This is a genomic window from Acinetobacter sp. WCHAc010052, assembly GCF_002165295.2.
In the GTDB taxonomy this organism is placed as follows: Bacteria; Pseudomonadota; Gammaproteobacteria; order Pseudomonadales; family Moraxellaceae; genus Acinetobacter; species Acinetobacter chinensis.
Map to the genome: position 1 here is coordinate 634,384 of NZ_CP032143.1, position 57,671 is coordinate 692,054.

General features: G+C 43.6%; 56 protein-coding genes, 2 tRNA genes and 3 rRNA genes (2 of these 61 only partly in view). 29 read left to right on the top strand and 32 right to left on the bottom strand.

Annotated elements, in window-relative coordinates:
* Positions 1-1,120, bottom strand: the 5' portion of a protein-coding gene (locus CDG61_RS03485; protein WP_087551324.1) for an MFS transporter. It extends 140 nt beyond the left edge of the window; the window shows 1,120 of its 1,260 coding nt (coding positions 1-1,120); its start codon is at positions 1,118-1,120; its stop codon lies beyond the left edge, outside the window.
* 339 nt (positions 1,121-1,459) lie between these two features.
* Here CDG61_RS03485 and rpmI point away from each other — a divergent pair, with 339 nt between their 5' ends.
* The 5 genes from rpmI (at position 1,460) to CDG61_RS03510 (ending at position 3,403) form a co-directional block, all read left to right on the top strand.
* Positions 1,460-1,654: a 50S ribosomal protein L35 gene (gene rpmI, locus CDG61_RS03490; protein WP_001096359.1), complete on the top strand. Its 195-nt coding sequence runs from the start codon at positions 1,460-1,462 to the stop codon at positions 1,652-1,654.
* Between the two features lie 11 nt (positions 1,655-1,665).
* Positions 1,666-2,025, top strand: coding sequence for a 50S ribosomal protein L20 (gene rplT / locus CDG61_RS03495; protein WP_004867327.1), 360 nt, complete (start codon positions 1,666-1,668; stop codon positions 2,023-2,025).
* A 102-nt stretch (positions 2,026-2,127) separates the two neighbouring features.
* Positions 2,128-2,505 (top strand): hypothetical protein, encoded by a 378-nt coding sequence (locus tag CDG61_RS03500; protein ID WP_087551323.1) that lies wholly within the window; start codon positions 2,128-2,130, stop codon positions 2,503-2,505.
* Positions 2,506-2,596: 91 nt separating this feature from the next.
* Complete coding sequence (locus tag CDG61_RS03505) at positions 2,597-2,794, top strand: hypothetical protein (protein WP_087513035.1); 198 nt, start codon at positions 2,597-2,599, stop codon at positions 2,792-2,794.
* 63 nt (positions 2,795-2,857) lie between these two features.
* Positions 2,858-3,403 (top strand): adenylate kinase, encoded by a 546-nt coding sequence (locus CDG61_RS03510; RefSeq protein WP_087551377.1) that lies wholly within the window; start codon positions 2,858-2,860, stop codon positions 3,401-3,403.
* 124 nt (positions 3,404-3,527) lie between these two features.
* On the opposite strand, the gene CDG61_RS03515 is transcribed toward CDG61_RS03510, so the two are convergent.
* Positions 3,528-4,559 (bottom strand): hypothetical protein, encoded by a 1,032-nt coding sequence (locus CDG61_RS03515; RefSeq protein WP_087551322.1) that lies wholly within the window; start codon positions 4,557-4,559, stop codon positions 3,528-3,530.
* Positions 4,560-4,718: 159 nt separating this feature from the next.
* On the opposite strand from CDG61_RS03515, the gene pheS reads away from it, so the two are divergent.
* The 3 genes from pheS to CDG61_RS03530 all read left to right on the top strand — a co-directional run bounded on the left by pheS (position 4,719) and on the right by CDG61_RS03530 (position 8,512).
* Positions 4,719-5,699 (top strand): phenylalanine--tRNA ligase subunit alpha, encoded by a 981-nt coding sequence (pheS, locus tag CDG61_RS03520; RefSeq protein WP_087551321.1) that lies wholly within the window; start codon positions 4,719-4,721, stop codon positions 5,697-5,699.
* A gap of 138 nt (positions 5,700-5,837) precedes the next feature.
* Complete coding sequence (pheT, locus tag CDG61_RS03525) at positions 5,838-8,219, top strand: phenylalanine--tRNA ligase subunit beta (protein WP_087551320.1); 2,382 nt, start codon at positions 5,838-5,840, stop codon at positions 8,217-8,219.
* Positions 8,216-8,512: an integration host factor subunit alpha gene (locus CDG61_RS03530; RefSeq protein WP_086197465.1), complete on the top strand. Its 297-nt coding sequence runs from the start codon at positions 8,216-8,218 to the stop codon at positions 8,510-8,512. Before pheT ends, CDG61_RS03530 begins: the two co-directional genes overlap by 4 nt.
* Positions 8,513-8,717: 205 nt before the next feature.
* On the opposite strand, the gene CDG61_RS03535 is transcribed toward CDG61_RS03530, so the two are convergent.
* The 3 genes from CDG61_RS03535 to trxA all read right to left on the bottom strand — a co-directional run bounded on the left by CDG61_RS03535 (position 8,718) and on the right by trxA (position 11,283).
* Complete coding sequence (locus CDG61_RS03535; protein WP_087551319.1) at positions 8,718-8,954, bottom strand: hypothetical protein; 237 nt, start codon at positions 8,952-8,954, stop codon at positions 8,718-8,720.
* Positions 8,955-9,362: 408 nt separating this feature from the next.
* On the bottom strand, positions 9,363-10,631 hold the full coding sequence (rho, locus tag CDG61_RS03540; RefSeq protein WP_087513030.1) for a transcription termination factor Rho: 1,269 nt from the start codon (positions 10,629-10,631) through the stop codon (positions 9,363-9,365).
* A gap of 325 nt (positions 10,632-10,956) precedes the next feature.
* Positions 10,957-11,283 carry a thioredoxin gene (gene trxA / locus CDG61_RS03545; RefSeq protein ID WP_087551318.1) on the bottom strand — a complete coding sequence of 109 codons (327 nt, stop codon included), beginning with the start codon at positions 11,281-11,283 and terminating at the stop codon, positions 10,957-10,959.
* A gap of 273 nt (positions 11,284-11,556) precedes the next feature.
* Here trxA and ppx point away from each other — a divergent pair, with 273 nt between their 5' ends.
* From ppx to CDG61_RS17610, 6 genes are all read left to right on the top strand, one after another.
* Positions 11,557-13,077, top strand: coding sequence for an exopolyphosphatase (gene ppx / locus CDG61_RS03550; RefSeq protein ID WP_087513028.1), 1,521 nt, complete (start codon positions 11,557-11,559; stop codon positions 13,075-13,077).
* Positions 13,078-13,110: 33 nt separating this feature from the next.
* Complete coding sequence (locus CDG61_RS03555; protein ID WP_087551317.1) at positions 13,111-13,935, top strand: acetyl-CoA carboxylase carboxyltransferase subunit alpha; 825 nt, start codon at positions 13,111-13,113, stop codon at positions 13,933-13,935.
* Positions 13,872-15,254 (top strand): tRNA lysidine(34) synthetase TilS, encoded by a 1,383-nt coding sequence (gene tilS, locus CDG61_RS03560; protein WP_087551316.1) that lies wholly within the window; start codon positions 13,872-13,874, stop codon positions 15,252-15,254. The genes CDG61_RS03555 and tilS overlap by 64 nt, the downstream gene beginning before the upstream one ends.
* Positions 15,251-16,081, top strand: coding sequence for a pyrroline-5-carboxylate reductase (gene proC / locus CDG61_RS03565; protein ID WP_087513025.1), 831 nt, complete (start codon positions 15,251-15,253; stop codon positions 16,079-16,081). Before tilS ends, proC begins: the two co-directional genes overlap by 4 nt.
* Positions 16,082-16,108: 27 nt before the next feature.
* The gene (locus CDG61_RS03570) at positions 16,109-16,678 is read left to right on the top strand and encodes a YggT family protein (RefSeq protein WP_087513024.1); all 570 of its coding nucleotides are present in this window, start codon (positions 16,109-16,111) and stop codon (positions 16,676-16,678) included.
* A 100-nt stretch (positions 16,679-16,778) separates the two neighbouring features.
* Positions 16,779-16,979 (top strand): hypothetical protein, encoded by a 201-nt coding sequence (locus CDG61_RS17610; protein WP_228199607.1) that lies wholly within the window; start codon positions 16,779-16,781, stop codon positions 16,977-16,979.
* A 287-nt stretch (positions 16,980-17,266) separates the two neighbouring features.
* Here CDG61_RS17610 and polA read toward each other — a convergent pair whose 3' ends face one another.
* Positions 17,267-20,032, bottom strand: a complete 2,766-nt coding sequence (gene polA / locus CDG61_RS03580) for a DNA polymerase I (protein ID WP_087551315.1) — start codon at positions 20,030-20,032, stop codon at positions 17,267-17,269.
* A gap of 162 nt (positions 20,033-20,194) precedes the next feature.
* On the opposite strand from polA, the gene CDG61_RS03585 reads away from it, so the two are divergent.
* Entirely contained in the window at positions 20,195-22,912 is a 2,718-nt protein-coding gene (locus CDG61_RS03585) for a DUF2339 domain-containing protein (RefSeq protein WP_087551314.1), read from the top strand.
* Between the two features lie 79 nt (positions 22,913-22,991).
* Here the strand turns inward: CDG61_RS03585 and CDG61_RS03590 are convergent, their stop codons facing one another.
* Both CDG61_RS03590 and CDG61_RS03595 read right to left on the bottom strand, forming a co-directional pair.
* Entirely contained in the window at positions 22,992-23,921 is a 930-nt protein-coding gene (locus tag CDG61_RS03590; RefSeq protein ID WP_087551313.1) for a mechanosensitive ion channel family protein, read from the bottom strand.
* Between the two features lie 9 nt (positions 23,922-23,930).
* On the bottom strand, positions 23,931-24,752 hold the full coding sequence (locus CDG61_RS03595; protein ID WP_087551312.1) for a hypothetical protein: 822 nt from the start codon (positions 24,750-24,752) through the stop codon (positions 23,931-23,933).
* Positions 24,753-24,851: 99 nt separating this feature from the next.
* On the opposite strand from CDG61_RS03595, the gene gspE reads away from it, so the two are divergent.
* Together gspE and CDG61_RS03605 are read left to right on the top strand one after the other, a co-directional pair.
* A complete protein-coding gene (gspE, locus tag CDG61_RS03600; protein WP_087551311.1) occupies positions 24,852-26,339 on the top strand; it encodes a type II secretion system ATPase GspE in 1,488 nt (495 codons plus the stop codon).
* A 212-nt stretch (positions 26,340-26,551) separates the two neighbouring features.
* Positions 26,552-27,064 carry an SMI1/KNR4 family protein gene (locus tag CDG61_RS03605; RefSeq protein WP_087513018.1) on the top strand — a complete coding sequence of 171 codons (513 nt, stop codon included), beginning with the start codon at positions 26,552-26,554 and terminating at the stop codon, positions 27,062-27,064.
* 163 nt (positions 27,065-27,227) lie between these two features.
* On the opposite strand, the gene CDG61_RS03610 is transcribed toward CDG61_RS03605, so the two are convergent.
* From CDG61_RS03610 to CDG61_RS03635, 6 genes are all read right to left on the bottom strand, one after another.
* A complete protein-coding gene (locus CDG61_RS03610; RefSeq protein ID WP_087513017.1) occupies positions 27,228-27,653 on the bottom strand; it encodes an organic hydroperoxide resistance protein in 426 nt (141 codons plus the stop codon).
* Between the two features lie 241 nt (positions 27,654-27,894).
* Positions 27,895-28,281: a DUF4951 domain-containing protein gene (locus CDG61_RS03615; RefSeq protein ID WP_087551310.1), complete on the bottom strand. Its 387-nt coding sequence runs from the start codon at positions 28,279-28,281 to the stop codon at positions 27,895-27,897.
* Positions 28,282-28,377: 96 nt separating this feature from the next.
* Entirely contained in the window at positions 28,378-29,202 is an 825-nt protein-coding gene (locus CDG61_RS03620) for a carbon-nitrogen hydrolase family protein (RefSeq protein ID WP_087551309.1), read from the bottom strand.
* Positions 29,203-29,226: 24 nt separating this feature from the next.
* The gene (gene gigB, locus CDG61_RS03625) at positions 29,227-29,748 is read right to left on the bottom strand and encodes an anti-anti-sigma factor GigB (RefSeq protein ID WP_087513014.1); all 522 of its coding nucleotides are present in this window, start codon (positions 29,746-29,748) and stop codon (positions 29,227-29,229) included.
* A gap of 113 nt (positions 29,749-29,861) precedes the next feature.
* Positions 29,862-30,830, bottom strand: coding sequence for an RsbU family protein phosphatase GigA (gene gigA / locus CDG61_RS03630; protein ID WP_087513013.1), 969 nt, complete (start codon positions 30,828-30,830; stop codon positions 29,862-29,864).
* Positions 30,831-30,931: 101 nt separating this feature from the next.
* Positions 30,932-31,831: a VacJ family lipoprotein gene (locus CDG61_RS03635; protein ID WP_087551308.1), complete on the bottom strand. Its 900-nt coding sequence runs from the start codon at positions 31,829-31,831 to the stop codon at positions 30,932-30,934.
* Between the two features lie 555 nt (positions 31,832-32,386).
* On the opposite strand from CDG61_RS03635, the gene CDG61_RS03645 reads away from it, so the two are divergent.
* The 5 genes from CDG61_RS03645 to rrf all read left to right on the top strand — a co-directional run bounded on the left by CDG61_RS03645 (position 32,387) and on the right by rrf (position 37,715).
* Positions 32,387-33,923, top strand: a 16S ribosomal RNA gene (locus tag CDG61_RS03645).
* A 59-nt stretch (positions 33,924-33,982) separates the two neighbouring features.
* A tRNA-Ile gene (locus CDG61_RS03650) sits at positions 33,983-34,059 on the top strand.
* 44 nt (positions 34,060-34,103) lie between these two features.
* A tRNA-Ala gene (locus CDG61_RS03655) sits at positions 34,104-34,179 on the top strand.
* A gap of 351 nt (positions 34,180-34,530) precedes the next feature.
* Positions 34,531-37,424 (top strand): 23S ribosomal RNA (locus tag CDG61_RS03660).
* Between the two features lie 176 nt (positions 37,425-37,600).
* Positions 37,601-37,715, top strand: a 5S ribosomal RNA gene (gene rrf / locus CDG61_RS03665).
* Together the 16S, 23S and 5S rRNA genes with 2 tRNA genes alongside form the textbook arrangement of a ribosomal RNA operon.
* 72 nt (positions 37,716-37,787) lie before the next feature.
* Here the strand turns inward: rrf and CDG61_RS03670 are convergent.
* The 9 genes from CDG61_RS03670 to rplM form a co-directional block, all read right to left on the bottom strand.
* The gene (locus CDG61_RS03670; RefSeq protein ID WP_087551613.1) at positions 37,788-38,219 is read right to left on the bottom strand and encodes a roadblock/LC7 domain-containing protein; all 432 of its coding nucleotides are present in this window, start codon (positions 38,217-38,219) and stop codon (positions 37,788-37,790) included.
* 11 nt (positions 38,220-38,230) lie between these two features.
* Complete coding sequence (locus CDG61_RS03675) at positions 38,231-38,773, bottom strand: GTP-binding protein (RefSeq protein ID WP_087551612.1); 543 nt, start codon at positions 38,771-38,773, stop codon at positions 38,231-38,233.
* Between the two features lie 9 nt (positions 38,774-38,782).
* Positions 38,783-39,745: a hypothetical protein gene (locus tag CDG61_RS03680; RefSeq protein ID WP_087551611.1), complete on the bottom strand. Its 963-nt coding sequence runs from the start codon at positions 39,743-39,745 to the stop codon at positions 38,783-38,785.
* A gap of 93 nt (positions 39,746-39,838) precedes the next feature.
* Positions 39,839-40,198, bottom strand: a complete 360-nt coding sequence (locus CDG61_RS03685) for a hypothetical protein (protein WP_087513821.1) — start codon at positions 40,196-40,198, stop codon at positions 39,839-39,841.
* A gap of 397 nt (positions 40,199-40,595) precedes the next feature.
* On the bottom strand, positions 40,596-41,255 hold the full coding sequence (locus tag CDG61_RS03690; protein ID WP_087551610.1) for a hypothetical protein: 660 nt from the start codon (positions 41,253-41,255) through the stop codon (positions 40,596-40,598).
* Between the two features lie 19 nt (positions 41,256-41,274).
* Positions 41,275-41,703, bottom strand: a complete 429-nt coding sequence (locus CDG61_RS03695; protein ID WP_087551609.1) for a ClpXP protease specificity-enhancing factor — start codon at positions 41,701-41,703, stop codon at positions 41,275-41,277.
* 10 nt (positions 41,704-41,713) lie between these two features.
* Positions 41,714-42,367, bottom strand: a complete 654-nt coding sequence (locus tag CDG61_RS03700) for a glutathione S-transferase N-terminal domain-containing protein (RefSeq protein ID WP_087513818.1) — start codon at positions 42,365-42,367, stop codon at positions 41,714-41,716.
* A 251-nt stretch (positions 42,368-42,618) separates the two neighbouring features.
* Entirely contained in the window at positions 42,619-43,005 is a 387-nt protein-coding gene (rpsI, locus tag CDG61_RS03705) for a 30S ribosomal protein S9 (RefSeq protein WP_004695095.1), read from the bottom strand.
* A 12-nt stretch (positions 43,006-43,017) separates the two neighbouring features.
* Entirely contained in the window at positions 43,018-43,446 is a 429-nt protein-coding gene (gene rplM, locus CDG61_RS03710) for a 50S ribosomal protein L13 (protein ID WP_004695096.1), read from the bottom strand.
* 495 nt (positions 43,447-43,941) lie between these two features.
* Between rplM and pdxA the strand changes: the two genes are divergently transcribed.
* Genes pdxA through CDG61_RS03725 form a run of 3 tightly spaced genes read left to right on the top strand, consistent with a single transcriptional unit; the run spans position 43,942 to position 46,604 of the window.
* Positions 43,942-44,910 carry a 4-hydroxythreonine-4-phosphate dehydrogenase PdxA gene (gene pdxA, locus CDG61_RS03715; RefSeq protein WP_087551608.1) on the top strand — a complete coding sequence of 323 codons (969 nt, stop codon included), beginning with the start codon at positions 43,942-43,944 and terminating at the stop codon, positions 44,908-44,910.
* Between the two features lie 20 nt (positions 44,911-44,930).
* Entirely contained in the window at positions 44,931-45,743 is an 813-nt protein-coding gene (gene rsmA / locus CDG61_RS03720) for a 16S rRNA (adenine(1518)-N(6)/adenine(1519)-N(6))-dimethyltransferase RsmA (protein WP_087513816.1), read from the top strand.
* Positions 45,744-45,755: 12 nt separating this feature from the next.
* Complete coding sequence (locus CDG61_RS03725) at positions 45,756-46,604, top strand: symmetrical bis(5'-nucleosyl)-tetraphosphatase (RefSeq protein WP_087551622.1); 849 nt, start codon at positions 45,756-45,758, stop codon at positions 46,602-46,604.
* A gap of 55 nt (positions 46,605-46,659) precedes the next feature.
* On the opposite strand, the gene CDG61_RS03730 is transcribed toward CDG61_RS03725, so the two are convergent.
* From CDG61_RS03730 to hflX, 6 genes are all read right to left on the bottom strand, one after another.
* On the bottom strand, positions 46,660-47,112 hold the full coding sequence (locus CDG61_RS03730; RefSeq protein WP_087551607.1) for a DUF2147 domain-containing protein: 453 nt from the start codon (positions 47,110-47,112) through the stop codon (positions 46,660-46,662).
* Between the two features lie 66 nt (positions 47,113-47,178).
* Complete coding sequence (locus tag CDG61_RS03735) at positions 47,179-47,625, bottom strand: DUF2147 domain-containing protein (RefSeq protein WP_087513814.1); 447 nt, start codon at positions 47,623-47,625, stop codon at positions 47,179-47,181.
* 159 nt (positions 47,626-47,784) lie between these two features.
* Positions 47,785-48,231: a DUF2147 domain-containing protein gene (locus tag CDG61_RS03740; RefSeq protein WP_087513813.1), complete on the bottom strand. Its 447-nt coding sequence runs from the start codon at positions 48,229-48,231 to the stop codon at positions 47,785-47,787.
* Positions 48,232-48,320: 89 nt separating this feature from the next.
* Positions 48,321-48,995 (bottom strand): LrgB family protein, encoded by a 675-nt coding sequence (locus CDG61_RS03745; protein WP_087551606.1) that lies wholly within the window; start codon positions 48,993-48,995, stop codon positions 48,321-48,323.
* Positions 48,996-49,004: 9 nt separating this feature from the next.
* Positions 49,005-49,376: a hypothetical protein gene (locus CDG61_RS03750; RefSeq protein WP_087513811.1), complete on the bottom strand. Its 372-nt coding sequence runs from the start codon at positions 49,374-49,376 to the stop codon at positions 49,005-49,007.
* 44 nt (positions 49,377-49,420) lie between these two features.
* Positions 49,421-50,689, bottom strand: a complete 1,269-nt coding sequence (gene hflX / locus CDG61_RS03755; RefSeq protein ID WP_265936253.1) for a ribosome rescue GTPase HflX — start codon at positions 50,687-50,689, stop codon at positions 49,421-49,423.
* A gap of 335 nt (positions 50,690-51,024) precedes the next feature.
* Here hflX and CDG61_RS03760 point away from each other — a divergent pair, with 335 nt between their 5' ends.
* Positions 51,025-51,852 (top strand): lysophospholipid acyltransferase family protein, encoded by an 828-nt coding sequence (locus CDG61_RS03760; RefSeq protein ID WP_087551620.1) that lies wholly within the window; start codon positions 51,025-51,027, stop codon positions 51,850-51,852.
* A 68-nt stretch (positions 51,853-51,920) separates the two neighbouring features.
* On the opposite strand, the gene CDG61_RS03765 is transcribed toward CDG61_RS03760, so the two are convergent.
* The gene (locus CDG61_RS03765; protein ID WP_228199608.1) at positions 51,921-53,483 is read right to left on the bottom strand and encodes a phospholipase D family protein; all 1,563 of its coding nucleotides are present in this window, start codon (positions 53,481-53,483) and stop codon (positions 51,921-51,923) included.
* A gap of 163 nt (positions 53,484-53,646) precedes the next feature.
* Between CDG61_RS03765 and CDG61_RS03770 the strand changes: the two genes are divergently transcribed.
* Complete coding sequence (locus CDG61_RS03770; RefSeq protein WP_087551604.1) at positions 53,647-54,657, top strand: metallophosphoesterase; 1,011 nt, start codon at positions 53,647-53,649, stop codon at positions 54,655-54,657.
* Between the two features lie 246 nt (positions 54,658-54,903).
* On the top strand, positions 54,904-55,248 hold the full coding sequence (locus CDG61_RS03780) for a hypothetical protein (RefSeq protein ID WP_087551602.1): 345 nt from the start codon (positions 54,904-54,906) through the stop codon (positions 55,246-55,248).
* Between the two features lie 67 nt (positions 55,249-55,315).
* Here the strand turns inward: CDG61_RS03780 and CDG61_RS03785 are convergent, their stop codons facing one another.
* Positions 55,316-56,629, bottom strand: coding sequence for an MFS transporter (locus CDG61_RS03785; protein ID WP_087551601.1), 1,314 nt, complete (start codon positions 56,627-56,629; stop codon positions 55,316-55,318).
* 144 nt (positions 56,630-56,773) lie between these two features.
* Entirely contained in the window at positions 56,774-57,418 is a 645-nt protein-coding gene (gene trhA, locus CDG61_RS03790) for a PAQR family membrane homeostasis protein TrhA (protein WP_087513805.1), read from the bottom strand.
* Between the two features lie 102 nt (positions 57,419-57,520).
* On the opposite strand from trhA, the gene CDG61_RS03795 reads away from it, so the two are divergent.
* Positions 57,521-57,671: the start of a class I SAM-dependent methyltransferase gene (locus tag CDG61_RS03795; RefSeq protein ID WP_087551600.1), read on the top strand. 1,088 nt of this gene lie beyond the right edge of the window; the window shows 151 of its 1,239 coding nt (coding positions 1-151); the start codon lies at positions 57,521-57,523; its stop codon lies beyond the right edge, outside the window.

Here is a 57,671-nt window from a genome sequence, read left to right on the forward strand (position 1 = left end):
GCCCGGATTCAAATGCTCCAAGTTCATTACTGCTGGAAACGAACATGCCGTTGACTGCAGCAACACGACCACGCATATTTTCCGGTGGATAAATCTGCAGAATCGTCTGACGCACCACAACTGAAATACTGTCACATGCACCTGTCATGGCTAAGGCGATAAGGGACAGCCACATATGGTCTGAGAAAGCGAAAATCAGAGTGAAAACTCCGAAGCCTGCCACTGCCAGCAGCATGTTACGCCATGCATGATGTGTTGGAGGGAAGCGGGTCAGTGCAATCATGGTAATGAGTGCGCCAATGGAAGGGGCTGCACGTAAATATCCCAGTCCTTCAGGACCAACTTTTAAAATATCTTCTGCAAAAATAGGCAGTAAGGCAATCACACCGCCAAACAGCACTGAAACCAGATCCAGGGAAATAGCCCAAAGGACGATTTTGGTTTTCATGATAAACCGAAAACCCTCTCCGAGGCTGTTCCATAAATTATCAGTTTCCATAACAGGAAAAGTACGGTTTTTTAACAGATTGATCAGAATAAAACACACAAAAAGTAAGGCAGACACTGAAAACAGACTGGTTTCACGTCCCAGTCCTGCCAGCATGAAACCACCCAGCATTGGACCTAAAATTACGCCACTTTGCCAGCCAATGGTGGTCCATGTTGCACCATTGGCATACAGTTCACGTGGAATTAAAAACGGTTTAAGTGAGGTTGCAGAAGGGTTGTAGAATCCACGGATTGTCCCTAAACCAAAAATCACTGCATATATGCCCCATGAAAGTGTACTTTGCCCAATCTGCCCCTGACTGTGCGCATGGAACAGCCACCACAGTACCAAAGGTAAAGGCACAGAAAAAAACAGACAGATTTTCATAATAGTCTGTTTGTTGAATCTGTCTGCAAAATACCCACCCCATAAGGACAGTGCAATAAATGGAATGGCTTCTGCCAGCCCGATCAGTCCAAGTGTCAGTGGGTCTTTGGTGATCTGATAAAGTGAATAGGCAACAATGATTTCCTGAATCAGAATAGCTAAAGTCAGGCAGAACTGGTTCAGTGTAACAATTGAGAAGTCACGGTAACGGAGGGCTGCAAATGCATCCTGAGCAGGGTTCATGTCGGCTCGGTTTTATCAAGATGTGATTATTATATGTATTTTATGCAATTGTTCACAGGAACATCAGTCTGGTTTTTATGAGCTTTGTATTGCAGTTGCTGATTGTCTTGTTTCCTTTTCAGATGATTGATCAGCCTTACAGAGTTTGTGCAGAAAAAGATAAAAAATAACACAGCAGACCTTAACAGGTGGTTTGTCTGAAAGTGACAGCAGAGAGGAAATATAGTCCGTATATTGCTTTTGTTTTGTCCTGTTTTACTTTAGAATACTCGCTCCCTTACCTGCAGGTCGTCCTCGCAATGGTGCGAACGTTCCGAACAGGTGTTTAAAGAGGTTGTTATGGCTAAGTTAAAAACTCGCCGTGGTGCAGCTAAACGTTTCAAAGCGACTGCTAACGGTTTCAAGCGTAAACAAGCGTTCAAACGCCACATTTTGACCAAAAAATCTGCTAAGCGTATCCGTCAGTTACGCGGCTGTGTAATGGTTCACGTAAGTGACGTTGCTTCAGTTCGCCGTATGTGCCCATACATCTAAGGAGATTATAAATGGCTCGTGTAAAACGTGGTGTACAGGCGCATCGTCGTCATAAAAAAATTCTTGCTCGTGCTAAAGGTTACTATGGCGCGCGTTCACGTGTTTATCGTGTAGCGTTCCAGGCTGTAATCAAAGCAGGTCAATACGCTTACCGTGACCGTCGTCAGAAAAAACGTCAATTCCGCGCTCTGTGGATTGCACGTATCAATGCTGGTGCTCGTCAGAACGGTTTGTCTTACAGCCGCATGATCGATGGTCTGAAAAAAGCTCAGGTTATCATCGACCGTCGCGTTCTTGCAGACATCGCTATGCATGATGCAGTTGCATTTGCAGCTTTAGCTGAAAAAGCTAAAGGCGCATTAGCTGCTTAATTATCTCCGGATAATTAAAAAAAGACCGCTTTTCAGCGGTCTTTTTTTGTCTGAACTTTTGTAAAATGTAATATATGTTCTTTTGAATAAAGCGCCTGTTTCATGCGTAAACAATACCATTTCCGTCAGGTGGGTGAAGATACCCATATCTGGGATGTGCATCATCTGGTTGAGTTAAGCCAGGAATTTCAGGTCATTGAAACTCCATTAGCCGGGATCAGGGAACTGAATGAGGCATACTGGTTTCCTGACACACATCCGACAACCCTGCAGATTATTGAACATATACAGCTGATTGAAGCCGCAGATTTATCCTATCCTGTTATTCTCTGTGCAGAAGGTCGGGTCATGGATGGCATGCATCGGATTGCCAAAGCCAGGCTTATGAATCTTGCCACAATCAAGGCAGTCAGATTTGGTGAGACCCCACAGCCTGACTATATCAATATCCATGAAGATGAACTCGAATATGATGATTAAACCCGTCTTTACATAATCTGCACAGGAATACGATAGGTGCGGTGGCAAGGTTCAAATACATTAAAGATATCTTTCAGATGAGTATTTGATCATGCGTGTTGAGATTGAGGGTATTCAGCAGGGTTCAATTGAAGTGGAGCTTCACTCTGTACCCCGAATCGGGGAAAGCATCAAAGTCATGTATGGCGCAGATGCAGAAATTACAGGTGAGGTGATTGCGGTAGAGCATTATATCAATCAGCATGCAGATGATCATAAAATCAGCCTGAGAATCAGACCATTGTATTGAGATTCTGATCTTTAAAAGTAACGTTCTATGTTGCTTTTTTATTGGTCAGTTTTGAGTGCATTTATGAAATATATCAATGTTGTTGGGACTTCAGCCTCGGGGAAATCCACCTTTGCCAGGCAATTGTCCAAAAAGTTGCATCTGGCATATATTGAACTGGATGACCTGTTGTGGATGGATAACTGGCAGGAAACGCCTGATCCGGTATTTTTTAAGAAAATTCAGGATGCTATTGTGCAGGCACATACAGATCCTGAATATCAGGGTTATATGATTGATGGAAATCATTCACGGACTACGCATATCACATGGAAGGAAGTGGATACCATCATCCGGCTGGATTTACCGTTCAGCTTAAATTTATATCAGTCTGTTCGGCGTGCTTTCGGTCGTGCAATGTCTCAGCAGCCGTTCTGGAAAAATTCAGACAATACTGAAAGTTTCAGGCGAATGTTCAGTCGTGATTCCATTGTGCTGTGGATGATAAAAACGCATTCGAAAAACAGAGTGAAATACATGCAGATGATGACTGATCCGCAGTATGCACATATTCATTTTGTACGCTTGACCAGTCGAAAAATGCTGAAAGCCTATCTGGCAAATATTTAAAAACTCAGCTAGAAGTATGCTACGTAGAATACAGTCAGTCAGCAGAACAGCCTTTGGTGCAAAGGTCTGAATCTGCTGAATTCAGGATAGCCGGAGTGCCATTCATACTGTAAATCAGACCGTTTTAGAGTCCAAAATAATAAGCCACAATACAGATCAGAACTGTGATAAAAATAAGCGCAAATGTCCCTGTTTTAGCAGATTTATGTTCAGTGCCTGGACGGGAGCTGATATTTTTCCTGATGCCTGTCTGAGCACCGTCGAGCGGGTTGGCAATTTCGACAGGGGTAAGTTTTGCTGTTTTATAATGATTGGCTACTTTAACCACAAATTTTGCTGTCAGATCATCCAGTTTCTGAGAAAAATGTCTTAAATTTAACTGCTCATCAGGTTGTAAAGGCACACCTTCGTCATTATATGGATGCTTGATTTTTTGCTGAATCAGTTTTTGAAGCGCTTCAAGTCTGTGCAGTGACTGATGAGCAAAATCAGCCTGATAATCTGTAGGGAGCAGAGATAAATTCTGTGTTTGCTCTGCAGTTTCATTCAGGGTGCTGCTGACTGTATCCGTCAAACCATCATAGGGTTGATTCAGTGTCAGTGGTGCTTTGAGATCAGCAGCAAAACGGGTCTGGAACAGTTCACTTTCAGTATATTGATGAATATCATCCCAGTTCGGTTGCTGCAGGTCAGTATCAACACTTTTTGCAAGTTTCGGGTTCAGTTCAAATTTCCAGAACACTTCCTGGCGTACAGCTGCCTTCTGATTTTCAGGAATTTCATAATCATTGTCTGCGTTGTACCATTCAGGCAGCTCTTTACCTAAAATCCATGCTGTTTTTTTATTCTGTTCATGGCTGACAATAAAATGAGCGACAGGCAACAGCTCAACGTTTGGATTCGGGTTTTTTTCATCATTGAGTATGGCAGAACAATGGAGGCTGATCCGATAACATCCCTGTTTTTTTAACCCTTCCAGCCATATCTGAAAATGCTGAGCCAGCAGGTGTTGAGTGGATAGGTCCCGAAACTGCATCAGGTGCTGATTAAAAATGGAATGCTGTAGCCATCGCTGGAAGCTCAGATTCTGAGTCAGAAATTCATTGCCATAAGTCACTAAAGTCAGTTGTTGTTTCCAGATTTGATCGAGCGCCATTGTGATTGATCTCAGGATGATTATCGCTATCTTATACTTTTTATAATTCAGCTTTCCAATCTAATTTTTCATGTACAGGAAACTTCATCCCTATGCGTAAAAACTGTTAGAATATGGGGTTTTTATATTTTTTTAATCATTGTTGCTTTGAGAGTTACTATGTCACTGGAAGCCCTGACCAAAGAAGCGCTCGCTGCAATTGCAGCAGCTCAAGACCTTGCCACACTCGATCAGGTTCGGGTGCAGTTTACGGGGAAGAAGAGCCAGCTTGCTGAACAGTCAAAATCACTGGGTAAAATGGACGCTGAACAGCGCAAGGAATTTGGTGCACAGATTCATGCCGTCCGTGAAGTCATTACTGCTGCACTGACGGAACGTCAGACAGAATTACAAAAAGCAGCACTGGAACAGAAACTTGCAAGTGAAACGATTGATATTACTTTACCTGGTCGTGGTCAAACTGTGGGTAGTATTCATCCTGTGACTCAAGTGCAAGAGCGGATTTGCCAATTCTTCACTAAAGCTGGATTTACTGTTGCGACAGGTCCAGAGGTTGAAGATGATTATCACAACTTTGAAGCATTGAATATCCCAGGACACCATCCTGCACGTGCGATGCATGATACTTTCTATTTTGATGCCAATCACTTACTACGTACCCATACATCGGGCGTACAGATTCGTACCATGGAAACCAGTCAACCGCCGATTCGTATTGTCTGCCCAGGTCGTGTATACCGTTGCGATTCTGACCAAACACATTCTCCGATGTTCCATCAAATCGAAGGTTTATACGTTGCTGAAAATACCAGTTTCGCAGAGTTGAAAGGTTTATTGGTCAATCTCCTCAATGAATTCTTTGAAAAAGATCTAAAAGTACGTTTCCGTCCATCTTATTTCCCATTCACAGAGCCAAGCGCGGAAGTGGATATTATGGATGAACGTGGTAAATGGTTAGAAGTTTTGGGTTGCGGTATGGTTCATCCGAACGTACTCCAAGCTGCTGGGATTGATCCTGAAAAATATAAAGGTTTTGCTTTTGGTTTAGGTGTAGAGCGTTTTGCGATGTTGCGTTATGGCATCAATGACTTGCGTATGTTCTACCAAAATGATGTGCGTTTCTTACGCCAATTTGCTTAAACAGATTTTTTAAATTTAAAGGTATTAGAATCCCCCTAAATCCCCCTTTAAAAAGGGGGACTTCCACACGAAAAGAAAGATGAGTGTGTTTCCCCTCTTTATTAAAGAGGGGCTAGGGGAGATTAAGGAAATGAATGTATGAAAATTAGCGAAAATTGGCTACGCACGTGGGTCAATCCTGCCATCGATAGCGAAACTCTATCTGATCAGCTGACTATGCTCGGTCTGGAAATTGATGAATTAACGCCTGCGGCAAAACCATTTACAGGTGTTGTGGTCGGTGAAGTATTAACTGTTGTACAGCATCCTGATGCAGATCGTTTACGTGTAACAACGGTAAACATTGGTTCAGGTGAGCCATTGCAAATCGTTTGTGGTGCACCAAATGTACGTGAAGGAATGAAAGCACCTGTAGCAACGATTGGTGCGGTACTTCCGGGTGATTTCAAAATCAAAAAAGGCAAACTTCGTGGTGTTGAATCACAAGGGATGCTGTGTGGTGCATCTGAAATTGACCTTGAAGATAAAATCGATGGTCTGTTAGAACTGCCTGCTGATGCTCCTGTTGGTGTGAATATCCGTGAATATCTAAACTTAGATGACAATGTGATTGATATCAGTATCACGCCAAACCGTGGTGATTGTTTCAGTATCCGTGGTATTGCCCGTGAAATTGGAGTGATTAACCAGCTTCCTGTGACTGCACCTGAAATTCAGGAAGTTGCAGCAACAATTGCTGATCAAAAACAGGTCGTAGTCACCACTGAAGGTTGCCCGCGTTATTTAGGTCGTGTGATTAAAAACGTCAATACCAAAGCGCCAACTCCTGAGTGGATGGAACAGGCTTTAGTACGTTCAGGTATTCGCCAGCACAGTATTCTGGTGGATATTACCAACTATGTATTAATTGAACTCGGTCAACCTTTACATGCCTTTGATGGTGCTAAGGTACAAGGTTCAGTCCATGTACGTCAGGCAACTGCTGCTGAAAAGCTTGTCTTGTTGAATGAACAGGAAGTTGAACTGTCTGAAAATGTGATGGTGATTGCTGATGACGCAAAAGCATTAGCGATTGCAGGGATCATGGGCGGACTATCTTCTTCTGTGACAGATGAAACCACTGAGATTTTCTTAGAATCGGCATTCTTCGCTCCACTTGCGATTGCAGGTCGTGCGCGTAGTTTTGGTTTACATACTGACGCATCGCAACGTTATGAACGTGGCGTGGATTTTGAATTGCCAATGATTGCCATGCACCGTGCATCACAATTAATTGCTGAACTTGCAGGTGGTGAGTTTGGTCCAATTACAGTGGCTGAACAAGTTGCATTATTACCAAAACGCGAAGTGATTGAATTAAACCAAGCGCAAGTGGATCAATTACTGGGTTATAAAGTTGAATCAGACTTTATTACAGATGCTTTGCAGCGTTTAGGTTGTACAGTAGCTGTCAAAGCTCAAGGTGAATGGACTGTTGTTCCACCATCGCACCGTTATGATATGGCAATTTACCAGGATTTGATTGAAGAAGTTGCACGTATTCATGGCTATGACAATATTCAAATCAGCCTACCTGTCATTGATGTGAAATTAGCAAAACATCAGGATCAGTTTGAATTACCACAGTTGCGCCAGACTTTGGTGACTTTGGGTTATCAGGAAGCGATCAGCTTCAGCTTTGCAGATTTGAAACTTGAAAAACAATTGAATTCACAAGTGAATCCTTTGGCATTGGCAAATCCAATTTCAAGTGATCTGGCTGTGATGCGTTCAACTTTACTTTCAAGTTTGATCCCTTGTGTTCAGTATAATATTAATCGTCAACAAAGCCGTGTACGTTTCTTTGAACTAGGTTTACGTTTTGATTATCAGAATGCACAAAACATTGATGATCTGAAACAGATTCCAATTTTGGCGATGATTGCTGTCGGTGCTAAGCAAGCTGAATCCTGGCACGGGAAGCCACAGGCAATGGATTTCTTTGATCTAAAAGGTGAGGTTGAGGAGATTCTAGCGGCAGGTCGAGTTCAGGCTGAGTTCACGCATTCTGAGCGCGAGTGGCTACATCCTGGGCAATCTGCTGAAATTATTGTCGATGGTAAATCAATAGGTTACCTGGGACGTCTGCACCCTTCACTAGAAAATGAACTTGATCTGGGTACAACCTGGGTTGCTGAAGTGGATCAACAGGCTGTTTTGCAAACTTATGTATCTAATTTTACAGAATTATCACGTTTCCCATCGGTTAGACGTGATATTGCGCTTTTAATTAATGATAAGATTAATGTCAGCGAAATTCAGCAACTTATCGAAAAGACAGGTGGAGAGCTTTTAAATTCGACCTGGCTGTTTGATGTGTACACTGGGCAAGGCGTTGAAGAAGGCAAGCGCTCACTGGCATTTGCACTCCTTTGGCAACACGCTGCACGTACACTTGAAGATGCTGAAATTAAATCCGGAATGGATAACATTATCCAGGTATTGGAAAATACCTACCAGGCGACATTGAGGGCTTCATGACAGCATTAACAAAAGCAGAAATGGCTGATCATTTAAGTGAGCTCACGAGTTTAAACCGTCGTGAAGCGAAACAAATGGTCGAGTTGTTTTTTGATGAGATCAGCCAGGCGCTGATCTCAGGAGAGCAGGTCAAATTATCAGGATTTGGTAATTTTGAATTGCGTGACAAGCGGGAGCGCCCTGGGCGTAATCCTAAGACAGGTGAAGAAATTCCAATTTCTGCCCGTCGGGTGGTAACCTTCCGTGCAGGTCAGAAATTCAGACAGCGCGTTGGAAATGAGCAGATCGATTGATCTGCTTTTTTTATTTTTAATCCAGGATATTTGAGAGCTGAAATTTTCAGTATTGCGTTGATCACTTTTGGTGTGAACTGTTTTTTATACACAGGCAATTTGCAGGTATGGATGATGAATTAAAGCATCAGAATGGAACATAAAATTTAAGCAATAAAAAAGAGAGCCAAAGGCTCTCTTTTTTTAATAATCTGAAACTGTCAGATTATTGAGCAGCAGAAGCAGCAGAAGCAGCAACGTCAGCAGCAGAAGCAGCAACGTCAGCAGCAGAAGCAGCAACTTCAGTAGCAGCAGAAGCAGCAGCTTCAGCTTCAGAAGCAGCAGCTACAGCTTGAGAAGCAGCAGCTTCAGCAGCAGGAGCTTCTTCAGTTTTTTTAGCACAACCAACGAAAGCTAAAGTAGTAGCAACTGCAGCAGCAATAGCGATTTTTTTGAATAACATGGCATCACTCTCTAAATAATGAGATTAAAAAAAACCTACGTTAGCCTGTTAAGTGCTTTTATTATTCCTAAATTATATTAGGCATTAACAATGCAGGGCAGTCTAACTGGTCTGCGGCTATGCTATCACTGTATATTTTTAAATTCCACTGGGTTGCATAAAAAAAAGGCAGTAAATGGTGGTTTTTGAGGCTGTTTTTAACAGAAAATAACAATTAATAAGTCAGTTTATATTGGATAAATGCTTATTAAGCCCCTAAAAGTTATAGGGTTTTTTGAAGTATTTTTTTTATAATCATTAACTTGAAAATTAAATTACAAACAGAAGTCAGGATTGTGTATTTATGTAAGTAATGTCAACCAAATAAAAAAGCTGCCTGTTAAGGCAGCTTTTTAAATTCGATCTGATTCAGCTTGTTGCTTTCCGCTTCATCTGATCAAAGAAATCATCATTGGTTTTGGTTTCTTTCATGCGGTCAAGCAGGAATTCCACTGCTGCCAGTTCATCCATTGGGTGGAGAAGTTTACGCAGAATCCATACTTTACGCAGATTATCTTCACTCATCAGGCGTTCTTCACGGCGTGTGCCTGATTTTTTGATATTCATGGCAGGGAATACACGTTTTTCTGCAATACGGCGATCAAGCGTGATTTCCTGGTTACCTGTACCTTTGAATTCTTCGTAAATCACTTCATCCATCTTACTGCCTGTTTCGATCAGTGCAGTAGAGATGATGGTCAGTGAGCCACCTTCTTCAATATTACGTGCAGCACCAAAGAAACGCTTAGGACGTTCAAGTGCATGTGCATCAACACCACCGGTTAAGACTTTGCCTGATGATGGGACAACAGTGTTATAAGCACGTGCTAAACGTGTGATTGAATCGAGTAGAATCACAACATCTTTCTTGTGTTCAACCAGGCGTTTGGCTTTTTCGATGACCATTTCAGCAACCTGGACGTGACGGGCAGGGGATTCATCAAAGGTTGATGCAACCACTTCACCACGGACAGTACGTTCCATTTCGGTGACTTCTTCAGGACGTTCGTCAATCAGCAGTACGATCAGGAAACACTCAGGGTTGTTACGGACAATCGACTGAGCGATGTTCTGTAACAGCATGGTTTTACCGGCTTTAGGCGGCGCAACAATGATTGAACGCTGACCTTTACCAATTGGCGCAATTAAGTCAACAACACGTGCAGTTAAATCTTCTGATGAGCCATTACCAAGTTCCATCACCAGCTGTTCAGTTGGGAAAAGGGGTGTCAGGTTTTCAAACAGGATTTTGTTGCGGGAGTTTTCAGGTGTGTCGTAGTTGATCTGGTTTACTTTGAGCAGTGCAAAATAACGTTCACCTTCTTTCGGTGGACGGATCGTGCCTGTAATTGTATCACCTGTACGAAGGTTGAAGCGGCGGATCTGAGATGGACTGACATAGATGTCATCTGGTCCAGCCAGGTAAGAACCTGCCGCTGAACGTAAAAAGCCGAAACCATCTGACAGAATTTCAAGTACGCCATCACCAAAAATCTCTTCACCATTCATTGCATGGCGTTTTAAGATGGCAAAAATAATATCCTGCTTCCGGTTACGTGCCATCCCTTCAAGGCCCATAAACTCAGCTATTTTGATGAGCTCGCCAATCGGTTTTTTCTTGAGTTCGGTTAAATTCATATAAGGTCAGATAGAATCAAAAATTCTGAAATAGAGGTGGAAAGGAGGAGCAACATTAGGCCGCAGTTATGCAAAAAAAACGAAAGAAATTTTGCACATTAACAACTCAGAGGTCTGATTCATTGTTACGAAGAAAAATGTATGAAAACAATTTCTATGCCGAGCGGCAGTCTTTTGTGTTGTGTCTCGTAAGAAACGATGAGGATTTAAGATCCTTTATTTCTTGATTAAGCAATATAAGAGCAAATGACTCATTTGTCAATTTGATGTGAAAAAAATACGCTATAGGTATAGCGTATTTTTTCAGAAATACATGCTGTATAAATCAGATGTTCTCTTCAATAAAAGTAGTCAGTTTTGATTTTGGTGCAGCACCGATCTGTTGAGCAACCACTTCACCGTTTTTGAACATTAACAGTGCAGGGATGTTGCGGATATTGTAGTTCACAGCTGTTGCTTCACATGCAGTAACATCAACTTTTACAATTTTAACTTTACCGTCAAATTCAGTTGAAAGTACTTCAAGTACCGGTGCAATTGCTTTACATGGCGCACACCAGCCAGCCCAGAAGTCTACCAGTACAGGGACATCTGACTGTAGAACATCAGCTTCAAAGTTTTCATCAGTAGTATTTACAATATTACCAGACATGGGAACTGCTCCAGTTTAATTTTAAAGATAGCTTTCTATAAGTATTACATAGCCGTCTTTAACAATGTAGGGGTATATGTAAATTTTCAGTTGTTCTGGTGGATTTGTCCAATTGAAGCTGACGATACCGACAATCGGTTCTGAGTATTGTGTAACACTTTTGTCATATATGCGGAAAAAATAATTACTCGTCTGTACGACTGCATAAATGGCTTTTAAATTGGGTGCATGTGAATTACTCTAAGCAAAATTCCATCTGGGTTCATTTGAATAATGTCTGATTTTTTGATTGATGAAGAGCTGCTGGCAGCCATTGATATGGGATCAAACAGTTTCCACCTGGCAATTGCACGGGTTGATCATGGCGAAGTAAAAAAAGTAGCCTCAATGTCAGAAAAAGTACAACTTGCAGCTGGGCTGGATGAAAATAAAAACCTGACAGAAGCTGCCCAGCAAAGAGGTCTGGCCTGTCTGGCACGTTTTGTCGGTCGTTTAGGTTCAGTACAGCCCAACAGAATGCGGATTGTTGCGACCAATGCGTTGCGTCAGGCAAAAAATGGTCATGAATTTATTCAGAAAGCAGCAGAAATTCTGCCAAAACCTATTGAGATTATTGCAGGTCGTGAAGAAGCACGTCTGATCTATCTGGGCGTATCGCACACGATGGTCAACAGTGGTCGTCGTCTGGTGATTGATATTGGTGGCGGTTCAACAGAACTGATTATCGGCGAAGAATTTGAACCGATTCATACTGAATCATTACAGATGGGATGTGTTGCTTTTACCAAAGCTTATTTTGAAGACGGTGAAATCAGCCCGAAAGCATTTGAACGCGCTGTTGTTTCAGCCCGTAAAGAGTTGTCAGGTCTTGCCAATACTTATAAAGCGGCTGGATGGGATACGGTTGTTGGCTCCAGTGGTACGATCAAAGCCTGCCGCCAGATTACAGTGAACATGGGCTGGGGGGATGATCAGGAAAATCTGACCCGTGAAGGTCTGGAAAAACTCAAAGAGAAACTGCTGAAATACAGACATGTTTCTGAAATGGAGTTTGAGGGATTAAAAGAAGACCGCAGAGCAGTTTTGCCAGCTGGCGTTGCCATTTTATATGCAGTTTTTGATGTACTGGGACTTGAAACGCTGGTGTATTCGGATGGTGCTTTGCGTGAAGGGGTGATGTATGACCTGCTTGGGCGCTTCCAGCATGAAGATATCCGGGACCGCAGTGTGCATGCTTTAATGGGGCGTTATAATGCAGATCCAAAACAGGCAGAACGTGTGGTCAACACAGCACAGGACCTGTTCAATTCGGTTGCTGCAGACCTGGATTTAAGCAGTGAAGACAGTGATTTACTGCGCCGCGCAGCTTATCTGCATGAAATAGGACTTGCGATCAGTCACAGCGGTTATCACCGTCATGGGGCATATCTACTTCAGCATTCAGACATTGCCGGCTTTTCTCAGATTGATCAGAATCACCTTTCTCACCTTGTGGCGCACCATCGACGTAAACTCAGAAGCGATGCCCGTGTCGATGTTATGAAAGTGGGTGGTAGCAAATTAGTTTACCTGTGTCTATTGCTTCGTTTAGCAGTTTTATTAAATCACAGTCGCAGCGATCAGATGCTTCCTGCCATTGAACTGACCGTGGACAATGAGCAACAATGGCACCTGAGTGTTTCTGGTGATGCCAAACAATGGCCTTTGCTTGTCGCTGATCTGCATGATGAGCAGGTTCAGTTTAAGCACTGGGACGTTGAGTTGAATATTCAGTCGGAACAGTTTATCGATTAACACGTTGGTTAATTTAGGGATAATGGTCGACCTATGAGAAATAAAGCTGCTCAGTCCAAAGCATGGGCTACTGTCCAGATTGCGCGTCATCCTGAACGTCCTCAGTTTCTGGACTATGTGGGTGAAATTTTTACTGAATTTGATGCCTTGCACGGTGATCGTGTATTTGGTGATGATGGTGCAATGATCGGTGGTCTTGCCCGTTTTAACGGACAGCCTGTTATGGTGATTGGTCAGCACCGTGGTCGCAGTACCCGTGAAAAACTTCAGCATAACTTCGGGATGTGTAACCCTGAAGGATACAGAAAGTCTCAGCGTCTGATGGACATGGCAGAGCGTTTTAAACTGCCGGTATTTACCTTCATTGATACCATGGGCGCATATCCTGGTGTAGGCGCAGAAGAACGTGGTCAGGCAGAAGCTATTGCAAGCAACCTTGCACGTCTGTCTGCTCTGAAAGTTCCTGTTATTGCGACCGTTCTGGGTGAAGGTGGTTCAGGTGGTGCTTTAGGTATCGGTGTTGCTGATCGTGTTATCATGCTGTCACACAGTATTTATTCTGTTATCTCTCCAGAAGGTTGTGCTTCCATTTTATGGAAAACTGCTGAAAAAGCAGAACAGGCAAGTGAAGCACTTGCGTTGACAGCAGACCGTCTGAAGAAGATTGGCATTGTGGAATATGTGGTGGATGAAGGAGCTGGTGCTCATCTTCATCCTGAACAGGTGATGCAGAGTTTAAAAACAGTTCTGCAGGAGTCTTTGGAAGAATTGCAAACGATGGATGCAGATGAACGATGCGAAGCACGTTACCAGCGCTTAATGAAGTTTGGCAGCGACAATCCTGGGCTGGCATCTTAAAACAGACAGAAAGCTTTTCTGAAAATACAACTTTTCTGATTGGATGCAGTGGTGGCATGGATTCCATGTTACTGCTGCATTTAATGTCTTATTTCCCTTCCGAAAAAATCCGTGCAATTTACGTTGATCATCAGCTTCAGTCATCCAGTACAGACTGGGGGCAGTTTGTTGCGCAACAGTGTCAGGCACTGAACATCTCCTGTGTGGTTGAACAGGTGACGGTCACTGCGGGCAATCTGGAAAACCAGGCACGTGAAGCACGCTATCAGGCTTATCTGAAACATTTAAAACCGACGGATCTGCTGGTGCTGGCGCATCATGAACAGGATCAGGCGGAAACGCTGATGTTACGTTTACTGTCAGGCAGTGGTGTATTTGGACTGTCCGCCATGCAACAGCTGGATATCCGTGCAGACTTCAGTATCTGGCGACCTTTGCTGAATCTGAGTCGTGAGCAGATTTGCCAATGGGCACAACAGCTGAATGTGCAGAATATTGAAGATCCGACCAATCAGGATACGCATTACGACAGAGCCTGGTCCCGCGAAATTTTATGGCCTTTGCTGAATACACGTTTTCCACGGATGCAGCAGGCACTTGGACGGACTGCCCTGTTAATGCAGGATGCAGCAGAAATTCTGACAGAAGTACTGGAACAGGATCTGCAGCAATGCGGCAACTCATCGGAACTGAAGATTGCTGAACTGAGTGTTTTATCCATCGCCAGACAGAGACAGTTACTGTCTGCCTGGATGAAAGGGACAGAGCAGTATCGACCCTCTATGGATATGGTGGAACGGGTGATCCGTGAGGTGCTGTATTCAAAAAAAGATGCTCAGGCTGCATTGCACTGGAACGGTTTTTATTATGTGCGATATCAGCAGAAGCTTTACCGCCTGACTGAGCAGGAATATACAGCTGGAAAAAATCCAGATACATCTGAAGATGTTTTATACATCCAGGCTTTAAACCAGTCTGTACAGACTTTAGCGGGTAGTTTTGTGACTGGAACTGCTAAGACCGGACTGTCACGGAATCTGTTGAATCAGCCACTGAAACTGACGGGTAGGCAGGGCGGGGAGAAGATTCATCTGCATGGCAGAGTGGGGAGCTGGCCATTAAAAAAGGCAGTGCAGGAGGCACAAATTTTTCCGTGGATGCGTCATACAATTCAAATATTAAGCGTGGATAATGTTATGCTAGGTGTCTTTACACCGAAAGGTTTCTGGCTGGCACATTCTGCTTACTGCGAAAAAGGTGGGTGGCAGCCATATTTAGTCTCTCAATATAAAGAACGTAACGACGGACGTGAATCATGAGCGCAGTTTTAAATTGTAATATCAGCTTTATTGGCGGTGGTAATATGGCACAGGCACTGATTGGTGGCTTGATTGCACGTGGACTGCCTCCAACCCGTATTACAGTTTCTGATCCTGTTGAAAAAGTGCGTTTTTTCCTTGAGGAAAAAGACGTACACGTTACAGATGATAATACTGCTGCCATTCGTGATGCGGATATTGTTGTATTTGCGGTGAAACCACAGGTTCTTGCTAATGTGTTGAAGCCGTTGAACGGTCTGTTTGATGGTAAACTGGTCATTTCGATTGTTGCTGGAGCAGAAGTGGCGACCATTTCTGAATTACTCGGCACTGAGCGGATTGTCCGTGTTATGCCAAACACACCTGCGCTGGTGCAGACCGGTGCTCATGGTTTATTTGCGACTGAAGCTGTTGATCAGAAAGACCGTGAACTGGCAAGCCAGGTGCTCGCTGCAACAGGTCTGACTCTGTGGGTAAACACCGAAGCACAGATTGATGCAGTTACAGCAGTTTCAGGTTCAGGTCCTGCTTATTTCTTTTATCTGATGGAAAGCATGATCCGTGCAGGTAAAAATCTGGGACTGGATGAAAAGGTGGCAACGGCTCTGACTTTACAGACAGCATTGGGGGCAGCTCAGATGGCAATCACCAGCTCAAATACACCAGCAGAATTACGTAAAAATGTAACGTCACCAAATGGTACGACTCAGGCTGCAATTGAAGTTTTTGATCATGCACAGATTTCGCAGAGTATTCAGGCTGCTCTGGCTGCTGCTAAAACCCGCAGTCAGCAGCTGGCACAGGAACTGAGCGACAGTATTCAGTAAAACATTAGATTTCAGGAAAGTTCAGGTATGGGTGCAAATTCTGCGCTGATTTTTGGCATTATTATTAACGTAGCGATTTTGCTCGTATTTTTTCGTTTTCTCATGCAGCTGGCGTCGGTGAGTCCTTACAATCCCGTTGTCCTGTCCACTGTGAAAGCAACAAAAATTGTAGATATATTTGGTCGCATTTTCCCGACTGTAGGTAAAGGTCGGGTCAATCTGGCCGCACTGATTTTAGTGATCGTGCTGTATCTGTTGAAAATTTTTGGTGTGATGTATCTGTCAGGTGCGATGCCGAACAGTCCGATTCACTTGTTGATTCTGACCTTTGTCACCATGATTCAGGATCTGATCCGTTTCTGTCGTTACCTGATTTTTGCGACGATCATTCTGAGTTGGGTGGTCATGCTGACTCAGTCCCGTTCACCTTATATTGAAGTGATTCAAGAACTGGCAGAGCCTTTACTTGCGCCATTCCGCCGTCTGCTGCCAAATATGGGAATGATTGATCTGTCACCAATTATTGCATTCCTTGCACTGTATATGGCTGAAATTATTATGAATCAGGTGGCAATCGTATTGTTGACCGGTCTGTAATAACAGGCAATAAAAAAGGACTCTATTGAGTCCTTTTTTATTACTTAGAATTTATGAAATATATAGATTGTTATGACTATTAAAATATTTATTTAAAAATATGAAACTTGAAACCAATAATTTAAATGCGGAATTTTATTTAGCTTCATTAGCTTTAGATGTCCTTGAAGCGATGAAGCAGGGTGTTGTACATCCTGAAATGGGTATTTGGTTATTAGGGAGATTACAATGTTCACAACAGATTGAAAACTCTCCAATGTTATCTGACATATCTCAAATATGTCATTGGATGTATGGATGAAATTACTACATGGGCTGAGTTAGATCCACAAAATGTCTTTGACAGACAACATAAAATGATTAATGAATTAAAATCTAAATGTTTGAATATTTATCAAGTTTAGATTATCAAAGTATGGGCTTGAGAATATTGTTATCAATGGATGATCATGATTTGGATATTGAAGATTGATTTTATTGGAGGTTATAGGAACAAGAGATACTTTTAATATCTCTCTTTTCTTATAGGATTGTATCTCTTATTTTAAAGATCACCTCTCCTAAAAGGAGAGGGAACTTATTTCAGACTTAATGCGCCTCATCCCAGTTGTTGCCTTTACCGACTTCAACGACAAGAGGGACAGATAAAGTCACAACTTTCTGCATTACATCTTTAATCTGTTCAGCCAGCTGGTCTGCAACGGCTTCATCGACTTCAAAGACCAGTTCATCGTGAACCTGTAACAGGAGTTTTGCCTGATCTTTCGGCAGGATTTTATTCACCTCAATCATTGCCATTTTAATGATTTCAGCCGCAGAACCTTGCAGTGGTGCATTGATTGCAGCACGTTCAGCACCTTTACGCACCATCATGTTTCGCGCATCAATATCAGGTGTATACAGGCGACGACCCGTAATGGTTTCCACAAAACCCTGCTCCAGTGCGACCTGACGGGTGCGCTGCATATATTCATAAATGCCAGGATAACGGTGGAAATACTGTTTGATATAGTCCTGAGATTCCTGACGGGTAAAGCCAAGCTGACGGATCAGACCAAATTCTGACATGCCATAAAGCAGACCGAAGTTGACAGCTTTCGCCTGACGGCGCTGATCACTGGTGACTTCATCCAGCGGAACGCCCAGTACTTCTGAAGCTGTACGGCGGTGTACATCCTGCCCATGATTAAAGGCATGTACCAGTGCCTCATCCTGGCAGAAGTGTGCCATCAGACGCAGTTCAATCTGTGAATAATCGGCAGCCAGCAGGATACGTCCTTTCGGTGCAACAAAGGCTTTACGGATCTGACGACCGATATCTTCACGGACAGGAATATTCTGTAAGTTCGGGTCAGTGGAAGACAGACGACCTGTTGCAGTCAGTGCCTGATGATAACTGGTATGCACACGATGAGTGGCGTTATTCGCCTGTTTCAGCAGACCGTCGGTATAGGTGCTTTTGAGTTTGGTCAGACCACGGTATTCAATAATCAGTGCAGTAATCGGGTGATCAATTTTTTCCAGGATACTTTCTGAAGTACTGTACTGCCCGGTAGATGTTTTTTTACCACCTTTCAGTCCGAGTTTTTCAAACAGAACTTCACCGACCTGTTTTGGCGAGGACACATTAAAGGGTTCTCCCGCAATTTCGATGATCTGATTTTCCAGCTGCTGAATGGTTTCAGAAAACTCGACACCGAGCTGATCCAGGAAATTCAGATCCAGTTCAATGCCGTTTTCTTCCATTGTTGCCAGAACAGCAGCTGTCGGCATTTCAATATTATGCAGAATACCGCTTAAAGGAGGAATTTCCTTCAGCTTACGATCCAGTACTTCGTACAGGCGATAAGTGACATGAGCATCTTCAGCCGCATAGTGGGCTGCTGTTTCCAGTTCAATCTGGTTAAGGGTTTTCTGCTTTGCGCCTTTACCTGCAATCTGCTCAAAAGTCGTGGTCAGATGGCTGAGATAAACACGGGCAACATCATCCATACCATGACGGGTTGCGACTGCATTCAGTACATAAGATGCCAGCATGGTGTCAAAATACCAACCTTGCAGATGAATACCGTGATTTTCAAAAATATGCGCATCGTATTTCAGATGATGCCCGATTTTTTCAACACTGGCATCCTCCAGGATCGGTTTGATCTGCTGAATGATGAATTCACGGTTCAGCTGTTCAGGTGCACCTTCATAATCGTGTGCAAGGGGAATGTAATAAGCATCATTCGCGTCGAATGCAACAGAAAAACCGACCATTTCAGCAACACGATAATCCAGACTGGTGGTCTCAGTATCTATGGCAAAACGTTTTTCTGTGCTCAGGCGTTTAAACAGCACATCCCAGTCGGACTGGGTCAGTACAGTGTGATATTTTGCATCACCGAGTAAGTCATCAATACTGGTGCTGCTTGCCTGATCTATAGATGGTTCAGTATCACTTTGCTGTTCTGTTTTAACAATCTCTTTGGTGGTTTGCTTATAGGTGACATTGTTGGGGTTGTTCGGGTGATCAAGAGACTGTAACTGATTACGGAATTCAAGTTCTGTATAAAGATTACGCAGTGTCTCTACATCTGGATCACACAGTTTTAAGTCGTCATAAGTGATGTTCAGATCCAGATCAATCACGATGCTCGCCAGCTGATGATCGAGTGCAATCCCTTCAACGTTATCTTTGATGTTCTGACCGACTTTGCCTTTAATACTGTCGACATTTTCCAGAATACCGCCAATCGAGCCATATTCATTCAGCAGTTTAGCCGCTGTTTTTGCACCGACGCCAGGCACGCCACGGATACCGTCCGATGCATCACCCATGAGCGTTAAATAGTCAATAATCTGGTCAGGTCTTACCCCAAATTTTTCAATAACCCCAGCAATATCCATGGGCTTGTCTTTAAAGCTGTCTTCCAGTGTGACTTTCTCTGTCACCAGCTGTGCCATGTCTTTATCACCAGTGGAAATGAGCACCTGATGTCCTGCAGCTTCTGCACGTTTTGCCAGTGTACCGATGATGTCATCTGCTTCTGCACCCGGCAGCATATGCAGTGGAATACCCAGTGCACGGATCAGCGCATGTAGATAAGGAATCTGCTGAGACAGTTCCTCTGGCATGGTTGGACGGTCACCTTTATAAATAGGAGACAGTTCATGACGGAACGTAGGTTCTGGTGTATCGAAAATTACCGCCATGTGTGTTGGCTGTACACGACGCATTAATTTCTGAATTGCTGAAATTGCCCCACGGATGGCATTGGTCTGTAAACCAGTTGAAGTGGTTAAAGGTGGTAGTGCATGAAATGCACGGAATAAAAAATAAGACCCATCGACCAGGACAAATGGTGGCATTGCAACTTTCCAATTCTGATAACTGCGTTATTGTACGTGATTTTTCGGCAGGGCGCAGACACATGATTGTATAAGCACGTTACCGAATATCTGATGAATACTGAATAGCCTGGGTTTTTATTGTTGTATGATCATGAAAACAGGGAAAGAGAACAGGATAAGATGCTGAATGGCTCGCTGAAAGGGCAAAATGAAATTCGCATGATCTGGCTGATGGTGCTGATCATTGTGGCAGTCAGTGCATGGTTTCTGAAAACACCGGTCGTGACTTATATCTGTGTGGTTGCCCTGGTGATCAGCGTGATGCAGTATGTTGACGCTGTGCAGAAACCGCTGGATGAGCTGTCTGTTCAGTATCAGCACATATCGGAACCGACCTCTAAAACACCACTCTATATTGCCTCTGTACTTGCTTTTGCAGGTGGGTTTACGGATATGCAGTGGCTGACCGCACTGGGTGTTACAGCGTGGATTTTTTTCTTTCTCAGATGGTTACAGCGTCTTGAGCTTGCACTGAACAGGTTACAGTTTCAGATCGGGAACAGAAAAACGGCAGATCATATCGCTGAGCCCTTTCAAAGTGTGACTGAAGAACAGCGTCAGTCACATAATGCTGAAACAGAGCTCAGTCTGAGTGGGCAGATCAGGCAGTGGATATTTACAGGTAATCCAGTGTTGAAGGTGGCGATATCTGTCCTGATCGCTGGTCTTATCTTACTGCTCAGATTCGCTACCGAGCACTGGCAGCTGAGTCTGGCATTTAAGCTGGTTATTGTTGCTGGTTTCAGTGCAGCCATTGCAGGGGGCGGATATACACTGTTTTCCAGAAATAGAAGTTTTGCACTGGCGCTGGAAGGTCTGGGTATCGCTGGGCTGTTTCTGACGCTGTTTTTTGCCTATTACAATTCAGTCATAGCATCATTATTGTCAGCCAGTCTGTGTTTTGCGGTCATTATGGCGGTCACGGTCTGGCTCAGCCTGAAACAGCAGTCAGTTGAGCTGTCTCTGATGGCGATGCTGGTCGCTTATGCCGCACCTTTTACATTGCCTGTGCGGGATGCAACAGCACCTGAACTGCTGAGCTATTATCTGGTCATCAATCTGAGCGTAGCGCTGTTAAGCACACTCAGACCCTGGAAATATCTGAATCAGATCGCTTTGCTGATGACGGCTGTGGTCGGTGGTGGTTATGCTTTTGCTCATGCCACACTGATTGAACGTCCAGTCCTGAGTCTGCTGGTTCTTGCACATGCTGCCGTATTTATATGGATCGGTTTCCGTTTCAGTCAGTTGCTGGCAAAGCATGATTTCAACAGTTTTAAGCTGAAACCTGTGCTTGATTTGGCTGTGATTTATGGAACACCTCTGACGGCATATTTTTTCCTGTATTTGATGTACTTTGAGTTGCCATATCAGCAGGCAGCCTTTAGCCTGTTGTTTGCTGGCGTTTATCTGTTGCTGTATTTGTGGTGTCGTAACCGACAGATCATCGAGCTGATTGCACAGAGCTATTTCAGTCTGATGCTGATTTTCCTGGCATTGGTTCTCCCCATTTTACTGCCTGAACAATGGAGTGTGGTCGGCTGGGCTGTGGAAGGAGCAGTGGTTTTTATTTTTGCACTGTACCGGAAGTCCATGCTGAGTCAGTACCTGGCGATGGGACTGCTCAGTGTAGCAGGACTGAATGGGTTATATAGCCTGGTAAATTCAGACAGTTTTCCTTTCATCATGGGGTGGGGGCTAAGCCTGAGTTATCTGTCGGTTGTTCTGATGGCTAACAGGACAGCCTTGTTCCGCCAGCAGTTGAATACCTTCAGTGTGATTTTTTTCGGTATGCTGATGTTTGCTGCCATGATTATGCTCCTGGCAGTCTTACTTGATCTGTTGCATGGATCTGATCAGTTATTGCATGCATTGCTGATCTGTTCAGGACTTCTGCTGCTGATCAATCAATATCTGAAATACTGTAAAGCAGGCTGGACCTGGCTGGTTCCCGAATGGGCAGGACTGTTGCCACTGAGTGCTGTGGTCGCCTGGTTACTCATGCGAAATATACATGGTGGCATGCTGGTCTGGTCAGATCTTTATACCCGTACAGGATTTGCAGTCGCTGCAACTATATTAACCCTGATCTGGTTAAGACCATTGTCAGGATTAAAAATGGCAAAAGAATGGGTCAGCCTGGGGGCTTTATCCAGTTTAAGTGCGGTCAGTCTGACACTGTTTCCTGGCATACCATTCATCAGTGTGGTGATCCTTCCTTTACTGTTTGCTGTGTGGTGTTTTAAACAACCGTCTGACAGTACATGGCGGTTATGCTGGCAGAGCAGAAGCAGTCTGTGTTTACTTATGCTCTGGATGATCTGTTCTCAGCTCTATTCCCAGCAGACGTTTCATGCTTATTTTGTCCCTGTACTGAATCCGTTTGATGTGGTCAGTATTATGGTACTGATCGGTTTTATCTGGATGCTGACGCTACAGATTCATTCGGGACTGGACCGCAGTCTGGCTGCAGTGCTCGTGGTGCTCGGTGTTTTATGGTTAAGCAGTTATGTTTTACTCAGAGCACTGCATATCTATGCTGCGACACCGTATAACGATATGTCACTGTGGAAAAATGGACTGGTTCAGTTAAGTCTGACACTGTTATGGGTAGGACTGGCATTTGTTGCGATGAGTACCGCAAGCCGTAAACAGCTGAAACCTGTGTGGTTACTGGGTGGCAGTCTGCTGGTGATCGTGACACTGAAACTGGTGCTGTTTGACTTATCACATATCGGAACATTAACCCGGGTCATCTCTTTTCTGGGCGCAGGTTTTGTCATGCTGATCATCGCGTATATAGCACCGATGCCAGGACAGAAAAGTGAATCTGTATAATGCTGTTCTGAACAGGCAGCACATCCCACTTTTCATACAGCAATAAAAAAGCCTTCATGGAAGAAGGCTTATCTGATTTTTATTTCAGGTCAGGTTCACGCTTAATATTCTGTGCATTGGCATACTGATCCAGGTCAGCATTGCTCAGAGGACTTTGCGGGTGTTGAGGACGGTCTACAAAACCAATTTTTGGTACAGGAATTTCAATCTGATTTTCCACAAAACGGTTACGGATCATTTCATGAATTTCATCTTTGGCTCTTAAATAATTGTCCTGCTTACACCACAGTGCAAACAGCAGTTCAATGGATGATTCACCAAAGGCAGTGACCGTTACCTGCGGTTTTGGGTCGGCCAGTACACGTGGATAGTCACTGGCAACATCCAGTAAAACTTCACGGACTTTGTTGATGTCTTCATTGAAATTGATGGACAGGCTGATGGGAATCCGCCGTATGGGAAACTTGGACAGGTTATGAACGGGAGCGCGGATCAGCTGTTCATTGGGCAGACGGATATAAATGTTATCAATGGTCAGCAGTTTTACCGACAGCAGATCAATCGAAATCACTTCGCCTTCGATCACATGACCACGGATCAAGGTCAGCTGAATGGTGTCCCCAACCTCGAAAGACCCTTCACCAATCAGAAACAGACCACTGATTAAGTTGGAGGCTGAAGTCTGTGAGGCGAAACCCAGAGCGACCGTCAGAATACCCGCGGCACCCAGGAAAACACTCAGTTTAAAACCGGCTTCCTTTAGACTGGTGATCACAAACAGCATGAAAATAAAATAAAAAATACCACGACGCCAGACCAGTCGCTGATGTGCATTAAACCGTGCGCCAATGGTTCGGATAAATGCATTGGAAATCAGTCGGGCGAGAAAAAATCCAATGACACAGAGCACCAGTGCAACCAGTAACTCACTGAGCCGGTCTGTATTGATATTGGTAAATACGCCTTTAAAACTGTCGGCAATATCTTTGGGAATACTTGTTTCAGCCATCATGTACTCCTAAAAGAATGAATCAAACATATTGAACAGCGCACCACCCGGTGAACGTGGCGGATGCACATAAACCACTTCACCAGCCAGAGGCGGTGTCCGGTTTTCAATACGGACACGGGCAGGGCGGTCATTACCTTCATACAGCACTTTAATCTGTGAGGTCCACAGACGTCCTGTGCTTTCACTGTGAAATAAAGGCAAGGCAGGGACAGGCACATTCATACGGTCAAAACGCAGCTGATGATTACTGACATTATGAAAATCAATGGGAGTGACTGCACGAAAAGCACGGGGTTTTAAGGACTTCAGCTCGGTACGTCCATCGACTGCTGTGGCATAACACATTTCCCCTGAGCGGTGGTCAGGTCCAAACCAGGTGTCTTTAGGCTGAATAACAGGAATATCAAACAGGGGTTCTTTCTGCGCCTGCACAAAACCTGCAACCCAGAGGGGTGTACTGATATAGAGCGTCCCACGCTGCCCAGCAGGAATGTAAATAGGGTCTACAGGACGGATCACCACCGAGCGGTCAGCAAGTCTCGGCATGAGCTGAAATGTATTGTGTGTTTCGCGGAACATATAGCGTTCAACATGCACAGGCTGTGGAAAACCAAAACTGACATCATTGATGCAGCTCCACTGCTGTTCATAGTCATACTGGAACTGTGGACGATAATATTCCAGCCGCCATTCCTGTAGGCCACGGGTCAGACGCATCATCATCGAGCCAAACTGCCAGGCCTTGGACTGATACAGCTCAAACTGCTGTTCACCCCACCATTTCAGATTTGGAAGTTCGGGTTCCAGGTGTTCAGTATTTTTTGACAACTCTACTTTCCCTATATCTTTAAATCTTAAAAACAGACTTCACGCTGTCATGCGCTTAGAGTACACTCAAAACAAGTTTAATCATTAATATAAGTTGTAATGCAAGCGCTTAAACAATTACAAATACCATATAGTTTTGCAAAAAGACATGGCGTGCTGATCCGTTACGAAGGCGATCAGGCTTATATTGTCCGCCGTGAAAACACGCCTTTGTCTGCGATTCAGGAAGCCCGCAGATTTCTTGGCTATGTGGCACAGCATCAGCTGTATACAGATCAGGAATTCAATAAAATTCTGAGTTCAAGTTTTGCAGGAGACACAGGGGAGTCTCAGCAGGTGGCAGCAGGGCTTGAAGACCATCCTGATTTACTCAGTCTGGCAGATCAGGTACCTGAAACTGAAGATCTGATGGATCAGGAAGATGATGCTCCTATTGTCCGTTTAATCAATGCTTTGCTCTCAGAAGCAATCCGTGTCGGTGCATCCGATATTCACATCGAAGCATTTGAAAAGAAACTGTCCGTGCGTTTACGGGTTGATGGTCAGTTGCGGGAGATTGTCCAGCCACGCCGTGAACTTGCACCTTTGCTGGTTTCACGTATTAAAGTCATGGCAAAACTGGATATTGCTGAAAAACGTATTCCTCAGGATGGACGTATTTCCTTGCGTCTCGCAGGTCGTGAAGTGGATGTCCGTGTATCGACCCTGCCATCGTCACATGGTGAGCGTGTTGTGATGCGTTTGCTGGATAAGCAGGCAGGACGTCTGAATATGACCCACCTTGGGTTAATGCAAAGTGACTATGATCGTTTAACGACATTGGTTCACCGACCGCATGGCATTATTCTTGTTACAGGTCCTACAGGTTCAGGTAAGACCACGACTCTGTATGCTGCTTTATCTGATTTAAATGATGGCTCTAAAAACATTCTGACTGCTGAAGACCCGATCGAGTATCAGCTGGAGGGGATTGGTCAGACGCAGGTCAACACCAAAGTGGATATGACTTTTGCCCGTGCTTTAAAAGCCATGCTCCGTCAGGACCCGGATGTAGTTATGGTCGGTGAGATCCGTGATCTTGAAACGGCAGAAATTGCAGTTCAGGCATCACTGACAGGTCACCTGGTATTATCCACACTGCATACCAATACAGCCATTGGTGCTGTGACCCGTTTAAAGGACATGGGGATTGAACCGTTCCTGCTGGCGAGTTCACTTATTGGTGTGATTGCACAGCGTCTGGTTCGGACTTTATGTTCGCATTGTCATACGTGGCGTGAAGCTGACAGCTTTGAAAAAGATATTTTTAAACCTGTCAGCTCTGAGCTGATTTTAAAACTTCCAGTACCGAAAGGTTGTGATCATTGTTCCCATACGGGTTTTACAGGGCGTACCGCAATTTATGAAATTGTACCTGTGGATGAACAGATGAGACGTTTGATTCATGGCAATGCGGCTGAATATGAGCTTGAGGAATATGCGCGCCGTGAGGCAGGTTCAATCCGTGATGATGGTTTACGTAAAGTATTGGCAGGTAAAACTACGATAGAAGAAGTTTTACGTGTGACCAATGAAGCGGCAGAGTAATGTTTTTGTTTACTGCACCTAATGAAAATCGTGGAACAATGGTTGAATACCAGGCGTGAAACGTGAAAAATCCATAAAAGGCCTAATTTGTAATAATTGGGCTTTTTATTGCATGATAAGGTTATGATTTAAAATAGGAAATTAAATCTATTTCGCATAAGGTGTATTATGTTGATTTTAGAGAAAGTTAAAAGTATTTGAGAGCGTAATAAATGAATAGTATTCATGAAATTATAGAAAAAATACAAAATGAATGGGAGATCGAACCTAAGAAAGCTATTCATAAAGGTATTGAATGTCCCTTTCCTTTACGATGTTCATTAAATCCAAAAAACAAAATTTACCCACTAATACTTCAAACACTTTTGCCAAAAGCATTAGAGGATTTTTATACAATATCTAATGGTGCAGATCTATTTATAGATCAAGAATATGGACAATGGGGATTAAAATTATATCCTTTTGAGGAGATAACTTTTGCTTCAAAAATTTATAAAAGTAGTCGAAAGGCTGATGCTCTTCAAAGTGACTTAATTATTGGGGAATTTTATGGAGATTCAGACTTATTGTTAGTTCGATGTGATCCTGATAGTGATGATTACGGCTCTATTTTGGTTGTCTTACCTATAGATCAACGACAAGATTGGTATATTGTTGCCAATACTTTTGAAGAGTTCATTAATAAATTTTATGAATCTCAGGGTGATAAATTCTGGGAACATTAAAGTATATGTCGGATATTAGCTCCATTTAATATAATGGGTGTTATGTGAAATAATTTCTCTATTTCTATTTAAAATCAAATAATTAATTAGATATTGGTCTCTTGTTTAAAAAAGCCGATTATAAAAATCGGCTCCTGAGCAATCATCTAAATTATTTAATACATCAAACAATTACATTGAGCGTCACATCAATATTGCCACGGGTTGCATTGGAGTACGGGCAAACGATATGCGCAGCATCCACCAGTTTTTGCGCTTCCGCTTGTTCCAGACCTTCCAGGTGAATATTTAACTTCACTTCAATCCCAAAACCTGTAGGAATAGGACCAATGCCGACTTCACCTTCAATGTATGCATCAGGTGTAATTTTTAATTGATCACGGTTGGCTACAAACTTCATTGCACCCAGGAAACATGCCGAATAGCCCGCAGCAAAAAGCTGTTCAGGATTGGTTCCACCACCTGCACCGCCCATTTCCTTTGGCACAGCTAATTTTACATCTAAAATATTATCGGAAGATGTCGCACGACCATCACGACCACCTGTTGCTTTGGCATGTGCGGTATAAACAACTTTTTCTAAAGACATCTCTGTTCCCTGTTATCTGAGTCTGAAAACATATCCTGAATGAAAATATCCAGAGTGTGCGCAGTTATTTTGTAAAAAATGGGAGGGTAATGTTTACAGGATGTGTTTGAGTTCTAGCCTGAGCAGCTGAGTTTTATGGTCAGAATAAAAGAAAACAGTGGTTTGATCTGAGCAGGTATACAGATATCGCTTATCCATTGATGAAAAGGCATCACCAATGGATAGATCAGTCAGACCTGTTTTACCATAACTCTGCAATTTTTTTCATGAGTTTTGCACGAAGTGGTGCAGCAGGGTTTCCAGGATTCCGCAGTGTTTCATTTTCATAAAACTTTTGCCAGGTCTGAACCATTTCCAGGCTGACTCCCTGATGCTTAAAACCATTCACATCCTGGGCAGTGATATTGTTCAGTCGTTTTTCAGCACCATCAGGTCCCGTTCCCCAGCCAATAATTCCCTGACCAAATTCAGGCAGTTTCATATTGCCAGGTGTAGGAGGTAACGGCAGTCGTTCAATTGAAGTGTTCAGCTGTGCAGAAGGGCGCAGGTCTTTGGAAATGGCTGTATCTGCAAAACTGGTCATAGAGATTGAAAGAAGCAGGGTTGCGATAAGGGAAATTTTAAGCATGGAAATTTATAAAATAAAATGAGAATCATTATTATATGTGAAATGTTTTAATAATTTTATGGAAATAACAGAAATTTTTAAACAGTCGTGAATGGATCAGTAGTTCAGCAGGACACGATGTTGCATCAAGGGCATGGAAGCACGGACAGCATTCTGTTCAGCCAGGTCAAATGGTACGGTAATCAGTTGAGCACCTTCGGCATGAACAATGTCCAGGAGCTGACCACGACTGTTTGCTGCACCTGCATGTCCCCAGGTCTGACGTTTTTCACCGTGCCAGCCCTGCTGAGCTGCACCAAGTACTTCACACTGACTGTCCATAGCCCGAGCCTGTAACAGTAACTGCCAGTGCATCTGACCGGTTGTATAGGTGAACGCTGCTGGTGCAGTCAGTATATTTGCACCTCGGGCACGAAGTGTTAAAGCCAGTTCAGGAAAACGCAGGTCATAACAGACCATTAAGCCAATATTGCCAAAAGGTGTTTTTGCTACAACCACATCTGTACCAGGTTCAAAAAACATGGATTCCTGATAACCACCGACGGCATCACCCACCTGCACATCAAACAGATGGATCTTGTCATAACGGGCTTCTGTCCGTTCAGGACTGATGCACAGGCTGACCGTGCGGACACGGCCATCTTCAATCACAGAACCATCTGGACGGAAAGGGCATGGGAGTGTGCCTGCTACAATCCAGATCTGATGCTGATGTGCCAGCTGCTCAAGCCGTTGCTGAATTTCTTCAAAACGGGCAGCGGTTTCACGTTGTTTACCTGCGGCAAAGCAGACAAAATTCTCCGGAAAAACAATCAGGGAAGCACCCTGAGCTTTACTTTGCAGAATCAATGACTCAATCACACTGAAGTTTGCTTCAATGTCATTCTGAGAGTTCATCTGAACAATGGAAAGTAAAGTCATGTGTTGTCCCTGTAGATCTGGAAATTAAGCGTTTTGCTTGGCAGATGCTGAATCCAGGTTAACCTGTTCCTTTTCAAGCTGTTTTACCAATGGCTCAAACATATTCTGGTTGTTTTCATTGAGCTTCATCAGTGTTTTGTGGGCGTCAAGAACTGTACCCAGCATTGTACCGTGAGTGATGTTGTCATCCAGTAAAGCCTGTGTGCAGACATTTGGATCACCGCAGTAATTTAAAATCACAAAAACCTGACCCAGCCCCATGCTGTTTGCAAGAGTTGTAATATCAGGGTTTGTAGACAGCATAACTGCCTGAATATGGTGAACCTGTTTCAGTTTTAAACCGAGTTTCGCCAGGATTCCAAGAACAGTACTGTCAATGAACGTAGTTTCTGTTAAATCAACGATAGCGCCGACTACATTTTGCTGCTGTTCAATTCTGTTTAAAAGTTTGTCTAGACTGATGCAGGATTGGGCACGCACTTCGCCAATAAGCTTAAAAATATGCGTTCCATTCAAGCTTGCATATTCAACATGACCTGTTGACATAAAAATGCCATTTGCAGAGAAGGATGTGAAAATTATCACATAGGGACACTTCAGACTCAAGTAGCCTGGAGTCGTATTGCATGTTAAAAAAACTTAACTGTTTGAAAATTAAATTAATTGATTCGACGTAAACTTAGTATGGCAATGTCATCTGCAACATGATCAGGGGCCTGGAATGATTGATTCTGCAAATGGTAGACCAGTTTTTCAAACTGTTCGTTGAGACCGCCGTCGAAAGGTTCCAGTGCGCCATCTGAACAGATAATGAACCGTGCATGGCGGTTCAGGATACATTCAAATTCTTCAACTTCCAGGTCTTCAGTCAGTCCTAAAGGAAAGCTGCTGGTATTCAGAATACGGGGTGTCTGATTGGGTTCAAAAATAATGGCAGGAGGATAATGTCCGGCACTGGACCAGCGCAGCTGATGAGTCTCCAGGTTCAGAACACCAGCAATCATGGTGATGTGCTTTTCAATATTTTCCTGAACCAGCATGCCGTTGAGTTTCTTGATTAGTTCGCGCGGGGTTTTGGAGCGACCGTGAAAGGCTGCCATCCATGAGGTCAGCAGACTGCTTGTGACACCATGCCCAGAAACATCCGCCAGATAGAACATCAGCTCTTTATCGCTGATTTTCCAGTAGTCATACCAGTCCCCGGACAGATAAGCCGATGGCTGAAACAGCGTTTCAACTTTATAGTTAATCAGTTCGATGGGATTGGGTAACAGGCATTTCTGAAGATCGGCAGCGGAAGGCAGGTCACGGCTGTCCTGATTCCTTTTATATTGCGCATCAATTTTCTGTAGCGCATGTTCAGGATTTGCAGGCAGACGGCTCCATGTCCAGCCAGCAAGCGCACCCAGTTCCCAGGCCTGGGAAAGGGCAGTGCCTTCATTATCAAAAGCAATCACAACTGTCGGTAATGACCATTGATAAGTCAGAAAGTCCTGAACATCTGCAATAGCAATAATCGTTGGATCATACAGGTCAATATCTTCAATATGTATCATCTGAACACCGGGTAATGTATTAATTACCTGATTCAGAAAGGGAATATCGCGTGTTGGCTGAATGAAATACATAAGGTCTGTGATTGATCCAATGCGTACCTGAAAGGACTACTATAACAATCAATTGAGTACCAAAGGAAGATGATGCCACCTTTGGTATGAATTTTTACAAATTATTCGGATGGATTCTGAGAGGATTCTGAGTCTTCATCAGAGAAGTCATCGCCATCATCTATAAAGGAAACAGCTCCTGCATCATCCCCTTTTTTCTGTGCGATTTCGAACTTTTTATGTTGTAGATAGATATCACGGATCGCAGCATAGCGGTCGCCCTGAAGCACGCTTTCAGCATCGAGCAGATTGGCACGGGTATCAATACCGCCCCAGATGGTATTTCCCCAGGCTAAACCATCCTGATTATTATTGTCGAAAATATAAGTCAGTGGTTTTGCATAAGACTCAGCAGGATAGTCGAGTGCATTACGGAAAGTGCTTGGTCCAAGGACTGGCAACATAATATACGGACCACTTGGTACGCCATAATAGCCCAGTGTATCTCCCAGACTTTCTTCTTCTGTGGACAGTCCAAGTCTGCGGGCAGGATCAGCAAGACCCAGTGTCGTCACTGTATTGATGGTTACGCGAGCCAGTGTTTTTGCTGCACGGGTGAAGCGACCCTGTGCAACCTGGTTAACAGCATTCCACGGTTCTCCCATGTTTTTGCGGAACAGACGATAAGAGCCACGGACATTTTCAGGAACTTTAGCTTTATATTGAACTGAAACAGGACGGATGACATGACGGTCAACACTGTCATTCAATGCATAAATCTGACGGTTCAAGGGTTGTAATGGATCTTTGATTTCATCAGGCTGTGCTGCATTTGCATCAACTTTTAAATCTTTAGCCTTAATATTCTTTAATTCTTTCAGTGATTCAAGGCGAGGGTATTTAGGCGCAGCTTCGCTGACGGTTCCTTCTTCAACTGCATTTGCATCGGTTGAATTGGCAAAAACAGGGGAGACAAGCCCAATGCTGAGTAAACTTACCCATAAATATTGAGAATATTGCATATATAAAATCCTGAGTCCTGAATTCAGAAAAAATTAATCGTCGATTAAAGTCGTTATGAATTCATCTTAAAGCATATGAATGATGCGTATTAAAACAAATTTGCTTAAAAAATGTAGATAAATAAGATAAATTGTGTAAAAACCCACCAAACAAGATAAAAAACAAAAAAAAGATGTCTGAGGGGGTTGTGTCTGCTCTGAAATGCTGTAGAATGCACATCCATCGGCGGTGATGAAGATTAAAACTTCTGATAAAACAGTGGCTTAGCATAGAATGGTTAAGCTGGGTTTTAGAAAGAAAGTTTAAAATAATTTACATTACATGTTGACTTTGAAGAGATTCAGAGTAATATAGCCGACCTAGCTTGATGCTGACGAAGCATCGAGAAGATCATTAAGAGAATATGAAGAACAACTTGTGTGGATTTTTACTGATTGATCGATCGAAATTATTTTCATTGATTGATGGTTTAAATTACTCGAAGTTTATTTGAGAGAATTTGTCAGAAAATTGATGAGCCAAGATTGGCACCCTTTAAGGTGCTAGCAAGTATTAAACTGAAGAGTTTGATCATGGCTCAGATTGAACGCTGGCGGCAGGCTTAACACATGCAAGTCGAGCGGAGAGATGTAGCTTGCTACTGATCTTAGCGGCGGACGGGTGAGTAATGCTTAGGAATCTGCCTATTAGTGGGGGACAACATTCCGAAAGGAATGCTAATACCGCATACGCCCTACGGGGGAAAGCAGGGGATCATTAGACCTTGCGCTAATAGATGAGCCTAAGTCGGATTAGCTAGTTGGTGGGGTAAAGGCCTACCAAGGCGACGATCTGTAGCGGGTCTGAGAGGATGATCCGCCACACTGGGACTGAGACACGGCCCAGACTCCTACGGGAGGCAGCAGTGGGGAATATTGGACAATGGGGGGAACCCTGATCCAGCCATGCCGCGTGTGTGAAGAAGGCCTTTTGGTTGTAAAGCACTTTAAGCGAGGAGGAGGCTACTCTGGTTAATACCCAGGGATAGTGGACGTTACTCGCAGAATAAGCACCGGCTAACTCTGTGCCAGCAGCCGCGGTAATACAGAGGGTGCGAGCGTTAATCGGATTTACTGGGCGTAAAGCGTACGTAGGCGGCTTTTTAAGTCGGATGTGAAATCCCTGAGCTTAACTTAGGAATTGCATTCGATACTGGGAAGCTAGAGTATGGGAGAGGATGGTAGAATTCCAGGTGTAGCGGTGAAATGCGTAGAGATCTGGAGGAATACCGATGGCGAAGGCAGCCATCTGGCCTAATACTGACGCTGAGGTACGAAAGCATGGGGAGCAAACAGGATTAGATACCCTGGTAGTCCATGCCGTAAACGATGTCTACTAGCCGTTGGGGCCTTTGAGGCTTTAGTGGCGCAGCTAACGCGATAAGTAGACCGCCTGGGGAGTACGGTCGCAAGACTAAAACTCAAATGAATTGACGGGGGCCCGCACAAGCGGTGGAGCATGTGGTTTAATTCGATGCAACGCGAAGAACCTTACCTGGTCTTGACATAGTAAGAACTTTCCAGAGATGGATTGGTGCCTTCGGGAACTTACATACAGGTGCTGCATGGCTGTCGTCAGCTCGTGTCGTGAGATGTTGGGTTAAGTCCCGCAACGAGCGCAACCCTTTTCCTTATTTGCCAGCACTTCGGGTGGGAACTTTAAGGATACTGCCAGTGACAAACTGGAGGAAGGCGGGGACGACGTCAAGTCATCATGGCCCTTACGACCAGGGCTACACACGTGCTACAATGGTCGGTACAAAGGGTTGCTACCTAGCGATAGGATGCTAATCTCAAAAAGCCGATCGTAGTCCGGATTGGAGTCTGCAACTCGACTCCATGAAGTCGGAATCGCTAGTAATCGCGGATCAGAATGCCGCGGTGAATACGTTCCCGGGCCTTGTACACACCGCCCGTCACACCATGGGAGTTTGTTGCACCAGAAGTAGGTAGTCTAACCGTAAGGAGGACGCTTACCACGGTGTGGCCGACGACTGGGGTGAAGTCGTAACAAGGTAGCCGTAGGGGAACCTGCGGCTGGATCACCTCCTTAACGAAAGATTGACGATTGGTAAGAATCCACAACAAGTTGTTCTTCATTGATGTATCTGAGGGTCTGTAGCTCAGTTGGTTAGAGCACACGCTTGATAAGCGTGGGGTCACAAGTTCAAGTCTTGTCAGACCCACCATTCTGACGAATCAGCACAGAAACAGATATATCGGGATCTTAACTGGGGACTTAGCTTAGTTGGTAGAGCGCCTGCTTTGCACGCAGGAGGTCAGGAGTTCGACTCTCCTAGTCTCCACCATCACATTAAGTGAAGTTCTGAATTATAGAATTTAGTGAATATGACATCATCTGATTTCAGTTTATTAAGTTCTGTGATTTATCACAGTTTGCTACCTGCTGACGAGGCGGTAGTTAATCATTAACAGCATATATTTGAGTTGAAATAAATTGTTCATACTCGTTTCAAGTAGGCAACTACAAGAAATGAGAAACTAGCGATTAAACTGAATCAAGCGTTTTGGTATATGAATCTAATTGAAGCTGTACAGTGATTAATTTCACAGACGCCAACTGTATGAGAGTGATGAGAAATCGTCGCGATCTGTTGCTCATCCTACTTGTAGGGATGAACGACTGTTTGGGGTTGTATAGTCAAGTAATTAAGTGCATGTGGTGGATGCCTTGGCAGTCAGAGGCGATGAAAGACGTAATAGCCTGCGATAAGCTCCGGGGAGGCGGCAAATATCCTTTGATCCGGAGATTTCTGAATGGGGAAACCCACCTGCTATAAGGCAGGTATCGTAACATGAATACATAGTGTTGCGAGGCGAACGAGGGGAAGTGAAACATCTCAGTACCCTTAGGAAAAGAAATCAATTGAGATTCCCTCAGTAGCGGCGAGCGAACGGGGAACAGCCCATTAAGTCATATAAGCTTTAGTGGAATGCTCTGGGAAGTGCAACCATAGTAGGTGATAGTCCTGTACGCGAAAGGGCTTATATGATGATGTCGAGTAGGGCGAGGCACGTGAAACCTTGTCTGAATATGGGGGGACCATCCTCCAAGGCTAAATACTCCTGACTGACCGATAGTGAACCAGTACCGTGAGGGAAAGGCGAAAAGAACCCCTGTGAGGGGAGTGAAACAGATCCTGAAACCGCATGCATACAAGCAGTGGGAGCCGACTTGTTCGGTGACTGCGTACCTTTTGTATAATGGGTCAGCGACTTACATTCAGTAGCAAGGTTAACCGTATAGGGGAGCCGTAGGGAAACCGAGTCTTAATAGGGCGTTCAGTTGCTGGGTGTAGACCCGAAACCGGGTGATCTATCCATGAGCAGGTTGAAGGTTGGGTAACACTAACTGGAGGACCGAACCCACTGTCGTTGAAAAGCCAGGGGATGACTTGTGGATAGGGGTGAAAGGCTAATCAAACTCGGTGATAGCTGGTTCTCCCCGAAAGCTATTTAGGTAGCGCCTCGGACGAATACCATTGGGGGTAGAGCACTGTTTCGGCTAGGGGGTCATCCCGACTTACCAAACCGATGCAAACTCCGAATACCAATGAGTACTATCCGGGAGACAGACTGCGGGTGCTAACGTCCGTAGTCAAGAGGAAAACAATCCAGACCGCCAGCTAAGGCCCCAAAATTATAGTTAAGTGGGAAACGATGTGGGAAGGCATAGACAGCTAGGAGGTTGGCTTAGAAGCAGCCACCCTTTAAAGAAAGCGTAATAGCTCACTAGTCGAGTCGGCCTGCGCGGAAGATGTAACGGGGCTAAAACTATATGCCGAAGCTGCGGATTTGCAATTTATTGCAAGTGGTAGGGGAGCGTTCTGTAAGCCGATGAAGGTGGATTGAGAAGTCTGCTGGAGGTATCAGAAGTGCGAATGCTGACGTGAGTAACGACAAAACGGGTGAAAAACCCGTTCGCTGAAAGACCAAGGGTTCCAGTCCAACGTTAATCGGGGCTGGGTGAGTCGACCCCTAAGGCGAGGCCGAGAGGCGTAGTCGATGGGAAACTGGTTAATATTCCAGTACTTGTGTGTAATGCGATGAGAGGACGGAGAAGGTTAAGTCAGCCTGGCGTTGGTTGTCCAGGTGGAAGGATGTAGGCATGTATCTTAGGCAAATCCGGGGTACTCTATGCTGAGATCTGATAGCAAGCTGTACTTGTACAGTGAAGTGGCTGATACCATACTTCCAGGAAAAGTCTCTAAGCTTCAGTTACACAGGAATCGTACCCGAAACCGACACAGGTGGTCAGGTCGAGTAGACCAAAGCGCTTGAGAGAACTCTGCTGAAGGAACTAGGCAAAATGGTACCGTAACTTCGGGAGAAGGTACGCTGCCGGCGGTGATGGGATTTACTCCCTGAGCGGCCAGCAGCCACAGAAACCAGGCCCCTGCAACTGTTTATTAAAAACATAGCACTCTGCAAACACGAAAGTGGACGTATAGGGTGTGATGCCTGCCCGGTGCTGGAAGGTTAATTGATGGGGTTAGCGTAAGCGAAGCTCTTGATCGAAGCCCCAGTAAACGGCGGCCGTAACTATAACGGTCCTAAGGTAGCGAAATTCCTTGTCGGGTAAGTTCCGACCTGCACGAATGGCATAATGATGGGGGCGCTGTCTCCAGCAGAGGCTCAGTGAAATCGAATTCGCCGTGAAGATGCGGTGTACCCGCGGCTAGACGGAAAGACCCCGTGAACCTTTACTGCAGCTTGACATTGAACTTTGATCTTACCTGTGTAGGATAGGTGGGAGGCTTTGAAGTAGTGACGCCAGTTGCTATGGAGCCATCCTTGAAATACCACCCTGGTAATATTGAGGTTCTAACTCTGTCCCGTTATCCGGGACGAGGACCATGTCTGGTGGGTAGTTTGACTGGGGCGGTCTCCTCCTAAAGAGTAACGGAGGAGTACGAAGGTGCGCTCAGCGTGGTCGGAAATCACGCGTAGAGTATAAAGGCAAAAGCGCGCTTAACTGCGAGACCCACAAGTCGAGCAGGTACGAAAGTAGGTCTTAGTGATCCGGTGGTTCTGTATGGAAGGGCCATCGCTCAACGGATAAAAGGTACTCTGGGGATAACAGGCTGATACCGCCCAAGAGTTCATATCGACGGCGGTGTTTGGCACCTCGATGTCGGCTCATCTCATCCTGGGGCTGAAGCAGGTCCCAAGGGTATGGCTGTTCGCCATTTAAAGAGGTACGCGAGCTGGGTTTAGAACGTCGTGAGACAGTTCGGTCCCTATCTACCGTGGGCGCTGGAAATTTGAGAGGATCTGCTCCTAGTACGAGAGGACCAGAGTGGACGAACCTCTGGTGTACCGGTTGTGACGCCAGTCGCATCGCCGGGTAGCTATGTTCGGAAGGGATAACCGCTGAAAGCATCTAAGCGGGAAGCCTACCTCAAGATAAGATTTCCCTAGGACTTTATGTCCTCTAAAGAGCCGTTGAAGACTACGACGTTGATAGGCTGGATGTGGAAGCACGGTGACGTGTGAAGCTGACCAGTACTAATTGCTCGTGAGGCTTGACTATACAACACCCAAACAGTTGTTGTATGAAGCTCAGTTGATTCGATATTCATCAGAATGACTTGATTCAGAATCGCAACAGTATGACAATGTTCCAACTCAGATAGAGCTGTTAATAACTCATTTGGAAAAAGCATTGGCATCTAAATAAGACCAAAGCAAGTATCCATAAACAGTTGTGCTGGCGACAATAGCAAGAGTGAACCACCTGATCCCTTCCCGAACTCAGAAGTGAAACCTCTTTGCGCTGATGGTAGTGTGGGGTTACCCATGTGAGAGTAAGTCATCGCCAGCTCATTATTCTAAAAACCCCCGCAGTCAATACTGCGGGGGTTTTTTTTATTGTCCAGTGAAAAGATATAAAGGATCAGGTAGGCTGAAATGCTTCAGCATGCGACCGGATGTTACTGCTGGCTGTCTTCAGTGAATATAGTAACTGTCCTAACAGAATATCCTTATCTGCGAGCGCAACAATAATCATTGGGTGATTTGCAGAGTTTACCGATGTTAAAATGGCTTTACCATTATCCGCATCCAAAGTAATGGTCTGACAGCCATCAAGGTGAATTTCCTGCATAAATGCAGCAACCATAGCCAGGATTGAACTACATACTGCAGCAAGTTTACTGTTATTGTAAATATCCTTTTTATGAATGGATGCCAGTTCAAAACCATCTGTAGAACACAGCATAATGAAATTGATCCCCCTGACATTTCTGATGATTTCTTCAATTTCTGATTTTGCTTGCTGAATCAGTTCAATTGGCGCATTCCGCAGTTTATTTTTCAGTGCAAACATGGGTATAGCTCCTAAGTTGTAATGTTATGGTTAACTTCAACTGAAGTGATTAAAGCTTCGAGTAAAAGGAGAACGTCTTCTTTTTTACGCGCATCAATGAAAAATAAAGGAGAGAACAGTTCTTGTTGAACCAGCCAGTTTTTATAAATATTGGTTGAGTGTTTTGATTCAAGGTCAGTATGGGTAATCCCAATAGCGATGTTGTCTGTATAGTTCTGGAACGTATCTAAGTAGTTTTCAAGCTCATGCAGAGGATTTTCGATGCTGTGATCAATTAAAATGATTGCACCAATTGCACCTTTACAGATGACTGACCAGATAAAGTCAAATCGACTTTGTCCAGGAGTACCATAAAGACCAATTTTTACACCATCCTCAAGCGTTACTTCGCCATAATCAATACCAACGGTTGTTTCCATTTTCTGGTGACTTTGAGTATCCGTGTTAAATGCTTCCGTCAGAAGGACAGGGATATCTGAAAGTGATCGGATAGCTTCGGTTTTTCCTGCACCCATGGTGCCAGCAAAAACAATTTTATATTGTTGTAAAATCATAGATACTCCTTAGAATCCAAATTTCTTCCGTATTTTTCCAAAAAAACTTTTTATTAAACTTTGATCATCTTTTTTATCTTGAACTTCAGGAGTTGGTGGGGTGAAATGTTTATCCCATATATTAATTTTTACTGCATTATTCATTGCCAGGTTTGTTGCAATAAAGCGGATAATCAGCTGCTGTGAAATATTAAAATGATCTGCAATTTTTGAAATTTTTGCTCCCTGTATAAAAACAGCTGAAAGCTGGAAAATCAGTTTCTTATTTTGTATATCACCCGGTTTAGGCCAGCTTAAAATTTTAAAATGGCCATCGTCAGGGGCAATCATTTTCAGTAGTTCAGGTGAATTCCAGTAAAAATTCCATAACCAGTCCTGTAAGATATATTTTTCCTTACGGTAGATTTTCATAAAATCATCTGTATTCGCCAGATCATATGAAAAGGATGAGTCAGTCCCTGTCTTTTTACGCTCTGGAATGATCCATATTGTATTCAGATCTGGTTTAGCTATCCCTATGGAGCCATACGCATCAAACAGATGCAGTTTTGCATGGTTTTCAGGATTAAGTACTTCACTCAGATATTCTTCATCTATTTCATGTGCTTCAATATGATTTACAGTTTCAGCTTCAGGTATCTGTTCCTGATTCAGAACGTGATGATTGATCCATTGAGATAGCTCATCATGATTGTTTACCGGAAAATTTAATACATTATTGGTTAATTGTTGTTGCTGATGATGTTTTGTAATTTTTAGCCAAGGGAAACATTTTTTATTAATTATTCTTTGAATACCCTCGGTTTCATAAAATGTTTCATGAATAAAAAGGCAGTCAATATTAGGATCAGTTGCGGTTATCCATTTAATTATATAATCCTGAGGTATCATATTGCGTAACTGGTTTTTCAGCTCTTCGGAATGAGAGAGGCTGAGTCCTGCAATCGCAATATTGATATATTGCTTACTCATAATTTTCTCTGTAAATACATGGTACTTTTTTGATTGGCAGGGAATAAAAAGCCCTTTATATTCAATTGATATAAAGGGCTTTCAGAATATTAATCAAGAGAAGTCCAGGCTTTTCTCGAATGCTTTGAGTTCGTGACGAGCCATAGCAAGATTTGCTTTAGCGCGATCCAGGACCAGGTACAGGAAAACATTTTCGTTGTTTTCAAGTGGGCGAATCAGATGGTACTGTTTGCCCAACGTGATCAGGATATCAACAATACTGTCATTCAGATTCAATGCATTTGCTACACGGCGCTTGGATCGGACCACTTCGGTATTTCCGGCAGCTGCCAGTTCAAGATCAATTCCACCGCCACCCTGTGTTGCAAGTGCCAAACCACTTTCCCCATCCACTAATGCTGCTGCAACGAAGCCATCAATGCTTGTCAGTGTTTCTAATGATACTTTAGCCATAGTTTTCTCGCCTTTTGTCGTTATAAAGTGGTTGAATTTTAATTTTTGACTTGTTTTGTTGTGTAGTTAACAAGTTAGCTTCATTCTAAATACTGAGCACAAAATTAATCAATCGAATTAATTCAGGTTTAAAATTAAGGCTAGTTTTTATTGAATAGATGGTATTTTTTGTTGATTTTAATGTGATGCATTCTTCATTTTGTTTATGAAAATATGATTGAGTGTGAGTGAAAAATGACCAGGTTGGAAGTTTTGGCAAAAGTAACAAAATGTAAAAAATAGAGTTCTGTAAATTTTATTTACAAAAAATTACACAGTAATTTACTGGTGAGAGTAGCTTTAAAGGGTTAAATAAAAAAAACCACCTGGATCAGGTGGTTTTTTTTATTCAACTGGATCAGCTAAACATTTGAGTGGCTGCTTGATAAAGAATCCATAGAATGACTAAAGCCACCAATGGTTCAGCGATTTTAGCCCATGCTGGAATGGATGTGTTCGCCTCGATAGCCTGGTCTGAAGCTGCTGCGTGGTCAGTCTGTTGTTGATGTACCATAAGATTAAATTCCTTCATCGTTTCGTCTAATGATATATCTTCCTGAATCAGAGGTTTAGAACCTTTTAGCTCTAACAGGTTGTTTGTTGACCAAACCCAGTCTTCTGCATAACCAGAAAGATGTTCAATCTGTCCAATCAGCAATTCTTTTACACCGGAGTGACCTAGACTGCCTGTTGTGTCGAGTTGCTTGATTTCATTTAGCTGAAGGGACAGCATTTCTGTAATCGCTGATTCAAGTTCAGATTTATTCAGTTCTGACTGATTATGTGCTGAAGTTGTTAAATGTCTGGAAATTTCCTGGATATATAAAGCATCCTGGTTCTGGATTTCCTGATAAATAGAACTTTCATTTTCCTGTATTAATGTAATCAGTTTTCCAAGTGTCAGTGCATTGATTTCAGAGATAAACTGGTTTTTTTCCTGCGCTGGATACTGATTAAAAAGCTGGGGCTTTTGAAGTTTAATCTGCTCAGCAAAATATTGTACTAAATCAAAAGCCATGCAACTCTCCTAAGTTATTTTAGTCCAGGATTCGTAACCCCGGTTTTTTCTTTGGTGTATCAGTTTTTTCTGTTGCTGCGGATTGTAATCTATCTGTGTCTATTTTGATATCTTCATATTCAGCTGGATCAAAGAACAGTCCTTGTCCATTTTCACGTGCATATAGTCCCATTAATGCATAAACGGGAATATACAGATCACGTGAAACACCACCAAACCGGGCAGAAAAACTGATGGCTTCATTGCTCATGTGGAATGCCTGTACAGCATGCGGGGCAATATTCAGCACAATCTGACCATCCTGAACAAACTGTTCTGGAACACTGGTATGAGGTTGTGTTGCATCAACCAGGATGTGTGGTGTCAGGTTGTTATCAAGAATCCATTCATAAATTGCGCGCGCCATGTATGGGCGGGTAGGGGTCAGATTTAATTCAGGTTCGGACATAATGGTAGCTCTATTGATTTGGAAGAAATTCGCTGTATCTGTTTTTTTCCTGCAAAGTGAGAGATTTAATAAATGCAGGACGGCTGAATATACGTTGAAAGTATAGATAAACTGGACGGCAATGCTGTGCAGGGAGCTCAATTCCCATGGTTTTTAAACGTATAAATACTGGGGCAAGCATACAGTCAATAATGGTGAAATGTTCTGACATAAAATAGGGATAATGCTGAAACAGTGGTGTCAGAGAGATAAGCGTATCTCTGAGTTGTTTCTGTGCCTGTTGTTTTGCTGTTTCATTCAGTGTGTCTGGGTGACAGAGGATCAGGTCTGCCATTTTCAACCAGTCCTGATTAAAACGCCAGATGTACTGACGCTGTTCGGCTCTTGCAACCGGTGCATCAGCATAAAGCTTGTTCTGACGATAGCGGTCATCAATATATTCAGAAATGATATCAGTGCGGTAAAGCTTCAATTCATTTTCAACAAGCATGGGTAGCTGATTGTAGGGGTTGAGTGAGCTTAGATCTTCATCATCCTCATCTACAATAATCAGATTATATTTAATCTGTTTTTCAGCAAGGATATAGCGAATCCAGTGTGAGCGGAAGTCATCCGCATGACTGTACAGCGTGATCCCTTGTAAATGAGTATTTTCGACTGACATAAATCCTGAAAACAAGGCAATATGGAATAGGTTAGGATACTAAACTTAGACAATAAAATCACGGGCACTTTTAATGCTTATGTGAGAGTTTTCCTGGTTTTAATCAATATAAAGACCGATGGTTATGCGGAAGATTTATTATGAGATATTCGTGATAGCTTCTGTAAAGTTGAAGAGCAATACTGAAGGTGGATTTTACGTATAAAAAAACCTGGCATAAGCCAGGTTTTCTGTCCGATTCGGTAAACGGATTAACGTTTAGAGAATTGAGGACGTTTACGAGCTTTACGTAAACCAAGTTTCTTACGTTCAACTTCACGAGCATCACGAGTAACGAAACCAGCTTGACGAAGAGCAGGTTTTAAAGTTTCGTCAGAAGCGATCAGTGCACGAGTAATACCGTGACGGATTGCGCCAGCCTGACCACCGATACCACCACCAGCAACAGTGATGTAAAGGTCATATTTTTCAGTAACTTCTAAAAGCTCAAGCGGTTGACGAACAACCATACGAGCTGTTTCACGACCGAAGTACTGTTCAAGAGTACGGTTGTTGATTACGAGTTTGCCTGTACCAGCTGACAAGAAAACACGTGCAGTTGCGGTCTTACGGCGACCTGTACCATAATTAGTAGCCATGTGCTGTATCCCTTAGATGTCCAAAACTTGTGGCTGTTGAGCAGCATGTGGATGCTCTGTACCTGCATACACTTTCATTTTCTTGATCATTGCATAACCAAGAGGACCTTTTGGTAACATACCTTTTACAGCTTTTTCTAAAACTGCTTCAGGTTTGTGAGCAATTAACTTCTCGAAGTTAGTCTCACGGATACCACCAGGGAAGCCAGTGTGGCGATAGTATTTTTTATCAAGCGCTTTTTTACCAGTCACTTGAATTTCTTCAGCATTGATCACAACGATATAATCGCCAGTGTCTACGTGAGGAGTATAAGATGTCTTGTGCTTACCGCGTAAACGACGAGCGATTTCAGTCGCAAGGCGACCTAAAGTTTTGCCAGAAGCATCAACAACGTACCAGTCGTGTTGAACTTCAGCAGGCTTAGCGCTGAGAGTTTTCATTAAACCACTACCTATTATAGTTGGTTTGGACTATGGAATCTGTCCAAACAAAAGGAGAGCGAATTCTACCTGAAATCAGATAAAATCACAATAGAAATGCAGTATTTCAAGCGCCGTATTCTAAAGCAGTTTTCAGGTTTGTGAAAGGGGTGCATATTTTTAATTCTGATTGAGCTAAAGTGGTAAATTATGTGAATAACCACATATTCACAGATGGAAAATAAGAAAAATATTGAACAGGAAAAGATGAAAAATATAAGAGTTTTATGACTATAAAAAATTATTCAGTGAGTTGTATTGCCTGGTTTTTGAAATGGAACCGTTTCTTTGTCACAGACTAAGCACAGGTTTTATGTGATTGAATGAGTAAATGAATCAGGGGAAACAGGACATTAAGATTTTACGGATGTTTACTGCTGATCCTGTGAACAGAAGCACAGATTTATCTGGTTGAGGCTGTATAATGGTGATCAGTGCTAATTTAAGAGTTCTTCTATGCTGCCTTTATATATCACCAGTGGTGAACCAGCAGGGATTGGTCCTGACATCTGCTTAAGCCTGTCGGATCGTGTGGATGAACGCCCACTTGTTGTGCTGGCGGATATTCATATGCTGCATGACCGCGCCCGCGTATTGAAAATGAATGTGCAGCTCGTGGAATATCAAGGGCAGTCTGAGTCATCTGCAACAGGGCAGTTATATGTTGAACATGTACCATTAAATCATGATGTGGTGCTGGGTCAGCTGAATCCTGAAAATTCAGCCTATGTACTGGAACAGCTGCGCCGCTCTGCATATTATGCAATGCAGGGACAGAGTGTCGGTGTTGCAACAGCACCTGTACAGAAGTCTGTAATTAATGATGCCGGCATTCATTTCAGTGGACATACTGAATATTATCAGGAGTTTGCAGGTATCGAGCGTGTGGTCATGATGCTGGCAACCAGAACTTTACGGGTTGCACTGGCGACTACGCATTTACCTTTACGTGAAGTTGCGGATGCCATTACAAAAGAGCGTCTTCATCAGGTCATTGATATTCTGCTTCATGATTTAAAAAGTAAATTTAAAAAAGAACATCCCCGTATTCTGGTCTGTGGTCTGAACCCCCATGCAGGAGAGGGTGGTTATCTTGGACATGAAGAAATTGATACAGTCAATCCTGTACTTGAAAGTTATCGTAATCAGGGTGTTGATATGAGTCTGAGTCTGCCTGCGGATACTTTATTTACCCCTGAGCATTTAAAAGATGCTGATGCGGTACTTGCGATGTATCACGATCAGGGATTACCTGTGTTAAAATCGCAGGGCTTTGGTGAAGCAATCAACATCACTTTAGGTTTACCTTTTATTCGTACTTCTGTTGACCATGGTACTGCTCTCTCCCTTGCAGGTACTGGTCTGGCTAAAAGTTCAAGTCTGCATGTGGCAGTGGATTTAGCACTTGAACTTGCCCGCAATTAATACACGTTGGAAACTCTTTTATGTATCAGATTAATGCCTTAAACCCAAAAGATGAAGGGCATCATACGCGTAAGCGTTTTGGTCAGAACTTTTTGCATGACCAGCGTGTAATTGCCAAAATTGTACGTTCTGTAAATCCTCGCTCTGGCGACAATATTGTCGAAATTGGTCCTGGTCTTGCGGCACTGACCTCACCTTTGATTGGTGAGTGTGAGGCGCTGACGGTGGTTGAGCTTGACCGTGATCTTGCAGCAGGTTTACCTGGTCGTGTACCGCATCCTGAACGTCTGACCATCGTGGAAACTGATGCACTGAAATATGATTTTACTGAGCTGTTTCAGGAAGGGCGTCCGCTGCGTGTAGTGGGGAACCTGCCGTATAACATCTCGACACCACTTCTGTTCCATCTCTTGGAGTTTGGTGACAAAGTGAAAGACATGCATTTCATGCTGCAAAAAGAAGTGGTTGACCGCATCACCGCCGATCCGAATACGAAAGAATATGGTCGCCTGTCTGTGATGATTCAGTACTACTGTAAACCGACTTTCCTGTTCGAAGTACCACCAGGATCGTTCAATCCACCTCCTAAAGTCACTTCTGCGGTGTTCCGTTTAGAGCCATATGCGGTTAAACCGATTGTGGCAAAAAATGAAAAAGCACTGGCACGTCTGGTTTCGCATGTGTTTACTCAGCGTCGTAAAACTTTGCGCAACAGCTTAAAAGGTATGCTGGTTGAAGAAGGTTTTGAAAATGCGGGTGTAGATCCGATGGCACGTCCAGAAACGCTGACACTGGCTCAGTTTGTTGCATTATCCGATCAGATGGTGGCTTAAATGGCGCAGGATATGAACCGTTCAGATATTCGTTATAACTACGTAATAGGCGATGTTCAGGGCTGTTTTGAAGCGCTGAAAGCCTTACTTAAGGAAATTCAGTTTGATGCAGATCAGGATTTTATCTGGTTTGCAGGTGATCTGGTTGCCCGTGGTGAAAACTCTGTCGGAGCTATCCGTTTCATTAAAAAACTGGTCGACAGAAATGTGGCTGCTACAGTGCTGGGCAATCATGATTTAAATTTGCTTGCCGTGGCACGGGGTATTAAAAAACTCAAAGATAAAGACCGTATAGATGATGTGATTCATGCGCTGGAAAGTGATGATCTGATTGAGTGGTTACGTCATCAGCCTTTATGTTTATTTCCGAATGAACAGACCATTCTGACGCATGCTGGTGTGCCGAATATCTGGACTGCTGCACAGACAGCGCTCCTGGCGAAAGAAGTGGAAGCAGTGATTGGACATGACGATTTTGAAGTGATGGATGAATTTCTGAAAGAGATGTATGGCACAGAGCCTGATCTCTGGTCTGAAGATCTGACAGGGAATGCCCGCTTGCGCTGTATTACCAACTATCTGACCCGTATGCGTTTAAGTGACGCAGTGGGGCGGCTGGAATTCAGTTTCAAGGATGCACTGGATGAGCCTATGCCGGAAGGATTTCAGCCGTGGTTTGAGTATCCATCACAGGCAGCAGAAACTCATCAGGTCATTTTTGGGCATTGGGCTGCACTGGAAGGAAAAACTATCAGTCCGAACATACAGAATGTTGATGGCGGCTGTGTCTGGGGGCATAAGCTGATTGCCTATCGCCTTGAGGACAGACAATCGTTCAGCGTACCTAATCCTGTGATGTGAAACAGACCATAAAAAAGCCACTTGAAGTGGCTTTTTTATTTCAGAAAGGAAAATATTAATCTCTGCGGATCCAGGTCTGATTACGCCCCAGGGTTGAAACACCCATATAGGCACGTAAAGTCAGACGTTTTCCTGATGCATTCAGACGCATTTTGGCATCGTACAGCTTGCCTGAAAGTGGGTCCATAATCCGACCTTTTTCATAATTGTCAGTACCGCTGACATGCTGCAGACCTTTCAGAATCTCCATTCCTAAAATCGGCTGATTGGTATAAGGAGCAGGGCACTTGTAACAGGTTTCACGTGGGGTATAACCCGGACGTGGTGTCACTTTTACAATCGTGCCTGTGAATGTATTATTGGATTCTTTTTTAATCTCAATAATGGCTTTGGCTGCTCCAGTTTTATCATCAATCTGTTGCCATACCCCAGAAATATCTTCTGCAGATGCTGAGCTGCAGGCTGCAGCAAAACATATTGCTGATATAAATTTGAACTGTTTAATCATGAGTAGCTTAAATTCCCCGGAATTATAAATTAGCTTTAAATCATGTTGAAACGTGCCAAAGATGAATTATTCCTGACGGATCCAGATCTGAGTGCGTCCAATTGCAGCGATACCGACATATCCCCTTAAATGCAGACGCTTTCCATTCTGAGAAAGTTTACCTTTCAGGCTGTATGTTTTGCCTGAAAGCGGATCCAGAATACGACCGTCATCATAACTGTTTTCACCTTCGAGTTTCAGCCCCTTAAATACTTCAAGCCCAAGGATGGGTTTATTGGTATAAGGTGCTGGGCAGTTTACACAAGTCTCCCGAGGCGTGTAACCAGGTCGAGGGGTGATTTTGGTAATTTTGCCACTGAATGTACCGTTACTGTCTTTGGAAATCTGAATCAGTGCTTTGGGTGAGCCGGTTTTATCGTCAATCTGCTGCCATATACCTGTCAGGTCTGCAGCAAAAAGGTTCCCACTTAAAATCAGACCGGCTACCCCAGCCAGGAATATATTTTTTTTCATATCAGTTCCTTTGATTGTGTTATTTAATTATTTAATATTTATCACTATATTATGCCTGTTGGTTAAATAGTCAACATAATTTCCTGCTAAAGATCACCTTTTTAAAAAATTATGTGGCTGAAATAAAAAGAGCCACACACAGGTGACTCTTGATTATTTTTAATCGCTTTTGATCCAGGTCTGGCTGCGACCCAGCGCAGATACACCGACATAACCGCGTAAAGTCAGACGTTTTCCATTGTTGCTGAGCTTTGCTTTGGTACTGTAAATTTTACCGGATAAAGGATCAATGATTTTGCCTTCGCTGAAGTTACCATTGCCGGTATCTTTAAGTCCTTTAAGAACATCCAGTCCTAAAATAGGTTTGTCTGTATAAGGTGCAGGGCAGTTTACGCAGGTCTCTCTTGGTGTATAACCAGGACGAGGTGTCACCTTTACAATTTTGGCAGTAAAGGTGTCATTTGCCTCACGGCGAATCTCCAGGATTGCTTTTGATGAACCTGTTTTGTCATCAATATTTTTCCATGTTCCCGAAATATCTTCAGCAAAAACCGTGCAACTGAGCGCTGAAAACACAATTGCAGCAGCAAGTTTAATCTTCCCCATCCGAACGTTCCTTCTGATAATTTAAAATCCCCAAAATCATCTTAGGATTATTTTTTAAACTATACAACTGTTTACATGTGACTGATCAATCACATTTTCTGTAAATACAGTATGAAGGTTGGCAGCCATATTGCAGTGAACACCGCATTTACCGCCATGCCAAAGGCTGCATAGCGCCCTGCAACACTGCCACGCTGCCATGCCTGCGCTGTTCCAATGGCATGAGCTGCAAGCCCTAAAGCAAGTCCCGAAGCTCGTTCATCGTTGATATGACGAAGTATCCACGGAGAAAATGCAGCACCAAGTACGCCAGAAAGAATAACAATCAGAATAGCCATGCTGATCGGTGCATGCAGCAGTGTTGCGATATTGATGGCAATCGGAGTGGTGACTGCCCGTGTTGCAAATGCCATGATGGATGCATCTGACATGTGCAGCAGCCATGCAAGCCCCATTGGAATGGCGACAGCACTGATACTTGCAAAAACCAGAATACCGACCATTGCTTTTAATGGCAGGTCATCATAACGCATGGCCGCCAGTGGTATGGCCAGGGCAACGGTGACATATCCAAGCAGATTATTGAAGACAGGATTGACCTGACTCATATAGTTTTCATAGGGAATGCCGAAAACAAAGAGCAGGGCAATAATAAAGAACATGCCAAAAACAATGATGGGAATCTGAGGAATACACCGGTTCAGCGGTTTAGCCAGCAGGTAGGCAACAAGGGTGATGAGAAATCCATATAAAACTGCGATCATGTGCTTCTCCTATAACCACTTTTTTGCCATTTTTGCATAGACCCATAACGGGATGAGTGTGCTGATACACAGCACAAGCAGAAATGCAGGAATTTCTTTACCCATATGCACCATCATGATCAGTGAGCCTGCACTGATGGGTAAAAATGCAAAAGCACTTTCTTTCATGATTTTATTGTTGGTGTCCACCAGTCGGGCTGGAATTTTTCTGAATTTCCGCCAGAGTAAAAGCACAGACAGTAAGCTGAGCAACCCGACCAGATTGCCCAGTTCTGGATGATGAAACTGTGCCATGATCCATACAGATGCTTCGCGGAAAATAATAATCAGCGAGATTGTACCTATCCAGGCTGTCCAGTCGATATTTTTGATCCAGTCCATTTTTGATCTGATGTTAAAATTATACTTATCACGTTTTAACCGATTTAGCTTTTGATTTCAAATTCTTCAAGTGGTCTTTTGAAATATTCAGCTTTGTTCCCCAGTATTTCCTCCATTGGAAGGTGAGCCTGGCGGATTAACTGTTCAAGTTTCTGAGGAGAAATTCTGACGTTCAGCAGTAAATTGCCGGCATCATCATAACTTTCAGTCCGAATGACATTGAGGGCATATAACTGATTGCGGAGTTTTCCATAAGCCGGTTTCAGGGTCAGGTCAAAACTCTGAATCTGTCCGGTTAAGCATTCCTGAACTGCCTGTTTCAGCAGGTTCAGTCCCTGGGATGAATGTGCAGAAACATAGACACGTCCTGGACGGTCTGGTTCTGCATAAATAATTTTAGGATCTTCACCCGTAACATCAATTTTGTTATAGACCTGAAGAACAGGGGCATCAGCTCCAATTTCCTTTAATACTTTTTCAACGGCTTCAATCTGTTCCATCATATCGGGCGAGCTGGAATCAATGACATGTAAAAGCAGTGTCGCTTCAAGTGTTTCTTCTAGAGTCGCTTTAAATGATTCGACCAGGGAGTGTGCCAGATTGCGGACAAATCCAACAGTATCTGCCAGTACCAGTGCCCCGATTCCATCCCAGTCGAGCCGTCTCAGGGTTGGATCCAGTGTGGCAAACAGCTGATCGGCTGCATAAACATCTGAGCCTGCAAGAATATTGAACAGGGTGGATTTTCCTGCGTTGGTATAACCGACCAGTGACACTGTCGGAACAGCGGCTTTCTGTCGGGCAGCACGTCCCTGAATACGGGTCAGACGGACTTTTTCAAGTTTGTCTTTCAGCTGTCCCATGCGGATACGCAGTAAACGACGGTCTGTTTCCAGCAGGGTTTCACCTGGACCACGCAGACCGATACCACCTTTCTGACTGTCCAGATTGCTGCGGCCACGGACCAGGCGTGAAGCCAGATGATCCAGCTGAGCCAGTTCAACCTGAAGCTTCCCTTCATGTGTTCTTGCACGTTGCGCAAAAATATCCAGAATCAGTCCTGTGCGGTCTATTACACGGCATTTCAGGATTCTTTCCAGGTTCCGTTCCTGGGAGGGCGTCAGTGTATGATCAAAGATCACCAGTTCAGCTTCCAGTTCAGAAACAAGCTCTGCAATTTCATCGGCTTTACCTGAACCGATGAAAAACCGCGAATCTGGACGGTTTCTCTGAATATGTAGATGCTGAAGAATGTCAGCACCTGCTGAATGTGCAAGAAGGGCAAATTCTTCTGTGTCGAGATCTTCGAGCATTTGCACAGCAACGCTGACCAGTATGACTTTTTCACTGTGCTTTTTTTGCTGAAGTTCGATCACTGATGGCTTACTCACGGAAAATATTTGTTTTAGTTTAAAACATGCTGAAGGCAGGAATACAGCGATATTTCGTCGGATGCGCTGTTTAACCCTGATTTGCAGAAAGTTGCAGAAACATAAATCATGAAAATTCGGTCTTCACTAAATATGTGGTACTGGTTGCAGAGCAGAAATTTGAGTTTTTAATATCAATGCAAGTTAAAACTGATCAGTATAGAATGAGACAAAATAAATGATTAAAAGCTGTAAAGCCTGTGATTGATGAAAAACCTATGAACCAAGTATCTGAGACCAGAAGCTCCTCATTAAAGGGTATTTCCCGTTTTTTTCTATATGCCAGAAAACTGATTGCAGGTATTGGCGCAATCAGTAATGGATTTTATCTGGTTTATCGCCATCGCTTATATAAAGATCCGAACAATCCAAAAAATACCCGATATGTGCAGTATTTCTGCCGACAGCTCAGTCAGGTTTTTAATGTCGAGGTTCAGGTGCATGGTGAAATTCCACGCCAGCCTGCGCTGTGGGTCAGCAATCATATTTCATGGCTGGATGTGGCAGTACTGGGTTCAGGCGCACGGGTTTTCTTTCTTGCCAAAGCAGAAATTGAAAAATGGCCGATACTGGGAAATCTTGCCAAAGGTGGCGGTACACTGTTTATTAAGCGTGGTTCTGGCGACTCAGTCAAAATCCGTGAACAGATTGCTGCGTTTTTAAAGCAGGATATTCCAGTTCTGTTTTTCCCTGAAGCGACCACCACCGATGGGACTAAAGTCAAAAAAGTGCATGGTCGGATATTGGGCGCGGCAATTGAAGCGGGTAAACCGGTTCAGATCTGTCTGATCTGTTATGTCAATCAGCATGGACAGATGGATACCGTTGCACCTTTTATTGGAAATATGACTTTTGTAGAGCACGTAAAGAATGTGCTTGAAATGCCGAAAGTGACTGCACACCTGATGACGCTGGCTGCCATTGATGTTCAGGGGCATACTGTGGACAGTCTGACAAAAGAAGTTCAGGAAAAAATGGTGGAGGGACTGGAAAAACTTCAGCAGATGGTGCTGGTCCAGTCTGTAAATACTGCTGAAGCACCATAATTTATACTCAGAAAGTGACGGTCATCTACTGAACCAGTGAGCAGGATCAGCCCCGCGCACTGTCAGAATTACATAAAGCCTTCAATCGGCAGGAATGACATTAGTTTGACTCCTGCTTTTTGCCACCATTTCATCCGTGGTTCTTTGGTGTAGGTTTTGACACTGCCATCGTGTTTTTTCAGTTGCCATTCAATACTGTTGTTTGCATCAAGCACCAGTTTGTAGGCATATTTGCTCAGATTTTCATCCATGGTGTGGTGTACGGCTTTTGCCAGCTGAGGGCTGTTCAGCAGAACACCGATTTCAGTATTTAAATAAGCTGAGCGTGGATCAAAGTTAAAAGAACCAATAAACACCTGCTTTTCATCAATACTCATCAGTTTTGCATGCAGGCTGGAACGGCTCAGACCTTTCAGGCTGACTTTGGCTTTTTTAGCCACTTCTTCTGTATTGACATTCAGGTTACTGGCTTCAGGTGCGGCTAAAAACTCGTACAGCTGTACATCATTTTCCAGTAACTGCTGACGGTATTTGCCATAAAACGCGTGTACCAGTGGAACATCATTGGCTTTAAATGAATTGGTCAGTACGCGAACCTGAACATTTTCAGCAGACAGTTCAGACAGGCGTTTAGCGCCTTTCTTTTCAGGGACAAAATAGGCTGAAATAATATCAATACTGTGTTGTGGTTTTTCCAGGTGTTCCATCAGCTGAAAATTCAGATGCTGTTCTTTTTTTGCTTTGGCTTTAATTTTGCTCGGTGAGTCCTTGACCACTTCGGCTTTGACCCAGTCCAGCTGGATGCTCTGATTCAGCCATTTTTCAAATGCCTGAGAGCGGTTGGTCAGATCCAGATAGTTCTGAACAGTGGCTTCCTGATAATGCTCTTCCACCTGCTGCTTGAGACTGTCAAAACGCAGGGTATAGTGCTTAGGGTTCACGAGTTCCTGCACTGGAAATGCATAATCATCATTCCAGTATTCATCAAAAGAGTGAATGATTTCATCGGCAGCATTGCCCACAAGCATCACATCAACATCAGAAAACTGGTAGTTGTCACTGACATTGAAATACTGGTTACTCATATTGCGACCACCAATCAAAGCAATCTGATTGTCTGCAATAAAGCTTTTATTGTGCATACGGCGGTTGATACGCTTTAAATCCAGCAGCATATCCATGGCACGGTAATGTCTGAAACGGTAAGGGTTATACAGTCTGACCTCAATATTGGTATGCTGATTCAGCGCGAGGTAAATTCCTTCCATTTTTTTGGCATTGTTGTCATCTATGAGCAGGCGGACTTTGACGCCCCGGTCTGCTGCCCGGATAATGGAATGCAATGCCAGCGCCCCAATTTTATCGTTGTCCCAGATGTAATACTGAAGATCGAGGGTTTTTTCGGCTTTATCTATTAAGTGCAGACGGGCAGCAATCGCTTCAAACGGATCGTAAAGAACATGGTAACCCGTCAGCTGAGGATTTTTTTCTCTTAATGGTAGAACAATTCTGGCAAGTGAAGTTTGTGCAGTGTCGGTATTGAAGGCAAACTCAACAGGGTGAGCTTCCTGTTTAGGTAAAGTACTGCAACCTGGAGCCCCCAGCAGCAGGCAGCACGAAATCAGCAACATTCCCTTTTGTCCTGTGGAAGTCCTGAATTGTCCTGTATTGTTGCTGTGAGGATATGTCATAATTTAATCATATAGCCGAAATTTGGTTTGAGTATAATTGTGAGCTGTGAAAAGATAAATATAAGAACAGTTGAAAAACACTGTAAGACTGTAGAGTAAGAATATGTGGGAAACGCACTCAATCGTTGTATATTTTTATGTCTGTTTTGGATTACTTGCCGTATGGGCAGTGTCTCAGGCATGGTTGAGTCAGTCAAGGACAGAAACAGTCCATCCATTTAAAGCATTTGTACATCTGCTGGCTTTTTATCTTTCCTATCTGCTTATTCCTTTGTTTATATTCAGTATTTATGCGGGATGGAGTGGGTATTACTCGCTGCATGAGGCTGTTTTTACATTTCTGATCAGTGGTCTGCTGGTTTATGCGCGTTTTATTGAGCCGCATCATGTCAAAGTTCAGACCATGCAGTATCCGATTCTTGAAAATCAGCCACTGAAGAAACCAGTTAAAATTGCTCTGATCGCAGATTTACATATCGGTCTGTTTTCAGGACATGAACGCCAGCTGAATATCATTGTCCGTAAAATCAATCAGCAGAAGCCTGATCTGGTTGTGGTTGCTGGTGACTGGACCTATGAACCTGAAAATAAACTGGCTGAAGAACTGGCAATCTTAAAGCAGATTGAAGCTCCGGTTTATTCGGTCAATGGCAATCATGATGAACAGTATCCGGGTCCACCCATTCAGGAGTTACTGGCGCATGCATTGAGCAGTAATGATGTCATGGATATTGAAGGGCAGATTGTTGAATTTGATGAATTCAGACTGTTGGGTGTCGGTGATTTATGGGCAGGAAAAACCGATATGCGGTATATGCCCGAATTGCCTCAGGACAAACCCTGGGTGATTCTTTCCCATAATCCAGACACGGTGGATATGGTGCCACAGTTACCGACCCGTCCTTTAATGCTCTCAGGACATACTCATGGTGGTCAGGTTGAACTTCCCTGGCTGACGGATTATGTCATGAAAAAAGTTTCCATTCTTGGGCATAAAAAAGGTCTGTATCAGCATGAAAATGCCAGTGTATTTGTCACGGTCGGGACAGGCATGGTCGGAGTTCCTTTCCGTTTCCGTGTTCCACCGACCATTGATATCATTGAACTGATCTGACTTTATTGAATGTTCAGATCAGCTTCATTTTTCACTGATCGATATAAACCGACCAACAGCACTGATGGAAAATCAGTGCTGTTTTTATTGCTGTGAATAAATAGAACGTCTGTTATAAAATTTGAAATAAAAGAGTTGTTTTTTCTGTCATTTTTTAAGAGTATATTTTGATCAGTCCATGCTGAAACTGCAAAAAAACTGATACTGATATGGATGGATTTATAAAAATTACAGGGGGATAAAAACATGGCGTTTCATCATGAAGTCGGGGGACCATTTGGTCTGACAGCACAACAGTCGGATCAGCTTGAACAGGGCTTAAAAGCACTGGATACAGAATTTAATCAGGCTGTAGATGTCGAAAATGATGAGTTTGCACAGCAATATTCAGCTAAATTTGAACAACTGACCAGTGGGTTGGGGATTTCTGAAGAAGAGCGCGAAATGCTGATCAGTCATCTGTATTTTACTGAAGAATTTCATGATCTGGTGACTTATATCGTTCCTGCTTATTATCGGGCAGGAGGTGATCGTGAAGTGTACAGTGATACTTATGAGCTGATGATGGGGGAGATGCAGCTGGAAGATTAGCTGCTGAAAAACATTCGGTATAAAAAACCAGCGCTCTGTGCACTGGTTTTTTTATTTTCAGGTCAGATTAAACCTGATTGTTTACATCGTCATTTTTTGTTTCACGGATAGCAAGGAATGCCAGCAGTGACAGAATGGATGCTGCAGTCAGATAGTAGCCGACGGCATACAGACCATAAGTGGTTGCAAGTTTGGTTGCAATCAGTGGTGCAAAAGAAGCACCGAAAATACCCGCCAGGTTGAAGGTCAGTGCTGAACCTGTGTAACGGACAGAAGTCGGGAAAATCTCAGAAAGTACCGTACCGATAGGACCATAAGTCAGTCCCATAATTGCAAGCCCCAGGCAAAGGAACAGGAACACGATCACAGTACTGCCGGATTCCAGCATGCTGGAAAACACCAAACCGAACAGGGCAGAGACTACACATACTCCAATGGAGGTTGCCTTACGTCCAAACTTTTCTGCAAATACGGCAGACAGTGGAATAAATGCGGCAAAACAAAGCGTTGCGACCAGTTGTAACTCAAGAAATTCTGTACGTGTATAGCCTAACTGTGTAGTTCCCCAGTTCAGTGCAAATACAGTTGTCAGGTAGAACACCACAAAGGTACAGATGGCTGCAATGGTTCCCAGAATCAGCATGCCCCAGTGTTTGGTCAGGACTTCTTTAAAAGGAACATTCACTTCTTTCTGTTTATCCAGCACTTTCTGGAAAGCAGGGGTCTCATGCAGTTTCAGACGGATCCATAAGCCCATGATGACCAACAGCGCACTTGAAATAAATGGAATACGCCAGCCCCACTGCATGAAGTCTTCTTCAGACATAAATGCACCCAGGGTCAGAAATGAGCCAGTTGCTAAAATAAAACCGATTGGTGCTCCAAGCTGAGGGAACATACCATACCAGGCACGTTTACCTTCAGGTGCATTTTCAGTGGCCAGCAGAACAGCACCAGACCATTCACCCCCCAGTCCCAGTCCCTGACCTAAACGGCACAGAGCAAGCAGCAACGGAGCCATAATTCCAATCTGAGCATAGGTCGGTAGTAAACCGATACAGACCGTGGAAATCCCCATTGTCAGTAATGCTGCAACCAGTGTGGCTTTACGCCCGATACGGTCACCCAGATGTCCAAACAGTGCAGCACCAATTGGGCGGGCAATAAATGCAATGGCAAATGTTGCAAGCGACTGAATAGTTGCGGTGGTTGGGTCTGTACTTGCAGGGAAAAACAGATGAGGGAAAATAATCACAGCCGCGGTGGCGTAGATATAAAAATCGAAAAATTCAATGGTTGTACCCACCAGGCTGGCGGTAAGTACACGGAATTTAGAGTTTGTTGCTACTTCCTGTGGAGCAGCTGGAGCAGATGACGCCATGTTGAACCTTACACTTACTAAAAATAAAAAAGCTTAGTTTTAAAAGCGTAATCTTTTTAAAAAAGGCGTAATTTCTTAAAAAAACAACGAAATACCCACTCTGATTCTACTTGCTCAGGGTCGCTGAAATGAAGAATGAGGAGGTTAAATCACGTAAAGATAGATCGCTAAGAAATGTGATCCAGCGCCTATCAGAACAAAAACATGCCAGATAGCATGTGTATATCTTACTCTTTTCAGTGCATAAAACAATGCACCAATTGTGTAAGCAAGTCCGCCTGTGATCAGTAAGGTTAAAGCCTGAGCACTTAGGTAGCGCTGCATGTCGTCCATCACCAATACGGCTAACCATCCCATGACGAGATAGGCAATTAAAGAAATTTTCTGAAATTTATTAATGAATATTAACTTGAATAGTGTACCAATTAGCGCAATCAGCCATAAAGCTATCAGTAAAGCGTGTGCTTTTGCTGTTGGAATGGCAATGGACAGAAATGGGGTATAGGTACCGGCGATTAAATAATAAATAGCAGTGTGATCCAGTTTTTTATACCAGTAGCGTCTGTCTGCTGTGGTGGACATGTGATAGAGCGTGGAAGCACCAAAGAGCAAAACCATACTCAGTGCGTAGACCCAGAGTCCGATCCATTGTCCTGTGGGCAGATCAGCCCCTTTAATAATCAGCAGTATGCCCGCAAGCAGTGCCAGTGCAGTGCCTGCACCATGGCTGAGATAATTCAGTTTTTCTTCTGTTGCATCGTAGTCGGGAAGAAGCGGTGCATTATTCATTTTATGTTTATTCAATAAAATATACGTCTGTATAGTAATGTAATTTTGAATTCAGGGTAAGACGCTTTAAACTTCAAGGGTAAATTAAATCAGGCTTTACTCATGTCCATACTGGAAACGATCACTCCCCAGGAACTTCAGCTCTTAAATGAATTTTCTCAAGCTGTTGAAAATAAAAGTTTTGATCGAATCATTCTCAGTCAGTACAAAGGCGAACTGGCAGATCTGGAAAAAATCACCTGCCGAGTCATTT

Bases quoted from the DNA above. Each gene is read 5' to 3' on its own strand.
- CDG61_RS03620 (WP_087551309.1), bottom strand. From the start codon at position 29,202: ATGACTTTACTTTCCATTGTTCAGATGAACTCTCAGAATGACATTGAA.
- pheS (WP_087551321.1), top strand. From the start codon at position 4,719: ATGTCACTGGAAGCCCTGACCAAAGAAGCGCTCGCTGCAATTGCAGCA.
- CDG61_RS03760 (WP_087551620.1), top strand. From the start codon at position 51,025: ATGAACCAAGTATCTGAGACCAGAAGCTCCTCATTAAAGGGTATTTCC.
- CDG61_RS03745 (WP_087551606.1), bottom strand. From the start codon at position 48,995: ATGATCGCAGTTTTATATGGATTTCTCATCACCCTTGTTGCCTACCTG.
- trxA (WP_087551318.1), bottom strand. From the start codon at position 11,283: ATGTCTGGTAATATTGTAAATACTACTGATGAAAACTTTGAAGCTGAT.
- CDG61_RS03685 (WP_087513821.1), bottom strand. From the start codon at position 40,198: ATGGCTAAAGTATCATTAGAAACACTGACAAGCATTGATGGCTTCGTT.
- rplT (WP_004867327.1), top strand. From the start codon at position 1,666: ATGGCTCGTGTAAAACGTGGTGTACAGGCGCATCGTCGTCATAAAAAA.
- pdxA (WP_087551608.1), top strand. From the start codon at position 43,942: ATGCTGCCTTTATATATCACCAGTGGTGAACCAGCAGGGATTGGTCCT.
- CDG61_RS03570 (WP_087513024.1), top strand. From the start codon at position 16,109: ATGGGTGCAAATTCTGCGCTGATTTTTGGCATTATTATTAACGTAGCG.
- CDG61_RS03695 (WP_087551609.1), bottom strand. From the start codon at position 41,703: ATGTCCGAACCTGAATTAAATCTGACCCCTACCCGCCCATACATGGCG.
- rpsI (WP_004695095.1), bottom strand. From the start codon at position 43,005: ATGGCTACTAATTATGGTACAGGTCGCCGTAAGACCGCAACTGCACGT.
- CDG61_RS03765 (WP_228199608.1), bottom strand. From the start codon at position 53,483: ATGTTGCTGATTTCGTGCTGCCTGCTGCTGGGGGCTCCAGGTTGCAGT.
- CDG61_RS03700 (WP_087513818.1), bottom strand. From the start codon at position 42,367: ATGTCAGTCGAAAATACTCATTTACAAGGGATCACGCTGTACAGTCAT.
- CDG61_RS03510 (WP_087551377.1), top strand. From the start codon at position 2,858: ATGAAATATATCAATGTTGTTGGGACTTCAGCCTCGGGGAAATCCACC.
- CDG61_RS03585 (WP_087551314.1), top strand. From the start codon at position 20,195: ATGCTGAATGGCTCGCTGAAAGGGCAAAATGAAATTCGCATGATCTGG.
- CDG61_RS03615 (WP_087551310.1), bottom strand. From the start codon at position 28,281: ATGCTTAAAATTTCCCTTATCGCAACCCTGCTTCTTTCAATCTCTATG.
- trhA (WP_087513805.1), bottom strand. From the start codon at position 57,418: ATGAATAATGCACCGCTTCTTCCCGACTACGATGCAACAGAAGAAAAA.
- rplM (WP_004695096.1), bottom strand. From the start codon at position 43,446: ATGAAAACTCTCAGCGCTAAGCCTGCTGAAGTTCAACACGACTGGTAC.
- gspE (WP_087551311.1), top strand. From the start codon at position 24,852: ATGCAAGCGCTTAAACAATTACAAATACCATATAGTTTTGCAAAAAGA.
- rpmI (WP_001096359.1), top strand. From the start codon at position 1,460: ATGGCTAAGTTAAAAACTCGCCGTGGTGCAGCTAAACGTTTCAAAGCG.
- CDG61_RS03730 (WP_087551607.1), bottom strand. From the start codon at position 47,112: ATGATTAAACAGTTCAAATTTATATCAGCAATATGTTTTGCTGCAGCC.
- CDG61_RS03785 (WP_087551601.1), bottom strand. From the start codon at position 56,629: ATGGCGTCATCTGCTCCAGCTGCTCCACAGGAAGTAGCAACAAACTCT.
- polA (WP_087551315.1), bottom strand. From the start codon at position 20,032: ATGCCACCATTTGTCCTGGTCGATGGGTCTTATTTTTTATTCCGTGCA.
- CDG61_RS03770 (WP_087551604.1), top strand. From the start codon at position 53,647: ATGTGGGAAACGCACTCAATCGTTGTATATTTTTATGTCTGTTTTGGA.
- CDG61_RS03590 (WP_087551313.1), bottom strand. From the start codon at position 23,921: ATGGCTGAAACAAGTATTCCCAAAGATATTGCCGACAGTTTTAAAGGC.
- CDG61_RS03675 (WP_087551612.1), bottom strand. From the start codon at position 38,773: ATGATTTTACAACAATATAAAATTGTTTTTGCTGGCACCATGGGTGCA.
- CDG61_RS03680 (WP_087551611.1), bottom strand. From the start codon at position 39,745: ATGAGTAAGCAATATATCAATATTGCGATTGCAGGACTCAGCCTCTCT.
- gigA (WP_087513013.1), bottom strand. From the start codon at position 30,830: ATGTATTTCATTCAGCCAACACGCGATATTCCCTTTCTGAATCAGGTA.
- CDG61_RS03750 (WP_087513811.1), bottom strand. From the start codon at position 49,376: ATGGACTGGATCAAAAATATCGACTGGACAGCCTGGATAGGTACAATC.
- CDG61_RS03740 (WP_087513813.1), bottom strand. From the start codon at position 48,231: ATGGGGAAGATTAAACTTGCTGCTGCAATTGTGTTTTCAGCGCTCAGT.
- CDG61_RS03725 (WP_087551622.1), top strand. From the start codon at position 45,756: ATGAACCGTTCAGATATTCGTTATAACTACGTAATAGGCGATGTTCAG.
- CDG61_RS03780 (WP_087551602.1), top strand. From the start codon at position 54,904: ATGGCGTTTCATCATGAAGTCGGGGGACCATTTGGTCTGACAGCACAA.
- CDG61_RS03500 (WP_087551323.1), top strand. From the start codon at position 2,128: ATGCGTAAACAATACCATTTCCGTCAGGTGGGTGAAGATACCCATATC.
- tilS (WP_087551316.1), top strand. From the start codon at position 13,872: ATGCGAAGCACGTTACCAGCGCTTAATGAAGTTTGGCAGCGACAATCC.
- CDG61_RS03610 (WP_087513017.1), bottom strand. From the start codon at position 27,653: ATGTCTTTAGAAAAAGTTGTTTATACCGCACATGCCAAAGCAACAGGT.
- CDG61_RS03515 (WP_087551322.1), bottom strand. From the start codon at position 4,559: ATGGCGCTCGATCAAATCTGGAAACAACAACTGACTTTAGTGACTTAT.
- CDG61_RS03635 (WP_087551308.1), bottom strand. From the start codon at position 31,831: ATGCAATATTCTCAATATTTATGGGTAAGTTTACTCAGCATTGGGCTT.
- CDG61_RS03605 (WP_087513018.1), top strand. From the start codon at position 26,552: ATGAATAGTATTCATGAAATTATAGAAAAAATACAAAATGAATGGGAG.
- gigB (WP_087513014.1), bottom strand. From the start codon at position 29,748: ATGTCAACAGGTCATGTTGAATATGCAAGCTTGAATGGAACGCATATT.
- CDG61_RS03535 (WP_087551319.1), bottom strand. From the start codon at position 8,954: ATGTTATTCAAAAAAATCGCTATTGCTGCTGCAGTTGCTACTACTTTA.
- ppx (WP_087513028.1), top strand. From the start codon at position 11,557: ATGTCTGATTTTTTGATTGATGAAGAGCTGCTGGCAGCCATTGATATG.
- CDG61_RS03555 (WP_087551317.1), top strand. From the start codon at position 13,111: ATGAGAAATAAAGCTGCTCAGTCCAAAGCATGGGCTACTGTCCAGATT.
- rsmA (WP_087513816.1), top strand. From the start codon at position 44,931: ATGTATCAGATTAATGCCTTAAACCCAAAAGATGAAGGGCATCATACG.
- proC (WP_087513025.1), top strand. From the start codon at position 15,251: ATGAGCGCAGTTTTAAATTGTAATATCAGCTTTATTGGCGGTGGTAAT.
- CDG61_RS03505 (WP_087513035.1), top strand. From the start codon at position 2,597: ATGCGTGTTGAGATTGAGGGTATTCAGCAGGGTTCAATTGAAGTGGAG.
- rho (WP_087513030.1), bottom strand. From the start codon at position 10,631: ATGAATTTAACCGAACTCAAGAAAAAACCGATTGGCGAGCTCATCAAA.
- CDG61_RS03735 (WP_087513814.1), bottom strand. From the start codon at position 47,625: ATGAAAAAAAATATATTCCTGGCTGGGGTAGCCGGTCTGATTTTAAGT.
- pheT (WP_087551320.1), top strand. From the start codon at position 5,838: ATGAAAATTAGCGAAAATTGGCTACGCACGTGGGTCAATCCTGCCATC.
- hflX (WP_265936253.1), bottom strand. From the start codon at position 50,689: ATGCTCGAAGATCTCGACACAGAAGAATTTGCCCTTCTTGCACATTCA.
- CDG61_RS17610 (WP_228199607.1), top strand. From the start codon at position 16,779: ATGAAACTTGAAACCAATAATTTAAATGCGGAATTTTATTTAGCTTCA.
- CDG61_RS03690 (WP_087551610.1), bottom strand. From the start codon at position 41,255: ATGGCTTTTGATTTAGTACAATATTTTGCTGAGCAGATTAAACTTCAA.
- CDG61_RS03670 (WP_087551613.1), bottom strand. From the start codon at position 38,219: ATGTTTGCACTGAAAAATAAACTGCGGAATGCGCCAATTGAACTGATT.
- CDG61_RS03530 (WP_086197465.1), top strand. From the start codon at position 8,216: ATGACAGCATTAACAAAAGCAGAAATGGCTGATCATTTAAGTGAGCTC.